Origin of the sequence: Paenibacillus sp. FSL R10-2199, assembly GCF_038000235.1 — a bacterium.
Taxonomy (GTDB): domain Bacteria; phylum Bacillota; class Bacilli; order Paenibacillales; family Paenibacillaceae; genus Paenibacillus_AQ; species Paenibacillus_AQ phytohabitans.
The window spans coordinates 2,767,516-2,825,186 of the sequence record NZ_JBBOBO010000001.1 but is presented as its reverse complement, the minus strand read 5'-3'; the positions used below and the strand labels follow the sequence as shown (position 1 = coordinate 2,825,186).

Genomic DNA, 57,671 nt, shown 5'->3' with positions numbered 1-57,671 from the left:
GAGGCTGTGACGCAGCAGATCTGATTTCTTGATACCGGCAGGCGGTTTGGGTCAGTAGACTAGTCAGCTATCGATCAGGAAGCAAAAAAAGGGGAGCCCTTAGAGCCGTTACCGGCTCTTGGAGGCATCCCCTGAGTGTTGTTCATATTTGCGTACGCTTACGCGCGGCGCGGTTCTGCTGTGGCTCTGCTCACACTGACAAGCTCACCGCGGCATTCATTTACACCAGCTTCTGTCACCTTCACCTCGCAGAGCTCGCCCTGCAGCGAATCATCGCCGCTGAAGAGAATCTGCAGATAGTTGTCGCTGAAGCCGTGCTGAATGCTGCGTCCCGGTGATCCCTTGGCTGCACGCTCAGGAATGACGGACAGTGTTCTGCCGACGAATTTCCGGGCATAAGCCAGCTGCATCTCCTCAGAGAGGTCAATCAGCTGCTGGACACGCTCATTCTTGATCTCTTCATCCACTTGGTTCAGCATCCGTGCTGCAGGCGTACCGGTCCGCTTGGAATACGGGAACACATGCATCTCGGAATAGTTGACCGCCTTCATGAAGTCATAACCGGCGCGGAACATCTCCTCGGTCTCGCCCGGGAAGCCGACGATAACATCGGTTGTAATGCCAACATCCGGCATCGCCTGGCGGATCAGCTGCATTTTGGCATAATACTCTTCGGTCGTATATTTACGGCGCATGGCCTTCAGCACGTCGTTATGACCGGCCTGCAGCGGAATATGCAGATGGCGGCACATCTTGGAGCTGCGGTTCAGCACCTCAAGCAGCTTGTCATCAATCTGGCTGGCTTCAATCGAGCTGATGCGGACCCGCTCCAGGCCATCCACCTGATCCAGCTCCCACAAGAGATCGGCCAGACGGTAATTCTCCAGATCATCGCCGTAGCCCCCGGTATGAATCCCGGTCAGGACAAACTCTTTATATCCCGCCTCCACAAGCTGACGTGCCTGGGCGACAATCGATTTCGGATCACGGCTGCGCGACAGCCCGCGCGACCAGGGAATGATGCAGAAGGTGCAGAAGTTATTGCAGCCGTCCTGAATCTTCATGAATGCACGCGTCCGGTCAGCGAATCCGGGAACATCCAGCTCCTCGAACTCCCGGGTCTTCATAATGTTGCGGACCGCATTCACGGGCTGGCGTGATTCCTGGATATTCTTCACATGGGTCATGATCTGCTCGCGGTCCTGGTTGCCGATGACCAGATCGACGCCGGGGATGTCGAGAATCTCTCCGGGCGAGGTCTGCGCATAGCAGCCGGTTACAGCGACGATCGCTTCAGGATTGCGGCGCACCGCGCGGCGGATCATCTGCCGGCTTTTTTTGTCGCCCGTATTGGTCACCGTACAGGTGTTGATGAGGTAGACATCGGCGGAACCTTCGAAATCAACCTGCTCGTAACCTTCATTTTTGAATAGCTGCCAGATGGCTTCTGTGTCGTAGAAATTGACTTTACAACCTAAAGTATAAAATGCTACGGATGGCATTGTTTAAGCTCCCCCCATTTCTCCGGATTCATATAGAATGCAGGCGGCGGCGACCATACCTGCGGTTTCACAGCGCAGAATGCGTGCTCCCAGGCCTACGGAGACACCACCGGCCTCTTCGGCAGAGCGGCATTCCTCCGGACTGAAGCCGCCTTCCGGTCCGACAACAATCATTACCTTCGCAGTAGAATCCTGCGGCAGCGAGGACAGCCAAGGCGCGGCTGCGCTGCGGAGCTGCAGCCCTTCTTCTTTTTCATAACAGAAATAGACCGCGTCATACTCACTGAAGCTCTTCAGCAGCAGCTTCCAGCTAAGCGGCGAATGCACTTCCGGAACGATATTCCGGTGAGCTTGTTCAGCGGCCTCCTTGCAGATTTTGCGCCAGCGCTCTACCCGCTTGCTCTCCTTGCGTTCATCATACTGCACAATCGTCCGCTCGGAGAGGAACGGGGTGAAGGCAACCGCACCGATCTCGGTACATTTCTGGATCACCGTCTCCAGCTTGTCCCCCTTCGGCAGGCTCTGGGCTACAGTAATCTTAATCCGCGGCTCGTGGGTCATAGCCAGGTTCTCCAGTATGCTCACGGTTACGAGGCCAATCTCTATTTCAGCGATCTCAGCCAATGCCTCGCGGGAAACGCCGTCGCTGACGATCAGCTTATCCCCTGCCTTGCCGCGCATCACCTTGGCAATATGCCGGGCATCTTCGCCGTCAATGCTTACCTTATCTTGGCCGAACTGCGCCGGTGTTACGAAATAACGCTGCATCTTTTATCATCATCCTGTCCGTTATTCAGCGTAAAAGCGGCGGCGTTCCCGTCAAATCAGGTCCCGGCCGCCGCTTCACTCACATGATTAAACCTCGAAAATACCACATTATATTGTACAACGTTTAGAGCTGCATGAACATCCCTCAATCTGAATTCTAGCCGCCGAATAATCCGTAAAAGAATTGCACGGCTCCGGCGCTCATTTGATTGGCCCAGTTATCCAGCGGTGTAATCGTGTAGGCACGCAGACCCGGGATAAACAGAATCAGCAAAAAGATGAAGACCGCCCACTGCTCATACTGCTGCAGTCTCCCGCGGATCGGACGAGGAGCCAGATCCTCCACGATCCGGTAACCATCCAGCGGAGGCAGGGGAATCAGGTTGAACAGGAACAGGAAGAAGTTAAGTTGAATGAAAATGCCGAAGAACCAGTAAATAGCCTGAAGCACGCGGTCATTGCTGATAGACTCCAGCACTCCGGTCGCAGCCAGAGCCGAATAAATCATTGCTCCGAGGAACCCCAGCAGCAGATTGCTGATCGGACCGACCGCAGATACGATAACGCCCATCAGACGGGGGCGGCTGAAATTGTCACGGTTGACCGGAACCGGCCGCGCCCAGCCGAATCCGGCGACCACAAGCAGAATAATTCCGAAGAAATCGAAATGCACCGCCGGGTTCAGGGTCATACGGCCGAGCAGGCGTGCTGTCGGGTCCCCGAACTTATTCGCAAAGTAAGCATGGCTAAACTCATGTACTGTAAAGGCGATCAGCAGGGTAATGAGCAGGAACGGAAGCTGTTCCAGCGGCATTCGTATAAAGCTTTGCAGAAATTCCATCTCTACCTCTTTCCGGCTGTGAACGCCACCCAATCTTCTTCACGGGTTACTTCTATAATCTCGAAACCGGAAGACTTCAGCGCTTCCGCTACAAGTCCTTCCTTATCCTTGTAAATACCGGAGGTGATGTAGATTCCTTCCGGCTGGAGTGCACGGTACACATCATCTGTGAACAGCACAATAATCTCGGCGAGAATATTCGCTACAACAACCCGCACCGGCAGGGTAACTCCCAGTCCCTCAGCAGCCGGAGCAGCGGCAGGAATAGCTGCTTCCTGTCCAGCCTGTTCAGCAGTATAGCCCGGTCTGGCCGAAGGCCACATATCTCCGGCTGTAGTATCTGCCGCCCGTTCTCCGCCGAGCAGGGAGAGCAGATCGCTCTCCTTAACCGTGATGGCAGCCTCAAGCCGGTTCAGCGCCACATTCTCACGGGCACTCTCCACCGCCACCGGGTCGAGATCCAGGGCGAGAACGGATTTCGCGCCCAGCAGCACAGCGCCTACGGCAAGGATGCCGGAGCCTGTGCCGACATCAATTACTTCATCGCCGCTGGCGATATGCTTCTCAAGCGCGCGCAGGCACAGCGCCGTCGTCGGGTGCGTCCCCGTTCCGAAGGCCATGCCGGGGTCGAGCTCGATAATCTTTTCGTCCGGGGAGGCCGGGGTATATTCTTCCCATGTAGGCTTAATGGTCAGCCGTTCCGAGACGCGCAGCGGCTTGAAGTACTGCTTCCAGGCATGGGCCCACTCATCCTCATCCACCGTCTTCCAGGAGATCAGTGCTTTGCCGGGATCGATCCCGAACCCTCTCAGCTCTTCCACCCTTGGCGTTACCTCCGCCACAATCTCGTCCATTGCCGCCGTTTCGGCATAATAGCCCTTAATTACCGCTTCCCCCTCGGGGATGTCATTCAGCGGCTCATCGTATAATTCACCATAACGGGTATCCCGTACTTTATTCAGCGTTCCGGATTCCTCAATGGAAACTCCGCCCGCACCGGCCTCATACAGCAGATTGGATATCATCTCCTGTGCTTCCTCCGTTGTATGTACCGTCAGTTCGTGCCATAGCATGTTAGTAAATCCTCCTGAAAGTTTGGTAGCATATGCTCCGTTGGTTCTGCTTCGCAAAACTTGTTTCGAAAGCATACGCTTAGTTATGAGAGCCCAGTCTCCCTGAAATCACTCCGCGTAACTGGATTCGAAAGCGCGGCTTAGTTGTGTGAAGCATATCTAGGATAGTATAGCATTTCTTACCCGTGCAGCGCCAAACTGCGGGTCAGATCCCTTAATCCGTCACACGGGTGCGGCAAAAGCAATCCAGTACATGATCGTCCACCATCCCCGAGGACTGCATGAATGCATAACAAATGGTTGAACCGACAAACTTCATCCCCTTGCGCTTCAGCGCCTTGCTCATGCTGTCAGACTGCGGAGTGGTAGCGGGAACCTCCGCTCTGCTCTTCCATTGATTCACCACCGGCGTTCCGCCTATGAAGCTCCAGAGATATTCTCCGAAGCTGCCTTCCTCCCGGCCAATCTGCAAATAGGCCTCCGCATTGCGGATGACCGCATTAATCTTCAGCCGGTTGCGGATAATCCCCTCATTCTGCATCAGCTCGGCTATCTTGTCCTCCCCGTACAGCACAATCTTCTGCGGATCGAAGCCATCGAAGGCTTCGCGGAAATTCTCCCGCTTCTTCAGTACCGTATACCAGCTCAGTCCGGCCTGCATGCCCTCCAGCATCAGCAGCTCGAACAGCTTCAGATCATCATATAGCGGCTTGCCCCATTCCTCATCATGATAAGCAATATAAACAGGGTCCTCATTCACCCAGGCGCAGCGTGTTATCGTCAAGTCTTGTTCTCTCCTTATTCACTGAAATGGAAATTCAGGATAGTTGTATTATGTACAATTAAAAACAGCGAAAAGGGATGCTTGGCACTTATAAGTGTAGTCTGTACAACTAAATCTGCCCAATGGGCGATAATCCGTCTACATAGAGCTGTTTAATTGTATGAAATACAACTAAACGGATAATCGGTGGAAAATCAGACGTTTTAGTTGTACAAAGTGCACTTAAGTATACCGCATATCCCGTAATGGGGTCACGGCCAACCCTTTATATTTATCTACTGCGAGATCCGTCCGCCAAATGACGCGCCCGCTAGCTTACGGCATAAAAAGAGCAGCCCCGGCCGGGCTGCTCTTCCTAATTGGACTCGTTTATTCCTATACTCGCTACAAAATGCTGCCTATTATTCCATGAGCTTATCCATAAGGCGGAGGATCATCACTACCGATTCGGCGCGGGAAGCCGGTTCCTCCGGCTTGAACTGTCCATTGCCTTTTCCCGTTACGATACCTGCTCCCGCAAAGGCATTGATAGGCCCTGCTGCCCAGCCCGCAGTGACGTCAGAGAATGGAACACTATCGCTGCTCACATAATTCGTCAGACGGGACAGCATCGTCACCATCTCCGCCCGGGTGATCTCCTGCTTGGGATGGAAGGAGCCATCGGCGTACCCGGTGATCACTCCGTTGTCTTGAAGTGCACTAATGGCTTCCGCGGCCCAATGCCCCCGCGTATCCGAGAAGCCGGTGCCGCCTGAAGGGCTCAGGCCAAAGGCCTTGAACAGCATCGCTGCAAACTCAGCGCGGCTTACTTTGGCGTCAGGGCGGAAGGAACCATCCGCGTAGCCGGTTATAATCCCCATCCGGGCCGCACGTTCAATGAATGCGGCACTCCACAGAGCTGCAGGAGTATCCGGGAATGTCACAGCAGGAGCGGATTGCCCTTTTGCCATGATCGCTTTTACCTTATCAAGATCTACTCTGTCGTTGAACACAGGCTTCGTCACGGTTGGCAATGTTGGCTCCGTAGTTTCAGCCGGTGTCGGCGTTGCTGTAGGTGTCGGCGTTACCGTTGCCGCCTGAGTTGGCGTTGATGTTGGCCTTGGAGTTGCTGCAGGTACGGTGCCACCATCATTGTTGCCTGTAGCCGCCGTTACGGAGGCCTGAATCTCCTTCTTCACTCCTCCGTATGAAACTGTGATCTTTGCCGTTCCTGTACCCACTGCTGTGACTACACCCGCTTCGCTCACAGCTGCAACCGAAGGATTGCCGGTGGCATATTTCGCTTCCAGGGTCTTGAAGGCGCTAGAAAGGTCGGAATACTTTGCCGTTACCGCTATGCTCTGCGTTTGACCTGCCGTCAGGAAGATAGATGCAGGAGTCACCTCCAAGTCTACCACTGCCGGTGCGGAAACCTCCGTAATCACAACCGGTATCGCAATGGACTTGCCTCCGAACGAAGCCGTGACCGTTGCTTCGCCTGCCGCAACGCCCGTGATAAGCCCCTTGTCCGATACAGAAGCAACAGCAGGGTCAGAAGATACCCAAATGACTTGATCCGTAACCACCAGATTCTCTGCATGATCATATACTGCCGTTATTACAGAAGCAGCGGTCTGGCCCACTTGCAGCCTATGAGTGCCTGGATCAGCTGTCAGTTTCAGCAGAACAGGAACTGTGCTTTCCGCCTGAACTGTTACAGCAATGCTGACTGCCGGCAAGTTTCCATATTGTGCCTCGATTGTAGTACCGCCTGCTGCTACCGCGTGAATCACACCTGTGGCATCTACCGTAGCCACATTGTCATTAGAGGAAGTCCACATCGCTTCATTAGTGACATCTGCTGTGGACTTATCGCTATACGTAGCGGTGAGAACTGTCGCGCGTTCCTCCCCGGCCTGCAATGTCAGCTCCGTAGGCGATACCGCCACGGAAGTCACCGTAAGCTCATCCTTCTTCTCAATAATATAATTATCTATTAATGCATCGCTTTCTGTAGTACGGGCCTGGATGGTGATTTTGTCATGGCTGACTTGAATGGCAGAATACACCGGAACGTTCTCGTCAAACACGAAATTAAGATACTCATACTGCTTACCATCGTAGAATTTCCAGCCGGAGGCGCCCCCGTCCAGATAGACCGTCCCGCGCTCGCCGTTTAGCAGCGGCTTTCCTCCATTCATCGGATAGGTGCGCGCATACACATGGTCATGGCCTTCCAGCACCAGATCTACTTTCAGTTCCTCCAGAACAGGTGCAAAATACGTTTGCGTGTATTCAATTACATTCCCGCGTCCATCTTCGGTATGATAAGCAGGCTTATGGAACATCACAATCTTCCATTTCTTATCACTTGCCTGAAGATCCGCACGCAGCCATTCGGCTTGCTTTGCCATGGTTACTTCGTCTGCCTCAGAGTTCAGCACAATGAAATGCACCTCACCCGAATTGAAGGAATAGGCGTACTCCTTCTGAACGTCCGGGCCGTTCTCCGGCAGATCAAGTCCCTTGGCAAAAATCTCCTTGCCTGCACCTTTAACATCATGATTCCCCATCGTGTAGCCTGAAGGAAGGGAGGCGGCATAGACCGAAGAAGCTTCCCAGAACTGGTTCCATTCATTCAGGATTCCTCCGTCGTCAACCATATCGCCGCCGTGCATCACAAATTGGGTATCCGGATAACGGGTTAGAGCATCGCTGATCAGCTGCTGATAGATTTCAAGCCCATTATCTCCTTTGGTATGTGAATCGGTTACGAATACAAAAGAAACGGGAGTTTCCGGTGCTGCATCCAGCGTCTTGTATTCGTACCAGGCACTCCAATGGCCTTCATAGCCCACCCGGTAATGATAAGCCGTACCCGGCTCCAGGCCGGCAACCAATGATTTGTGGAACTTTATTTCGCCCAGCGGCCCGCCCTCCACTTCATGGATGACCTCCACTTCGGTAAGTGCAGTCTGCTCTACCGCCTTTGGCTGAGCACTGTCCGGCCCATTGTCCACCCAATCGCTGTTCTTCACATATTGAATCGAAGTTGCTTGAACTCCGGGGGCCGTCTGCCAGCCCACGCTCAGCATCGTACCCATATCTTCGGTAACAAAGGTCTGGACATATCTCGGATCGTCTCCGCCGAACTGGGTCACAACGTTCATGCTGAAGCTCTCACTGGTGCCGCCATCCTTGACCGCCTGCACTTTCCAGGTGCCGACTGCAAGATTGGCCAGCGAAGTATGAATTTCACCCTTGGCATCCGTCAGTCCCAATCCTTCGGTAAGGCTCTTCTGCTGTACATCGGCAGAGGCAATATAGCCTGTCCCTGTTCCATCCGGAAGATATACCTTGACGAATCCGGAGGTGCTTCCTGCTGTAGCGAAGAATTGCCCGTTGTTCTCTGCTGTAAGCAGCACGGCGGACGAATGATCAGCGCTTGTATATATACTCGAATTGGCGGCTGTTACCGTCACATAGGTCTGAGGGCCGCTTACATCGGTAAAATCAATCTCCGCCCCTTCAACCGGAGCTCCCGCATGGGTAGTAACGGTGATGATATTCTTCGTTTGCAGGCCCGATCCCTTGACGGTTAAGGCATACGGGAAACCAATCTTATAATTAACGGGAGAAGCAAACGAGCTTACAGCGGTCCCGCTGCCATAACCAAAACTGCCTTCCGCCATGGTGAACTGCTTGTAGGTCTCGCCACGTTCCATTTTTGCGGACCGGCTCACGGCGAAATCGATGCTGGCCAAGGCATCCGCAGAATCTCCCTGCAGTCCTTCTGCGCTAAATTCAACATAACCGCCTGTATTGTCGATGGTGCTCTGGACGTTGCTTAGTCCGTCACGAGCGTGCACAGCCTCCGCCTGCAGCGTCTGCGGGTCGAACTTAATCTTAGTCAACACGTTTGTTGCTCCGCCGGTATTCTTCGCCGCCAGCTTCAACCGGTAAGGCTCGTTGCTGACCGCTTCCTCCGGCCCTTCCAAGGTGAGCATCGCCCCATGCTCAATTGTAAAAGCATACTCCGCTGAAGCCGGATTACCCGCCAGATCCTTCACTTCAGCAACCACTTGATGATAACCGCCATCCAGCGGCACCTCCGGGTGATATGTGATTGCATTAGTATCCAGATCGTAAGCGTAAGCGGCCGGTGCAACGGACTGGCCATCCACAGTTAATTGGATCGAGTCTGGGTCAATGCCCGACTCCGCATCATCCGCCGACAGGATGATGTCGGATACGGGAGCAGTCAAGATTTGATCCGGTGCAGGTGAAACCGGAGCCAGCACGGGAACATCCATATCCTCATCCGCCGGCTCATCATAAATAAGTCTGACGTCATCGATCCAAATGGAGCCTTTGTTCTTTTTGCTCATTTGCCGTTCTTTCATCTGGAAGTAGAACGCCACGGTACCGGGCAGCGTCAGATCACTCCCTATCTCGGCCTCGACATATTTCCAGCCGCTCCAGTCTATCCCTGTCTCTTCGCTCCTCATCTCATACGTTTTGGACTTTCCGGTGGCTGAAACATAGAACTTGGAGGTTAGGCCATGCCCTTCGTTATTGGCGTAAATCCACATGCCGATTTTGTGGGGCGTTCTGCCTGTCAAGGCTAACTGGGTTGCAGGCCCGACTGCAACCTGGGAGGGATTATCGGTTATGCCGATAAAATCATAATCAATCCGCAAGGATTTTGCCCCGTCACGGACGTATTTCGGATCACTTTCAAGCGCCATATTGCCGCTGTAGATGCGCGCACTGTCAAACGTCAAGTCTGCCAGGCTCACCTGTTCAAAATCCTCCAGCATAACGACACCGTTAGGCTCAGCCGGATCCCCATACACGGTCGATGATGAGAAGGAGGGTGGAATGAACGGGATCAACACCGACATTGCCAATATCCCGGTTAATACTCTCTTTACAAGCGGATGCTGCTTACTCACTGCCTGCCACGCTCCTCGTTGTCTGTTCTTGTTCACCTGGGACAAGTTATTCCAGCATAACGCGGCAACGTATTCGTGAGATCATCGCAATGTAAGCACAATAAATACTTCAGCCCAATTTTCCCGGTGTCTCCTAAGAAAAAAAGGCGTCCGCCCCTTTTCAGGTTTGGACTGCCTTTTAAGGCTGCAATTGCACCCGCGTCTCTTTGTCCGGCTCGTTGGTGGAATAGAAGAACATGTATATAGAAGCTTCTGTTCCTTTGAAGTCCTTATACACATCAATGCTGTGGTTTTTTCCTTCTCCGCGGAAGTTCACTGTCACTATTTTACCTAAGATCCGGTCTTTCCCTGTGCCGATATGAGTCTGATTCACGCCGCCAAAATGGGGATCATCGCTCTTCGTCTCCACATAGAGATCTGCGCCCTGCATATAGTAGGTCCACTGTACCGGATAACCACCGGTTTCCCGGATCAGCGTCTGCTTCTCGCTGGAGATATTGGTCAATTGGAGTGGCACCTTATCGTCCCCATGCCGGGTAACTTTATATTTCCCTACAAGTGTCATTGGCGTCGTCTTTATAATCTCAAGATCTGCCGGCCGTTCGAAACGCAGGGTTGTCAGCTCCCTGTCCCCGGTTGTCGAATGCCATGCTCCGCCTTCCAGCTTCCGGCCGTCCACCTCGAGTGTATAATTAACATACGGCAATTCAGCGAATTTAGCTTTGCTCCGGACGGACACACGAATTTGCGTAGGCGTGACTACCATTTGCTCAATCCTGTTATCCGTGTCTCCCGCTTCCAGCGGCAGATCCAGCGCCGTCTTGATTGTGGCGTCTGCCATCTTCTTCTTGCTCAGTTCCAGATCAAACGTCCAAGGGCCGTCTATATTGCGTTCCAGCTTGGTATAACTGAGCTTATACACTGTATCAGCCTTGGGGACGTCATCCGGCTTATAATACTGAAGCGAGGTGTATTCCCCGTTGTCTCCCGGCTTGCCAAAAGCACCTGATTGAGAATTCCTGACAAGCTCTCCGTCTCTATAGGCTATGATTTGCGGGAAAGCTAAGTCCTTCGCTTCCGAATTATTAAAGACTGCCGCCGTGGACAGCATCAGACGCTCATTCCCCTCCTTAAAGGGCTGAACACTGAAGGATTCCAGTCCATCCCGGTTCACAGGGAAGCTCTGCTGCTGCGGTGAATCGGTATCCAGGTTCAGATCGACCTCCTGCTGTGAATACGACTCGATTCTCTCTGCCGTCAGGCTCACCTTGACCGTCTCCTGATCCGGCGTCCAATTCGACTCGAAATACCCGTTATACCGTTGATTCTTCTCGTCCCATTGCTGATAATTGTATTCCATTTCATCGCCGTTCCCCTTTGCATCCTTAAGGGACATGCCTTGGATATTCCATATTCCGCTTTCCCTGTCTGCACCGACATCCAGACTGTACAGAATCACCGTCCGGTTCTCATCGGTGAGCGCCGTATGCAGCGTCAGGGTTACTCCATCCTTAGTGATCGTCTGTCCAAGCGGCTGACCCAGATTCTGCGCCAGCGCGGCCTGTACACCGCCTCTATCTCTGAGCAGGATGCCCCAGTCATATTGCACAGCAGCATATACCGGTACAGCCACCAGCAGGGCGCTGAGCGAAGCAGCGATGGTGAACTTGCGCCAGCTGCGGTGACGGCGCGGAGCGGGAGCCCCTGCATCGGTTCTGCTTACTGTACCAGCATGTCCGGCCTGCTCCATCCGTCCCCACATCTCCTCAAAATCAGGATACAGAATCTCGTTATCGTCATTTAAGCGACGCTTTAGCAGTGCTTCGGTTCTGTCCATACTGCTCTTCCTCCTTAGCTATAATCTGAACTCCCGTATCCTCCAGAATTTTCTTCATCAGGCGCAGCCCCTTGTGCTGCCTGGATTTGACCGTTCCCAGCGGAATAGCCAGCATACCGGAAATTTCATCCATACTGAAATCATGCATATACCGCAGTGTCAGTACAGCCCTGATCTTTACCGGAAGACGGGACATATATCCGGCCCATTCCAGCTTCGTTTCCTTTTGCTCCGCCAGCTTCTCTACCGGGGGCTCCGGACTCCCCTTGAACAAATGCAGATTAGCCATCAGCTTCTGCTGCAGGCTATTCCTGCGTTTCAAGTGATTCAGGCAGGTATTAACCGTGACCTTCATAATCCAGGCCTTCAAATGATCTATGTTCTGCCACTGGCTGCGGAAAAGGGTAATGAATACCTCCTGGCATAGATCCTCAGCATCGGCAGCATCGTGCACCATATAGTAGCAGGTCCGGTATACCTCTTTACTGTAGGTTTGGAACAATTCCCTATTGCCCACTTGAGCATGCCTCCTTTCTTGTTTGGACTACCCTATATAACAACCGGGGGCTTCAAAAGGTTCATTTTCTACTCACAATAAGCAAAAAAAGCATGTCTCCACGTAAATGCCCGGGATACATGCTGTAAAAGGAACTTCTATGCGGAACTGGAACAGTATTCGGAGAAAGCAACCGTCAGACGATGTTCATTACTTCACGCGCCTGATTGTCCAGTTCCTGTGCGGAAGATGCAATCAAAGTGAATTCATTCAGGGCTACCTGAATCTGCTGCTGGCTCACACCCACATTCTCCTGAACCAGGTTAAGTCCGTTAGATATTCTTCCCACTTCCTCTGTGATGGCCTGGACGCTGTCGCGAACCTCCGTGATCTGATCCTGAACCATTGCGGACAGCTTGCGTACTTCTTTGGCCACTACGTCGAATCCCCGGCCGAACTCACCGGCATGAGCAGCCTCAATAGCCGCATTAAGCGCAAGCAGGTGGGTCTGTGACGCAATATTTCGGATTGTCTGCACAACGCCGTGAATGGCCGCTGCCTGCGTCTGCAAATTCAGCAGTGTATCGGTATTTTCGCTCGAGACTTCGGCAATTTTATCAATACTCACCAGCAGATCCTGACTGCGCTCAATTCCTTTTTCCGCACGCTGATTCAGGCTGTCAGCCATTTCCTGCATCTGTTCCACTACACGGTTCATATTATTCTGTCTGCCCGTGATATTGGTCGCCACCTTCGACACGCCAATGACATGCGTATCCGTCTCATCAAACACCGGCATATACGTGGCTTCAAGCCAGACTGATTCCCCGTCCGCGTCCATCCGTTCGATTTTATCCTGAAAGCTCCGGCCCGCAAACAGGTTCTCCCAGAATAGCTCATAGCCGGGACTGTTCACGAAAGATGGGAAACACAGCTCCTTGTGCTGCATTCCATACATGTCCTCAACCCTGTATTTCATCGAACCGGCAAACACCTCATTTACATACGCTACCCGGCGGTCCAGATCAAATCGGATCAATGCGAGATTCTTTTCCAAAGCTTTGACAACCAGTTCGTCTGTAACTACTTGGGCTGATAGATTCTCCATTATGACTACTCCCTATAAATCTCAATTTTTATCCGGCTTTTTGTTGGTTTTGGTATTCTTCGCTTTACTCATATTAACGGATATCCGGGCAGTTTGGATTATATTAATGAATTAAAAAAATCAGCTTGAATGAAGCAGCTGCACAAGGAAGGCTTCCCGATGCCAGTCACGGTCCAGCTATACAGAAAGCCCCACCCCCGGCTGGCGGAGAATGGGACTATCTTTCTTGGAATGGGGTTATGCGTCTGGTGAGAAATCAACCGATGTGGCCTTCTTCATATATGTACAGATTCCGCACTATTTTCTGGGTCCGTAATCCCCGATCTTAATTCCCCATACACTATCCTTCTGGTACGCAGCCGCTTCCTGCAGATCCGGGAGCCTGGCATCCTGGGGATAATGGCGCTCCAGATACTGGACGAAAGCCCGGCGCAGACCAATCTCATTCTCCAGCTTATTGAACTCATTAGGGTGCTTCTCCATTTCGGCAAGTGAAGTCTCCCAGCCTTCCAGATCAGCAGCCTCCGATTGTCCGGTGCGGACCTTCGCGGTAAGCTCCCGAAGCTCCCGGTAAGCCTTTTTTACTTTGGAAGAATAGACTTGCTTCTGGTTCAGGAAGGTTAGCAGCGCAACCAGCAACGCCAGTCCAATCCATAAAATAACAGTATCCACTTCAGTACCCTCCCGGTTTGGCATGTCTCTTCATTATACACGGCTGCGCACAAAAACACCCCACTTCTGTGGGGCATCTTTGGCAACAGTATCAAACTCACATTATAAGGAAGGTTTCCGCTATTCCTTCTTCAGAATCTCCTCCAGCTGTCTTTTATCAGCCTCCCGGGAGCGATCCATTGCCTCTATATCATCGTGGTCCGCTTCAGCCGCTGAGAATTCAACATCCTCTGCCTTTGCCTCATAGAGCATCTTCAACTTTTCCGTCTTGGAGAAAATTTTCGAGTTTTCTCTGTCCACCTTTAATCAGCCTCCCAAGTAGTGTTATCTGACAATCAAATCATCCCGCCGGCTTCCTCAATGAGTGACAGCGCCTGATCGTAAATAGCCGATTCTACAATTACAGTCAGCAGAATATTTCTGCCTGTCGGTCCGCCATCCCCGCCGTGACTCATCCCGCTGCCGCTCGTATGCGATGCAGAGAGGATGCCCGTATGCTCACTGACAGCGGTCATGGAATCCATACTTGCCAAATTGCCGGTGACCGGATTCACTCCGGACTGCAGCCCGCTTCCGCCAAATCTGCTGAATCTGTCAATGGAAACCTCTTCTACCCGCAGCGCCTGAAGCTTGCGGGAGACCCCTTCCGCTTCCTCCGGAGCCCTAAAGTACGCCAGTATATATCTTTCCAAGACCGTATCCCCGCTCTCTTGAGATTCAAGCTCTTAGTTGTACATGTTTATGTTGTCTTGGCAACGCCATTTTTATGCTTTTTTTTCAATAGCCCAGTATATTAATCGGATTTCGACAATTTATTCAGTACTTTACCGTAATATGGTACTAAAGTAGTATATTCCAATCTGTAAATTGACTGTAAAATAAATTTAATTTATCTGATTCCAATATTTAGAAGGAGGTTTGGAGCTGCAGACCGTATTTCATAAAATTGCTGGGAGGATGAGGCTATTTTGAAACGTACTTTAAAACATTCTATGCAAAGATTGGGTATAGGCACAGCAAGCTTTGGCTTGGCTGTATCGGTATTATTTCCCTCCGCCGCTTTTGCGAATTCACCCCTCCAATCGTCCTCAGAGCTAACATCACAAGTAACTGAAGCACTGACTCAGCAGGTTGTCCCGCAGAATTATGCAGGTGTCAGCACGGACTCGTCACCCGTTACAGTGATTGTTGAACTGACCAACACACCGGTCAACGTATATGAACGCGAAGTCAAAATCTCCGGTCAACGCTCTTCCATATCGCAACGAAGCAGAATCCACTCCGAACATAATTCATTTACCGCTGCTGCCAAGAGAATCGGAGCTACTCCTGGAACCGAATACAGTAACATCTTTAACGGATATTCGGTAACCTTGCCCGGTAATCAGGTGGACAAGCTGCTTAAGCTTCCTGGAGTTACAGCCATTTACCCTAATAATGAAGTTCATGCTCTGGCTGACAGTACCGAAGCTGCAGCACCTGTTACCCGCAGCTACTCTGACAGCGGTGAATTGATTGGGGCTGACAAGCTTCATGATGAAGGCTACACTGGCAAAGGAGTTAAGGTTGCGGTTGTCGATACCGGTATCGATTACAACCATCCGCTCCTGAAAGATAACTTCAAAGGCGGCTATGATGCTGTTGACAAGGATGAAGATCCTTATGAAACCGCACCTGATTCCAACTTCCCCGATAAACCAAACCGTCCTTACGCCACCTCTCACGGAACACATGTCTCCGGTACGGTTCTGGATATTGCACCAGAAGCTGATTTGTACGTCTACCGCGTACTAGGTCCTTATGGTTCCGGCACAACTGAAGACGTAATTGCCGGTATTGAAAAAGCCGTCGAAGATCAAGTCGATGTTATTAACCTCTCGCTGGGCTCAGACATGAACCAGAGCTACTCTGCAGACTCGATTGCCATTGACAATACTGTGAAGTCCGGAGTCGATGTGGTCGTGGCCGCCGGAAATGCCGGGCCTGACGAAGCGACGCTTGGTTCACCCGCAGGGGCGCAACTCGCTCTAACCGTTGGAGCCTCTACGGTGCCGGTAACGACGCCATTTTTTGATATCGGAAACCTCAAAAAGATTCCAGGCTTGATTGCAACTTACTCGCCAGAGCTGACAGAGGATATCTCCGGTTATCCGGTCATTTATGCGGGTATAGGTACCCCTGCGGATTTTGCAAATGTTGATGCCAAGGACAAGGTTGTTCTCGTGGACCGTGGCCAGATCAACTTTGTGGCCAAAGCGGTGAATGCCAAAGCGGCCGGAGCAAAAGTATTGCTGATCGCCAATAATACATCCGGTGAATTGGGAGCTACACTAGGAGCACCCGGTGATTATCCTCCAACCTTCGGCATTACACAAGCGAATGGTACAGCAGTTAAGGCAGAGCTTGCAGCGGGCAGAACATCTATCAGTTATGTCCCAGTAACTGAAAAGAACCAGTTGGCCGATTTCAGCTCCACCGGTCCGGGTTATCCCGATTATCTGCTGAAGCCGGATGTTGTTGCTCCGGGTGTCAGTATCAATTCCACGGTGCCGTTATGGGAAAGTGAAGACGACAGCTATAACACCGCTTTTGGATTAAAGCAGGGCACCAGTATGGCCACACCTCATGTGGTTGGAGCTGTAGCACTATTAGTGGGCAAGTATCCTAATCTTAGCCCTGAGCAGATCAAGACCTTGCTCATGAACAACGCAGACCCAATCAAGGACCGTAATGGTGATCTTTACTCCCTGTATCAGCAAGGCGCAGGATTGATCAATCTGGTCAAGTCCATCAACTCGGATTCTATCGCCAAAGTTGGAGAAATCTTCAACAGCGGACTACCGGGTTCGGTGGATATTCCGTACTACACAGGCTCCTTCTCCTTCGGCCTTCAGCCCAAAGGTGCCACTGTAACCAAAGCAGTCTATGTTGAGCAATTCAACAATCAGCCTGCAAAAGAGTACGATGTATCGCTGGACTGGTTGAATAATGAACCTGCTGATATTACAATATCACCCGAATCCAATAAAATCACTTCAGGCAGTGGAGTGGGTAATTATATCCCTATTAAACTTTCAGTTGATGACAATGCAGTTGACGGTGCATATGAAGCCATTTTGAATTTGAAGTCCGGCGATGAACTTCTCCGGCTGCCGCTCAATGTTCTGGTAGGCGACAAATTCAATCTCGAACCGGTCAACCAGCTAGGTCTGGATGATACGGAAATCTCCCCTAACGGAGACGGACGTTTCGACAAGACGGGCTTCTATTTCTCCGTTAACCAGGATCTCCCAAACATACGCTTTGTAGCTACGAGCGTGGATGATCCGTCTACGGTAATCGGTGATGTATACTCGTCCCAGGAAACAGTTTATCGCGGCGCTCATGAATTCCTGGATTGGGGCGGAACCGTTACAGATCCCTCAACCTCGGCCGTTAGCGTCCTCCCGGACGGCCATTATCTGATTACACCGATTCTTCCTGGTGACATCTGGGCTAGAGAACAGGCAGTCGTCTTCACGGTAGATACAGCGAAGCCTGTCTCTTCGGGCTATGCACTGGAGGAATATGAAAGAGAATCACCAACAGATGACCGATATGCATTTATCAGCGGATTTATAGACGAGGATCTTCTGGCAGACTTGATCTCACAGAGCAGACCAGTAAGCTCATTGTTCTCCGTATATGCTGTTGGTAAAGACTTCGACGGTACCGAGAAGGCTTTCGCTGGAACTATTGCAGCAGATGGGTATTTTGAAATTGATGTCCCTGTCAATGAAGGTGTTAACGATTATCTTGTCTTCGTAACCGATTCTGCCGGTAATGGCCAGGATGAAGATGATTACAGCCAGCATCTGATCTATAATACAGCAGATGGCGGCATCAAAGTGGCACCTCAAGCCTCTGCAAAGTCCATTGAGGTTGGGCAATCCGTGACGATTGATGTGTATTTCTCGGCTACAGATGCTGTGTATGGTGTGAACGGGGCTGCTCTTGGCCTCATTTATAGCAATACTCTGGACACCCCTGTGATCCAAACAAGCGTGCAGCTGGCTACGTATCAGGAACAGAAGTTCCCTGGCGTTTCGCTTGCTGAGCTGACTGATACAGGTGTGTTCGGCGAAGCATCCAAGCTTACGCAATACGCCGTACAGTTATCTGAAGGTGCTGCTTATACAGGTAAGGGTTCCCTTGCACAGTTCACCTTCACCCCGAAGAAGGCAGGAACTTATTCCTTCGAATTACACGGTGTGCAGATATGGAATGATGACGTAACCACTACCATTCCTTCAAGCATATCCAGTGTTACTGTAACAGTAGCCGATCCAGTAACCCCGGTTGATCCTGGCACAGGCTCTCCAGGCACTCCAAGCTCACCAGGTTCTGCGCCTTCTTCTACTGCTACACCAACTACAGGCATTGGCACTGTAGCTTCCGGACAGCTTACTGTAACAGCTGATCCTGCAGGTGGTAAGCCTACAGCGAGCCTGGCTGTTTCCGACTCCATTCTGGATGCGGCATTGAAGAGTGCGGTGAATAACAATGTCGTACTGAGCATCACTGATGTAGACTTCTCCAAATACGGACAAGTAAGCATTGTGCTCACATCTGCCCAGGCGGACAAGATGAAGAGTTCCGCAAGTGCACTCAGCCTGAACGGCAAGGGATTCTCCCTAACTATTCCGGCTGGCACACTTCCGGACTTCATTACCGCCAGTGGCCTAACCGTCACACTCGGTTTGCATGAGGAAGCGGATACCGCTCCGCTAAGCGGCAGTACCGGAAGTATTGATATCGGCTCCTCCTCACTGACCCTCAAGAACGGCTGGACCACAAGCAAGCCTGTATTTGTACAGCTTGCCCTGAACCCTGACGGCTTGAAGGATGTCCGCAAGACAGGGGCTTATAAAGAATCTGCTGAAAACTCATGGAGTTATCTGCAGCCAGGCACCATTCCTGCAGACGGCCTGCTGCAGTTCAGCATTACCGGTGACGGCACCTACACTGCTGCCGCCCGTAATACCAGCTTCTCCGATATCGGCACACACTGGGCCAAGGATGCCGTCGAAGTTCTTGCCGCTCACGGTATCGTAGCCGGTAAAGGAACTACCGCCAGCTTCAAGCCTGCTGACAGCCTGAATCAGGCCGAACTGTTGACCCTGTTCGACCGTTTGCTTGGCAAAGGTGACACCTGGACAACGCACATCAAGGAAAGCGGCTCCCGTGATGTCCTGACCCGCGAAGAAGCAGCGGTAATATTGGCTGAGGCACTTGGTGCCGATGTCACTTCCTCTGCGCTGACCTTTAAGGATACAGGTTCTATCTCGGCTAACGCCAAGAACGCAATCGCTTATGCAGTAAGCAAAGGTTACCTCCAAGGTGTAGGCAACAACACCTTTAACCCGAAGGGTACCCTGACCCGTGCCCAGGCTGCTGTCATCCTGGAGCGTGTGCTCGAGGATCTGCGTAAACAGTAAGACAAGTAATCTGTGTCGTAACTAATATGCCCTACTAAAGCGGCGGCAGCATCCTGATTTGTGGATGCTGCCGCCGTCTTTGTGCTGATTTCAAATCGTTAAGGAAAACAAACCCGAGTTTGCCTGCCTCTTTGCCAGGTGACTTAGACAATAAATTCAGCCAACAGGCAGTAATTTTTAATTATAGACAAATTATATCGCCCCTATAGGATAGGATCCAATTAGAATAATATCAGATATGAATTGGCAAAAAGGGGAATCGAAAGGGCCTCCTACAGCCCATCTGGGCCCTCAGCTAATCAGACGGACTGAAAATCCGCTATTTTCCCTAATCTGGAAGGTTATCTGGTTAAGCGGACTCAGATTCCGCTAATGGGCCTGTCGCAGCCCTTTTCATGCCCAAAATTTTCGCCAGCCTCTGCCCGGCAAAGAACATATACCGCGGATAATTTAGATGTTTTGGAGCAGCCGGGATACTTAATTGGATAAAACGGCTTAAATTACACCATTGAAAATACTGCTTACCAGAAAGCTAAGCTAACGGAACAATAGTTAATTCATGAGGAGGAAATAACTCTGCAAATCATAACTGAACGGCTAATCATTACTGCATTTGACCAACAAAATTACAAGAAGGTATCTGAAACATACCCTATCGGGAAGCATACCGCCGGATATTTAGCTCATCTTGAGGAAGACCCTGAACTGCTGGGCTGGGGAGTGTGGTTTGTAACATTAGCTGACAATAACCAAATTATCGGAGACATTGGATATAAAGGGAGACCGGATATAAAAGGAATTGTAGAAATCGGATATGGAATAATTCAGGACATGCATAATAAGGGGATAGCTACAGAGTCGGTGAAAGCAATTATGGAATGGGCATTCTCCTCAGGACAAGTGAAAAAAATTGTGGCAGAATGCCTTATAGATAACCTTCCTTCCATTAAAGTTCTGGAGAAATTGGAAATGACCAGAGTTAGTATAAAGGATGGAATGATTCATTGGGAAATAACAAATAACCGGCATCGTTGAATTAAGGAGAAAAAAACGCCCGCCTCCAATTTCCATGGAGGCGGGCGCTGCTATGCGGCTCCGTAGGGCCGCAGGAATAATACACTTATGAAGATCAGTCCCCGCGGAACGCACGTTTCACGCGGTCAAAGAAAGATTGCTCCTGCTCATGAGTGTTCTCTCCATTATGGGAGGCGAACTGGCGGAGCAGGTCCTTCTGCTCATCACTAAGCTTGCTAGGCGTGACCACAATGACGCGGACATGCTGATCGCCGACTCCGCTGCCGCGCAGATGCGGAACACCTTTGCCTTTGAGGCGGAAGAAGGTTCCGGTCTGTGTGCCTGCAGGAATCTTGAGCTTCACTTTTTCGGTAAGGGTAGGGATTTCGATCTCGTCACCAAGCGCCGCCTGAGCGAACGTCAATGGAACCTCGCACATAATATCATCGTTCTCGCGCTCGAAGAAATCGTGATTCTTGACGCGGAAGACAATGTACAGATCTCCGGCCGGGCCGCCGCGTGTGCCGCCTTCGCCTTCACCGGTCATGCGCAGCTGTGCGCCGTCATCGACACCGGCAGGAATGCGCACATGAATCTTGCGCTGTTTCTTAACCTTGCCCTGGCCTGCACATGTTGTACATTTTTCTTTGATGATCTTGCCGGTGCCGCTGCAATGGGAGCAGGGACGGCGGTTACGCATCTGTCCAAGCGGTGTATTCTGCACGAATTCCTGCTGGCCGCTGCCGTGACATACGGAACAGGTCTCCGGCTTCGTTCCAGGTTTGGCACCGGAGCCAAAGCAGGTATCACAGGTCTCCGTACGCGGAATGGTAATATCGGTTTCTTTACCGAATACCGCTTCCTTGAATTCAATGGTCATCGTATACTGCAAATCGCCGCCGCGCTGCGGTGCATTCGGATCACGCCGTCCGCCGCCGCCGAAGAACATGTCGAAGATATCGCCAAGACCGCCGAAATCTCCGCCGCCGCCGCCAAAGCCGCCGCCCATGCCCTGGTTAGGATCAATATGTCCATATTGGTCATAACGAGCCCGCTGCTGCCCGTCACTGAGGACGTCGTAAGCTTCCTTAACCTCTTTGAACTTGGCTTCTGCATCGCCCGCTTTATTCACATCCGGATGATACTGGCGCGCCAGCTTACGGTACGCTTTCTTCACATCTTCGTCTGAAGCATCTCTACCGAGGCCCAGAACCTCATAATAATCGCGTTTATCTGCCACTGCTTTCACCTCCGTACATCGTTATTCTTCTGCCCTTAACATGGCAAGTAGAAACGGCTACGCCGTCCCGCGGGGACGGCACCGTTTCTTCGAGAAATGTAAGAAGAAATTTATGACGGGAAACCCATAAACCCTTACATTTTAAAGGGAAAGCCAAAACACGGGATGCCCCGGTTTTGACCTTCCCCTCTCACCAAATAGAAACTTATCGTTTAAGGTTACCCTTGATTCTTCTCATCGTCAACCACTTCGTAATCGGCGTCTACCACGTTGTCTTTCTTGGCATTGCCTTCAGAAGCTCCCTGGCCGCCTTCAGCGCCTTGCTCAGCTTGTGCAGCCTGTTCATACAGCTTCACGGACAACTGCTGTACGATCTCATTCAGCGCCTCTGTAGCGGCAGTGATTTCTTCCAGATTGTCGGTTTCCAGTGCAGCCTTCACTTTGTCTTTGGCTTCATTGGCTTTCTCGATTTCGGAAGCGTCGACTTTGTCAGCAAGGTCCTTGATGACTTTGTCCGTGGAGTATACGAGCTGGTCAGCGTTGTTCTTCGCTTCTACCAGTTCTTTACGCTTACGGTCTTCCTCAGCATGCAGCTCGGCATCCTTCATCATCTGTTCTACTTCAGCATCGCTCAAGCCGCTGGAAGAAGTGATAGTGATCTTCTGGCTCTTGTTGGTGCCTTTATCCGTAGCAGATACGTTAACGATACCGTTGGCATCGATGTCGAAGGTTACTTCGATCTGCGGTACGCCGCGCGGTGCCGGTGGAATCTCGTTCAGCATGAAGCGTCCCAGTGTTTTGTTGCCGTTCGCCATCTGGCGCTCACCCTGCAGTACGTGGATTTCCACGCTCGGCTGGCTGTCAGCGAAGGTCGAGAACACCTGCGATTTGCTTGTAGGGATCGTAGTGTTGCGCTCGATCATCTTCGTGAATACGCCGCCTGCAGTTTCAATACCCAGGGACAGCGGAGTTACGTCAAGCAAGACCACGTCTTTAACATCACCAGTCAGCACGCCCGCTTGAACAGCAGCACCAAGAGCTACTACTTCATCCGGGTTAACGCCTTTGTGAGGCTCTTTGCCGGTAAGCTTCTTGATCGCATCCTGTACGGCAGGAATACGTGTGGAACCGCCGACCAGCACGATTCTGTTCAGATCAGCAGGCGTCATGCCGGCATCGCTAAGCGCTTGACGGGTTGGTCCAAGCGTACGCTCTACCAGGCTTGCAGTCAGTTCGTCAAACTTGGCACGGGTCAGGTTGACCTCCAAGTGCTGTGGTACTCCGTCAACAACCGTGATGAACGGCAGCGATACAGTAGTTGTCAGTACGCCGGACAGCTCTTTTTTCGCTTTTTCCGCAGCGTCTTTCAGACGTTGTACAGCCGCTTTGTCTTTGCTCAGGTCAATGCCTTGCTCTTTCTTGAATTCAGCCACGAGATAATCCATAACCAGCTGGTCAAAATCATCCCCGCCAAGACGGTTGTCACCGCTGGTAGCTTTTACTTCGAAGAAGCCGTCGCCCAGTTCAAGGATCGATACGTCGAATGTACCGCCGCCAAGGTCATAAACAAGGATCGTCTGGTCCTCGGATTTCTCCAGACCGTAAGCAAGTGCTGCTGCCGTTGGCTCGTTGACAATACGCAGAACTTCAAGACCGGCAATTTTGCCCGCATCCTTCGTAGCCTGACGCTGGCTGTCATTAAAATATGCAGGAACCGTAATAACGGCCTGGGTTACTGTCTGGCCCAGATAGGCTTCAGCATCGGATTTCAGCTTCTGGAGAATCATCGCCGAAATTTCCTGTGCGGAGTAGTCTTTGCCGTCAATGCTTTCTTTGTGGTTCGTACCCATGTGGCGCTTAATGGAAGCGATGGTACGGTCCGGGTTCGTAATTGCCTGGCGTTTAGCTGTCTCGCCGACGATACGCTCGCCGTCTTTCTTGAAGCCTACCACCGATGGGGTTGTACGCGCGCCTTCCGGATTCGGGATAACGACGGCTTCGCCGCCTTCCATAACGGCAACGCAAGAGTTGGTGGTTCCAAGGTCAATACCGATAACTTTACTCACTGTAATTTGCCTCCTCAGACATAAGGTGAAGCCCGGGGCTTCAACCATTCATATTGTTATTGTGGTGTAACATTGTCTTCATAGAATAATGCTCACTTATATAGACAGAACTACATGCTGACTTTGACCATGGCCGGACGAAGAACTTTATCTTTCAGGAGATAGCCCTTCTGGACTTCTTCTGTCACGATGCCTTCCTCGTGCTCCTCGCTCTCCACCTGCATGATCGCCTGATGATATTCAGGGTTAAAAGGCTGTCCTACCGTTTCCATAGCTGTAAGTCCTTCAGATCTCAGCACTCCATCCAGCTGCCGGAAAATCATATTGATGCCTTTGGTGAACGCTTCGGAATCCGCGCCTGCCGGAGATGTAGCCAATGCACGCTCAAAATTGTCGAGTACCGGAAGCAATTCAGTTACGAGCTTGGAAGTCGCATATTGCGCCAGCTCTTCCTTTTCCTTCTGTGTGCGGCGGCGGAAGTTATCGAAATCAGCCTGTACACGCAGTGCGCGCGCCTGATGTTCATTCGCAAGCTCCTGCAGCCGTCCGAAATCCTCTCCACTGCCTGAAGCCGCCTCGCCGGCCTCTTCAGCCGTAAATGTGCCAGTGCCTTCTGCAGCTTCCGCCTCATCAGCAGCCTGGTTTTCATTTATGGAGGGATCATTCTGTTCATTCATTTCCTGAACCTCTTCCTCTTTCAAGTTGTCTTCACCTCCTTATCATCATTCACCGTAATCAATTACGCTCTGTTCACTTATACCAGTGTGCCAGCATCGCTGTCAAATCCCGGGACAGAATCCCCAGAATGCCCATTACGCGCGCATACTCCATCCGGGTCGGACCCAGGATGCCGATGCTCCCCAGCGCCTTGCCATCCAGCGAATAGGTAGCGGTAATCAGACTGCAGTTCGCAAAAGCATCATGCTTATTCTCTGTACCAATGCGCACTTGCATCCCTGTTCCTCCGCTTGCCGGGGTCAGCATTTTGAGCAGGGTTGGCGTCTCTTCCAGCAGATCCAGAATATTCTTCACCTTGTCGACGTCCTTGAACTCCGGCTGGGTCAGCATATTCGTTGCACCGCTGAGATAGATGCGCTGTTCATGGTCGCTTTCGAGCGCCGTGTCCAGCACCTGCATTAATTCTTCATAGTGGGAGATGTGACGCTGCATTTCCTCACCCAGCTCGGAATAGAGCTGGCTCTTCAGCTTATAGAGCGGTACATTCACCAGCTTGCTGTTCAGCAGATTGACGACCTTCTCCATCTCGGATACAGAAATATCCGGAGGAAGGTTGACGATCTTGTTCTCCACCTGTCCCGTGCTGGTAACGATAATCGCCACCGCAGTGTTGTCATCGAGCGGAAGCAGCTGAAAGTGGCGCAATGAAGTATGAAAAACCTCCGGTCCCAGCAGGATGGAAGTATAATTCGTCATATTGGAAAGAATCATTGCCGCATGTTGGATAACCTGCTCTGTCGCATTCAGCTTCTCGGCGAAAAAAGCGCGGATCGTGCCCAGTTCGGCCGTTTCGGCGGAATTCCACGGTACCAGATGGTCCACATAATAGCGGTAGCCCTTATGAGAAGGGATTCTCCCTGCCGAAGTATGAGGTTGCTCCAGGTACCCCAGGTCCTCAAGATCAGCCATTTCGTTGCGGATCGTTGCAGGACTGTAGCCTACATCGCCGCGTTTCGAGATACTGCGCGAGCCTACCGGCTCAGCGGAAAGAATATAATCATCTACGATTGCATTCAGTATCATTCTCTGGCGTTCAGTTAACATGTTATTCCCTCCTATCGGCTGTGGCTCCGATTCGTTAGCACTCTAGTCAGATGAGTGCTAACCACTAATACAAAAATACCAAACTGACCTTGGCATTGTCAAGTCAGTTTCACAAATCACAAAGCACTGGCAGATGCATTTTTTTCAAGATAAAACCATTATTTCGGATATGCCCCCGCAACCATTCATCCGCTTCATCGTCAGATAGAACAAGGGGTGATGAAATGCGCTTGATGAAACCATGGTTATTTGCCTTATCCGCCGTGATCCTATGTGTGCTGTTGCTTACGGCCTATACAGTGAAAACAACTCAGAACAAGTGTTACTTTGACGATGTGGATTATGCATCCGTCCTGCAATGGAATGGTGTCCTCTATGGCGGTGAAACGGATAGTGATCTCAGCGGACTGAGCAAAGGAAAGGCTATCGGCAAGATTACCTACAGCAAAACCGAGCATAGATGTCCCCGTAAGAAGATGCAGGATGGAGATGCCACGAATCTGAAGACAGGTACTCAGCTCTATGAAGTGAATGGATATAAACCTTCGGCGAGAATCTGGGCGGGTGACCAGCTCTATGAGGCGTACAGCAACCCTGCAGCCAGAACCCTTAACGATCTGCTGGATGCCGAGGGCAAAATACAAACCGTCCGTTTCATCAGCGGCAATGACGGTTCAGACCTGATGGACTTCACTCCGGAGGCCAACGCCATATTTATCCGTGAATTCCCCAAGCTGGAGTACATCCCGCAAGAGGAGCTGTCCAAACAGACCAAGAGCTGGGTGGGCAATCTGTACTGGATGGAAATCGAAATGAAAGACGGGTCCACCAGAAGGATTGCCTATAATACAATGTTCCCTTCATTTCACTCTGCATATGCCACTCCAGAGCTGGCCGAGCTGATAGAGCAGCAGCGCAAGCTTATTTATGCCAGGTAACCGGTCAACAGCATGTGTGTGCAAAGCATTCAAGTTGTACGTTATACAACTTGAATGCTTAGAAGCAACAACAGCAGCACAGATCCAAATATTCACTATATAGAGTGAAGTGTAACATCCACATATCCGCGCAAAAAAACCACTCCCCCCGGAGCTTCCGATCCGTAGGCAGTGGTTTCTTATTATATAGGCTGCCGCAGAACCTATGGCCCCCGGGTTAATCCAATCTCTTCAGCACAGCAATTTCATCGCAGGCATGCTGCTTCTTGCAGTGCACACAATCAGTCCAGACCTTCTCCGGGAAAATCTCCTTCTCCACCACATCGAAGCCGTTTCTGAGGAAGAAATCCACGGCATAGGTCAAAGCCATAATCTTCGGAATTTTCTGGCGTCTGGCTTCTTCCGTCAGCTTCTCCAGAATCATCGAGCCTACGCCTTTGCCCTTGCCTTCATCCCGCAGACCAATCGAACGTACCTCTACGAGGTCGCTTCCGAGTCTGAACAAGGATCCGCAGCCGACAAATCTGCCGCCGATTTCAGCAATCACGAACTGATCGATCTGGCGGGCCAGTGCTTGCCTGGAACGGGGCAGCATAATTCCGCGCTGAGCGTATTCCTCTATCATCAGATACAGCGGCTCTACATCCTCCACTGTAGCATTTCTGCATATCACTTGCTGATCTCCCGCAGGAGAAGACTGGCGGAACATATCCGTTTTGACAAGCACTTTGACTCACCCCTCGTTGTTAATATGAATAAATATACAACAGAGTGAATTACAATTCAAGGGGTATTTTAAAATTAAACTTCTGTCAAAGCACCGACAAATTCTCCAAATACATCGTTGCCGAACAGGATTCCCTGCTTGCTCAGACGATAGGTTTCCCCCGACTGCTCCAGCAGCCCTGCCTTAAGCATTTTATGCAGCGATCCCGCAAAAATATCCTCCAGCGACTTCCCGAATTGTGAGCGGAATGCCGTATCCGACACCCCTTCGCGCATCCGCAGGCCGACCATCATGAAATCCTCCATCGCCTCCTGCTCGGAGATAGGGAAGCTGTCCAGACGGGGCAGCCCGCTGCGCGTAGCTTCATTATACGGATTAACGCCCTTGATATTCATATGCCGCTGGCGGCCCACATATCCGTGCGCCCCGGCACCGAGGCCATAATAATCCTCGTTGCGCCAGTAGGTAATATTGTGGCGGCTCTCCAGCCCCGGCTTGGCAAAATTGCTGATCTCATATTGCGTATAACCCGCAGCTTCCATGGTGGACATAAGCAGCAGATACATCGCCAGCTCATCCTCTTCATTCGGCAGGGGAAGTTTGTTCTTATTAAATAGGGTGTGGAACAGCGTGTTCTCCTCAACCTTAAGACTATAGATAGAATAGTGGGGAAGATCCAGCGCCAGCGCCTTGTCGATGCTCTCTCTCAGCATATCCACCGTCTGGTTCGGCAGGCCGAACATCAGATCCAGCGAAAGATTATCCAGCCCGGCCGCGCGGGCATTCTCCAGACTGCGGTAGACATCATCCACATCATGAATACGGCCGATTCCGCTAAGCAGCTCGTTCTGAAACGCCTGAACGCCGAAGCTCACCCGGTTGACGCCGCCTTCCTTCATTACTCTGAGCTTATCTATATCGGTAGTGCCGGGATTAGCTTCCATAGAGAACTCGATATTCTCATCCCACTGCGGGAAGTGTCTGCGGACCGATTGCAGGAAATATGCCATCTCATCCGGTTTTAGCACTGTAGGCGTACCGCCGCCGACAAAAATAGTCTTGATTACACCGGGAGGCGTGTTCTTCACGGTCAACTCCATCTCACGGTCAAGGGCATACAGATACTCCATGACCGGCTGATCCTTCAGGACATAGGAATTGAAATCACAGTAGAAGCACTTATTGGTGCAAAACGGGATATGAATATATACGGCCTCAGGGGGACGGCCATTGTTTGCTGTGTTCATAGCTGTCTCCTTTGTTCTATTTAATGTAAAAGCTATTTGCAGCCTCTGCTGCTGAAAAGTAAGAAGAAACGGCTGCGCCGCCCTGCTTAGGACGGCACCCGTTTCTGCGAGAAATAAGCGATTGATTATTATCTTAATCCTGTTTCTCCGGGAAAAATAACATTTCCAGAAAAGGGAAGCCCTACGGCTTCCCTTGCAGGTCTATAATCCAGCTGTCAGCTCCAAGGAGCCTGCACGCTGCTACTCAATCTGAAGCACAGCCATGAACGCTTCCTGCGGCACCTCTACGCTGCCGACTTGCTTCATGCGCTTCTTACCTTCCTTCTGCTTCTCCAGCAGCTTCCGCTTACGCGAAATGTCACCGCCGTAGCATTTGGCCAGTACGTTCTTGCGCATCGCCTTAACGGTCTCGCGCGCAACCACCTTCGTGCCGACGGATGCCTGGATCGGCACCTCGAACATCTGGCGCGGGATAATGCCGCGCAGCTTCTCGCAGATGACACGGCCGCGGTTATAAGCGCGGTCGCGGTGAACGATGAAGGACAACGCATCGACCTGCTCATTGTTGAGCAGGATATCCATCTTCACCAGATTCGACTGGCGGTATCCGGAGATCTCATAATCGTAGGAAGCATAACCCTTTGTTCCCGATTTCAGCTGATCGAAGAAGTCATATACAATCTCGGACAGCGGAATCTCATACGTAATGGTTACACGGTTCGTATCCAGATACTCCATGTTAACGAATTCGCCGCGTTTGTTCTGGCAAAGCTCCATAACTGTACCTACGAAGTCATTCGGTACAATAATTCCTGCCTTCACATATGGCTCTTCAATGAAGTCAATCGTCCCGATCTCCGGATAATGCGACGGATTGTCGATCTGAATGGTCTCACCGTTAGTCAGCTTGATGCGGTAAATAACGCTTGGTGCTGTAGTAATCAGCGGAAGATTGAACTCGCGCTCAATCCGCTCCTGAATGATCTCCATGTGCAGCAGTCCAAGGAAGCCGCAACGGAAGCCGAAGCCCAGGGCACTGGAGCTTTCCGGCTCGAAGCTAAGTGAAGCATCGTTCAGCTGCAGCTTCTCCAGCGCTTCACGCAGATCATTATAATCAGAGGTCTCAATCGGATACAGACCACAGTAGACCATCGGATTGATCTTGCGGTAGCCCGGCAGCGGTTCAGGCGTCGGATTCTTGGCATCCGTCACGGTGTCACCGACACGCGTGTCTCCTACATGCTTAATCCCGGCCACAATAAACCCTACATCGCCGATGTTCAGCTCAGGCACAATGGTCATACGCGGCATGAATGCCCCGACTTCGATAACTTCAAAGGTTTTGTCGGTTGCCATCATCTTAATCTTGGAACCGGCACGGATACTTCCGTCCATAACGCGGACATAGACGATAACGCCTTTGTACGGGTCATAGTGGGAATCGAAGATCAGAGCCTTGAGCGGTTCTTCGGAGTTGCCTGTCGGCGCCGGAACCTGCTTAACGACCTGCTCCAGAATCTCCTTAATGCCGATGCCGGCTTTGGCGGAAGCCAGAACCGCTTCGCTCGTATCCAGCCCGATTACATCCTCAATCTCCTGCTTCACCCGGTCAGGATCGGCATTCGGAAGGTCAATCTTGTTGAGCACCGGAAGAATCTCCAGATTGTTATCGAGTGCCAGATACACGTTAGCCAGGGTCTGGGCTTCAATCCCCTGTGCTGCATCCACTACCAGCAGTGCGCCTTCGCAGGCGGCAAGACTTCGGGATACCTCATATGTGAAATCGACATGCCCCGGTGTATCAATCAGATTCAGATAATAATCCTGTCCATCGTCGGCACGATAAGTCAGGCGTACAGCCTGCAGCTTAATGGTGATACCGCGTTCGCGCTCCAGGTCCATTTGATCGAGTACCTGCTCCTGCATTTCACGCGAAGTGAGCGCACCTGTATACTCCAGAATACGGTCAGCCAGTGTCGATTTGCCATGGTCTATATGTGCAATAATCGAGAAATTGCGGATTTGTTGTTGTCGTTTCTGAACGTCAGTCATTCCTTACCCCCACAGACAGCCTAATGTTAATCCTCTTATTATAACAGTACGGGCTTCACCCATCAATCCCGCCAGCTGCGGGAAAATAAAGAAACACCCGGGGCAGCCAAAAATTACAGGAGAATCCGTGAAAAAGGAACGGCTGCGCGCTCCAATTTAAGCGGCAACCGTTCCATAATGACATATTAACCTTCGAAGTCTGTCCGGCTGCACACGGACACTCCTTCACTCCTCCGATGAATCGAATAGGGAGACTACCCAGCGGATGCTTTTCTGCGAAGCCTGCTGCAGCAGGCCGGCCGTCTTGTCCGCGAGCACATCTACGGTCGGCTTCTGTTCCCCGGGAATCAGAATCTGCTCAGGACTGAGGGTAGTGTAGTCCTTCACCTCCTGCTGCGGAAGGCTCCCCGTCCCGGCTGCTGTATCCGTACCAGCTGCAGCCGGCTGCTGCACAGGCAGCACCTTATAGGCCCCGGTAGCCGGATCAATGACAACCGGCACGTATACATAGGCTTGCCCGCCCTGAGCCCTACCCGCGGCCGGAAGAGACGCAGCTCCCGCTGTGCTGCTCTGCCCTGCAGGGAGCTGTCCACCGGCCGAAGAAGTATTCCCGGCCATAGTGTTCCAGCCCGGCAGCACGCCGGAGACTCCTGAACCGCTGCCGCCGCCGAATTGCAGACCCACCAGAAGCCCGACTCCCGCCCATATCCCGACCATGACCAGCTTTTTACCGAACCGCGTCATATTCCCCGCTCCTTTTTCAAGTGAATTAGCTCAGGAAGCACCGCCTGCGGATGTCTTCGCGCTCGTGCCCTCCAGTTTGACATCGCCCTCTTCAGGCGCCGCCGCCTTCTCTGCATCCCGGCTGGCCCAGTACACATCCGCGATGGCATCTGCCAGAATATCTGCTGTCCGCTTCAACTCTTCGGCAGAATTATCGATTCCGCCTACCTCAATCAGCACGCTGTTCGGGGATAGTGTCTGGTTATACTCCCCATTATTCCCGTTTCCTGAGGATTTCCCCCATATGCCACGGGATACTCCCGGATAATTTTTCTCCAGCAGCTGATGAATCTGATTGGCGAAGGCCTCATTTTGTTTCCAATTCTTATTCGCATGCCCGAGGATGAAGTACACCTGTGCATAATTTTTACCATTGATTTCTGCTGTGGTTTTGCCATGCCGCTGCGAGTCGCGGTGGATATCGATCAGCTCACTCATTTCCTGATTGGCGGCCATCGCCGATTTCACAGTCATGCGTGAATATTTATAGGAGAAGTTCCAGTTATAATCCGGCACCTCCGTGGCGTAATCCTCTTGGGCATGGACAGTTCCTATCCCGCGGGCTTCCAGCCGCTTGGCAATATATGATCCTACCAGCATTACATTCTTGGAAGGAACCGCAGAGCTTGGATTATCGCTTGCTGCGCCAAGCAGAGGATTATAGGCCTCGCGGGGATGGGAATGATAGATTAGGATACGTTTGATCGAGGTATCCCCGGTACCGTTCTCCGCATCTCCGCTCCCCGAATAACCTTCGCTCTCACCAGGGTCTGTAACCGTACCGCTTGAATCCGGTGCAGGCGTAGCCTCCGGCTGCACAACTTCTCCGCCCGGGTTGTCCGTTTCGCCTCCGGCAGGCGGATCATTGGTCCCCGCCTCTGTGCCTGTGCCCAGGTCCGTTCCCGGATCAGCACCGGTTCCTGATTCGCCACCAGCCGCTAATTCATCGACACCGGGATGATAATCCGCAGGCGCCCCTGCCGTACCTGTCCCCCCGGAGCCTTCCCGGAGCAGGAAGGGATCATCTGCCGCAAGGCCGGGCATCTCACGCGATACCAGACTTTTGGGATCGCCCGGGTCGACGCTGGTGAGCAGCCGGAATACGAAGGAGGTAACCTTGTCGCCCGAGAATGCTGAAGGCTCCTCACCCTGCGGCAAATGCGGAACCTCCATGCCCAGCAGCTCCATGAAGAATCCGCTGGAGAGTGAAGCAGCCAAGCCCTTCATAGAGGGAATGGGTGAAGAGTTCAGCTTCTGTCCGGCCAATCCGCCGGCTCCAAGCAGCATGAAAAATACAAGTGAACCTCCGGCCAGCAGCAGCATCGTTCTCCCCAGCGACAGAACATCCAGCAGCCTTCCCCGCAGCCGGCCAATATTCCATAGCTGAAACCATTTTCTGTTCATGATTGTTATGTCCTCCTCTAAGCCCTCTGTAATCTCTCATACTCCAAATCTATGAGCGGAAGAGTAATGCTAGAACCTTAGAATGAGAGGACATAGAGAAGACCCGCAGGGCAGTGCTGCCTTGCGGCAGACTGTGCGGGCCTGTGAAGAACGGTGAAGATCAGTGCGTGTAGGCACCAACATTGCCAGGATCTACAGCTTCATGCAGTGCAGCGTTAAGTCCGCTGGCGACAATATTGGCGATCTCTTCAATAAATTCATCGATTTCCTTGGGAGTGACGATCAGGTCATGCCCCAGCGGTTCAAGCACTTCCTTAACCAGCGCCAGCCGCTCCTGCTCGGAGATATCATCCAGCAAGCCCATAATCTCTTTGGTATGGGCACCGCCGCCTTCCATCTTCCCGAAATGATTGCTCATCATCTCCAGCACGTTGTTGACGATCGTTGAGGCGTAGCAGACAGTAGGGACGCCGATAGCGATGCAGGGGACACCCAGCACCTCCTTGGTCAGACCCCGCCGTTTGTTGCCGATGCCTGAACCCGGATGGATGCCGATATCGGCAATCTGGATCGTTGTATTGATTCTTTCCAGCGAACGGGAGGCCAGGGCATCAATGGCTATAATCACATCCGGCTTCGTACGGTCTACAATCCCCTGCACAACCTCACTGGACTCAATACCTGTCAGGCCGAGCACACCAGGGGCAATCGCACTCACATTCCGGTAGCCGGGCGAGACCTGATCAGGAACCAGCTCATAGAACTGCCGGGTAATCAGCGAATTCTCCACGACCAGCGGCCCAAGAGAGTCCGGAGTTACATTCCAGTTGCCGAGCCCTACAATGAGTACGGAGGAGTTACGGTTAATGCCGATCCTGTCCAGAAAATGCTCAAATTCACGGGCAAACACAGTGGAAACCTTCTGCTGCAGGCCGGTATCCCCTCCGCGCAGTGCCGGAACCTCCAGCGTTACGTAGTTGCCGATGGCCCGTCCGATCGCCTGGGAACCGGCATTGTCTGCTACAGCAAGCCGGGTAACCTTGATGCCATCTGCTTCCTGCACCTCTTCATTGACGCCGGGAATGGGCGCATTGGACCGCGCTTGAGCCATTTCCTTTGCTTCCACTGCCAAATCCGTACGTACCGAATACAGCTGAAGATCCAGTTCCATTATTAGTTCAGCCTCCTTAAGCATATTGCCGATAGTGTGCGAGAGAAAGCCGCTGTTTATACAATCCCCGGTGCTATAATTCAAAAGCTTTTAGTGTTGCTTTTTGCTACCCTTCATGCTAAACTATTTTAAGTTGTGAATCATATGATGATTTCGAATGTCTTCCAGGAGGTGAATGCAATGCCAAATATCAAATCCGCGGTTAAACGCGTCAAGACGATCGAGAAACGCCGTGCACTGAACGCTTCCCAGAAGTCCGCGCTTCGTACAGCTGTGAAAACTGCTGATGTAGCACTGACAGGTACGGAAGTGGAAACTGCTCACGCTGCTTTCCAAGCTGCTTCCAAAAAGCTGGACAAGGCTGTAACTAAAGGCCTGGTTCATAAAAATGCGGCTGCCCGCAAAAAATCCCGCTTGGCTAAGAAATTGAACGCTCTGAAGGCTCAAGCTTAAGCCACGGGCGACAATCATAACGAGCACTTGAAGAACCTGACCGCTATGCTGCATACGGTTAGGTTTTTTTGTGCTATTTTTTCTTATACCGGAATAGCCTAAGAGCCTGCCCACCCGCATGGATGCGGAGCGGACAGGCTCTTAGGCTACGCTAACCTGTACCTGATTACACGCCAAGGCGAAGCATAAACATCTCCAGCCCCAGCACTTTATCGATTGCACCTGTCTTCATCTGATAATCAAGATCGGCCAGTATGCTGAGAATCTGCCGCAGACGCTGGCTGCCGAACTTATGGGCCTGCTCTCCCGCAAGCTTGACCGCATACGGATGCAGCCCGAGCTGGGAGGCAATCTGCCCTTGCGAATAGCTCAGACCGGACAGATCCTTGACCTGCAGGATGATCCTGAACTGCCGCGCAATCAGTGCAGCGATCTTGATCGGCTCCTCCCGCTGCTTCAGCAGCTCATAGAGCGTATTCAGTGCCTTATCGAGGCGCAGATTCGCGATATCCTCCACCAGCGTAAATATGTTCTGCTCCGTGCCGCGGTGGACCAGACTCTCTACTGCCGCAGCATCCACCTTACCGCCAGTACCGGCGAACAGGCACAGCTTGTCCATCTCTGCCGACAGGCCCTGCAGCCCGGTTCCGGCACTTGCAATGAGCACCTCAGCTGTGCCCGGAGCAGCCGTACAGCCGCGGTCGCGGAAGCCCTTTTCCACCCAGCGCAGCAGCTCCTCCGCACCCAGCGGATTGAAGGCTAAGACGGTACCGGAGGCCTTGGCTGTTTTGACGATTTTTTTGCGTTCATCCAGCTTATCGTTGTTCACCATAAATACAATCACGCTGAATTCAGCAGGATGCTGCATATAATCGCTTAGCAGCTCTACACGGTGTTCAATCTTGGCGTTCTCCTTGCCTGCCGTGAACAGGGCGGCATCCCGCACCAGCAGCAGCTTGCGCTCTACCATAAACGGAACGGTCTCTGCTTCTTCTATGACGGCCTGCACCGGCGTTTCGGAGAGATCGAAGGGAATCACCGCGAAGTCACGGTCCTCTTTGGCTATCAGGTGTTCCTCCAGCATGGCCGTGAATTCATTCATCCGGAATTTCTCGCTGCCATACAGTACATACAGCGGTGAAATTTTCCCCTGTTTGATGTCTTTGGCCGCCGTTTTGGCATCCATCCCGCCACTTCCTTTTCCATTTCATTGCCTGGTTGCGTACAACGTACAACACATACATTCATACATTTTAACAAAAAAACGCCTGCAAATATAGGCAAAAACGGAGCAACCTCGGCAGCCAGGGCCAAAGTTGCTCCGTTTCAGCGGCGCATCTATATAAACGACGGAGAGGGAAGCTCTAGAAACTTACCATCCGGCGGTCATACCGATGATACTCGCAAATCCTGTAATTCCTGTCCTCATACCCTAGCATATTCCGCAGGTGCTTAAAAAGTTCCAGTTCACGATTATTTATTGGACGTTGCCGCGTCCGGAGTAATCACCGGGCTGGACTGCGGGGAAGCAGAAGCTGATGGAGCAACGGAAGGAACCGGTGCTGATCTCTCTCCCGGAACCGTGTATGTCTTCGTTGCCTGCGTACCATCCTGCAGCTGTGTTACATAGGTGAACTGGCTGCTATCCTCCGACCACACGCCGGAGACCCAGGTCCCTTCCATGGGCAGAGAATTCAGCGCAACCCGTTCTCCCTCTGCACTGCCTGCAGGAGCGCTGTAGATTACAACCTGCTGTCCGGCCAGTTCAGCCGTATAACGGCCGTCCGGGGATGGCCATGAAGGCTGGGAAGCTACCAGAGCAGGCAACAGACCCATTGCTCCAGGCTCCGGTGCTGCGGAAGGCTGCAATGCACCCTCCTCGGGAGCTGCCATATCAGCCGTTGCATCCTCCTGGGCCGTGCCCATGAATATCTGGCTCTGGGCAGCCGGATCAGCGGCACGGTCATCATTCCCGCTGCTGCCCTTCCGGGAATTCTCTGCCGGCGGTGCTGTGGCATTGCGTTTGGCGGAAGGGGCTTGCGTTGCCGGAGGCTCCTTGGCCGGAGCCGGACCTGCGTCTGCTCCGTCAGCATTGTCTGCAACATCCGCACTATCCCCGGCAGCAGGCCCTGTACTGTTCAGAGGAGCACCTTCTTCAGCATTCGGCTCCGCCGTGGCTTGCTCTGAGAAGAAGATCTCAGCGCCGCCGTCAGTGCTGTTGTTCTGTCCTGCATCCGCCGGAGCTGCATTGTCTGCGGCTCCCGTCATCATCTTAGAGGAAGCTTCACTTCCTGCTGCATTATACGCCTGATCCATATCCGCCCCCGGCATACTCTCCGGCATGTTGAAGACGGCGAATAACAGAATCACCGCTGCCGCAGCAGCACCGATGCCTGTCCGTGTTGCTATTGAAGCGCCCTTGGGCTTCTTGCCGCGGGTGCTTTGGCGTGTAAAGGGAACAATCTTGGGATCTTCAGATCCCACCATAACAGGCTCCTCCCGGACGCCGCGGTCCAGCTGTTCAAGCTGCGGCAGGATAGAGTCGACCAGACTGAAGGGAGGCTTCACATCCGGCAGCTCCTCCAGTTGCCGGGAGAGCATCGTCAGCCGGTCAAAGACTTCCGCGCAGGAAGGACAATCATCGATATGACGGAACATTTCAAGCATTTCTTCCTGACTGAGATCATGATCTAAATAGCGGTGCATCCATTCCATCACCTCCGCGCACTTCATCCTGACACACCACCTTTCTGATACTCCTGAAGTCTATTCTGCAGCTGTGCCCGGGCCCTGAACAGATAGGATTTCACCGTGTTCAAAGGCAGATCCAGACAGTCTGCAATCTCGTTGTAAGAAAAATCCTGTAAATACCGGAGTACAATCACCGTCCGGTGATGCTCAGGAAGCTGATCGATCGCCTCGCGGATATCCTCCGCCAGGTAACCCGACATCACTTCGCGCTCTACGTTATGCTTATTATCCTGGAACACCATTTCGTGCTCATCGATAGAAACAGTAGGCTTCGTTCTCCGGAACTTGTCAATACAGATGTTTGTCACGATCCGCTGAACCCATGTTTTGAACTGGGCCTTCTCCTCATAGGAGCCGATCTTGGTATACACCCTGATTAATGCCTCTTGAGATGCATCCAGAGCATCCTGTTCATTATGCAGAATGTAGAAGGCCGTCTTATACACATGTCCTTCAATTTCTCGCAATAGGGTGATTAGAGCGTCGCGATCGCCCGCTTGAGCGGCTCTGATGAGTCCCTGCTCCACCACGAAGGTTCCCCCTCTCTATGCAATCTTACTGACGCGCAAGACTGCGAATTTGTTGCAAGCCTGTAATCAATATTTTTGGAATACCAAACTTGGATAATAACGCCATAAGGAAGACCAGGTTTCCGTTTTCTGCGGCTGCCGCAGACCGGTCCATAATCCTTACTAAGCATACAGGGGATGCTTCAATCATTCAAATACTCTTTTATAGAAGTTTGTTACAAAAATGACATGAAAAGCAGGCAGCCCCGCACGTTAACCCCCTGCGAATGAAGACTGCCCTATAATTTATAAAGTGTAGCTGCGCATAGCAGGAGGACGGCATAATTCTCCCTGGAATCATCATCAAGCACATATACTTCCCCCTGCGTAAAAAGTTGCGGGTGATTATAGTTCCGGTGCAGCTTATAAAAAGCCCCTATAGTCACCCTGCAGCCGTGTACAGCGGAGCGGATTTCTATATACTCCGCCTCTTCCATATTCAAAGTGGGATACAGCTTGCTGCGAATATCGTCGCCCGGCATAGCATCACCTTTCAGGAAAGCTCATCAATTTCGGCAGGCGCTTCAGCACCCCAATCCTAGTTGTAAGTATTGCCCTGATCGGCCCTTTTCCATCATTTACACATCCGGGAAATCAGGCAGACAAAAAAATGCCCTGCCCAATAGAGGCAAGACATTTCACATGGTATAAAGCTTCAGATCCGCGAACGGCTCTGCCAGCTTACAGACCTTGGATCTCTTTGAATTTCGCCACATACTGTGCAGCCAATTCTGTGACCTGGTCATAACGGCCTTCTTTGGCCGGTGCAGTCAGGTTGCCCCCGATGCCGACAGCGATACAGCCGTTCTTGATCCACTTCTCCATATTGTTCAGATCCACGCCGCCGGTAGGCATAATGTTCACATGCGGCATCGGGCCCTTAACTGCCTTGACATAGTCCGGTCCGAACGCACTGCCAGGGAACAGCTTCAGCACATCCACGCCCAGCTTCAGGGCTTCCTTCATTTCATTCAGCGTCATGCAGCCCGGCATATAAGGAATGCCGTAAAGATTACACATCTTGGCGGTATCTTCTTCAAAAGAAGGGCTGACCACAAATTCCGAACCGGCCAGAATAGCGATTCTTGCGGTAAGCGGGTCGAGCACTGTACCTGCACCGATCACAGCGCGGCTTCCATATTCGGCAACGAGGCGCTTGATCGCCACATCTGCATCCGGAGTCGTGAAGGTGACTTCAATGTTGTTCAGTCCGCCTTCAATACAGGCTGCCGACATTTTATAAGCATCATCGGCATTATCCGCGCGGATAACGGCTACAACGCCAACAGACGTGATGTTCTGCAATACTTTGATTTTCTTCATTTAGAAACTTCCTCTCTGGGTACATTCTGATAAGAATATTTATTTAGATAAACTAATTTATCTAATTTACTAACACCAGGCTTTATCCTTCTAAGAAAATAGTAATAATATTGTTGCCATCAGTCAATATATATTTATGTGAACAACTGAAATACACTTTAAATAAACGCATAAAAAGCTTATATATCAAGGATTTACGACTTAAGTTACGCAACTTCCTAATAAAATAAGGCCGCTGAATGAGCAAAGCTATATTGTACAAAACCGTTTTATGTGATAATTTCAATTTATATTCGATCCCACAGCTTTATACGGGGTTCATGCTGAACCTTTGCTTATGCTTACCAAACATTTCGAGTACGCTTCCGTAGCGAGTTTTGCGAAGTGAATTCAGGAAGCCTTATGCTATCAAAACTTAAGCGTACGCTTCCGTAGCGAGTTTTGCGAAGTGAATTCAGGAAGCCTTATGCTATCAAAACTTTTAGGAGGAACTATTAATGAGTAAACAGCTGGATGCAGTCACATTCGGGGAGCCTATGGCCATGTTCTACGCCAATGAAGCCGGCCCCTTGCATGAGGTTACTTCTTTCTCGAAAGCGCTGGCAGGTGCGGAGAGCAATGTGGCCACCGGATTGTCACGCCTGGAGCACCTGACCGGTTATGTGACCAAGCTTGGCGAAGACAACTTCGGCCAATTCATCGTTGGTGCGCTGAATAAAGAGAAAATTAATACGGACAGCATTACAACGACCAAGGAGTTCTCCACCGGCATGCTGATCAAATCCAAAGTGCTGACCGGAGATCCTAAGGTTGAATATTTCCGCAAAAATTCCGCCGCCTCCAAGCTGAGCCTGGCTGACTTCAATGAGGATTATTTCGCTTCTGCAGGTCATTTGCATGTCACCAGTATCTCTTCCGCCCTCTCGGCTTCCTGCCATGAGTTCTCGCTGCATGCCATGGAATTCATGAAGCAGCGCGGCAAAACCGTCTCGCTCGACCCGAATCTGCGCCCGACCCTCTGGCCGGACACAGAAACCATGGTCAATACAATCAATGACCTGGCGACCCGCTGCGACTGGTTCCTGCCGGGACACGGTGAAGGCAAAATCCTGACCGGCCTTGATACTCCGGAAGAGATTGCCGGTTTCTATCTGGAACGCGGCGTATCCCTTGTTGTCATCAAGCTCGGTCCTGAAGGTGCTTATTACAAAACGTCCGCCGGTGAAGAAGGTTATGTGGACGGCTTCAAGGTGGAGCAGGTTGTGGATACAGTCGGCGCCGGAGACGGCTTCGCCGTTGGCGTAATCAGCGCCATGCTGGAGAAGCTGAGCGTAGCCGAAGCTGTGAAGCGCGGCAATGCAATCGGCGCGCTCGCCGTAATGTCGCCTGGCGATATGGATGGGCTTCCAACCCGTGACGGGCTGGAGAAATTCATGAACGCTGGCGTGTAAACGGCTTCCCGCAGCTGCCGGGAACGTCTGATCCAAAAAAGTGCGATTCAGCAAACAGCATATGAAATCTTATATTTTGAAATAAGGAGCGTCATAATAAGCCACCCGGCTTATTATGACGCTCCTTTTCGTGCAGAACTTTATATAAACCGTTTTATTTCTTCAGCACCGGCGGCCGGACCGACTGGCCCTGCTGCAGCGAAGGCGGAAAACGGTAGGTAATCGGCACGGAGCCGTCCGCATCGTTGATTAGGGAGAGCATAATCTTCGCAGCCTGCATGCCCATCTCATAAGCCGGCTGGCGGATCGTAGTGATGTCCGGATTATAGATCCGGGCGAATTCCGCATCGTCAATCCCAATGACGGACAGCTGGCCGGGAATGGCAATGGCATTACGGTTCGCGTACTTAAGGATCTCCCCTAGTACAAGATCATTGGCGGCAATCAGCGCCGTCGGCGGCTGGGGAAGCCGTAGCAGCTCATCCAGCGCAATGGCGATTTCTTCCCGCGGCACACTGCGCATATAGGCATCCTGCAGCGGCAGGCCAGCTTCCTCCATCGCTTTTTTGTAACCGCTCATCCGCTCTTTGCGCGGGGTAATAGCATTCAGGCCAAGCGGCAGTGACAATATGGCGACCGCCTCATGCCCGTGTTTGGTCAGCTCCTTGACCGCAGTCTTCACCGCCATCTCGTTATCGAGCAGCAGGCTCTGGGTCGAGATCCCGTCTACCAGCCGGTCCATGAAGACCAGCGGGTATTCCGCTTCAATCAGCCTAATGTATGGCGCAGGCAGATCGCCGGTCGGGAAAATAATCAGACCGTCCACCTGGCGGGCGACCAGGGTCTCCACATAAGTATTCTCCTTGTCCGCATTCTCGTCAGCGTTGCAGATAATGACCTGAATTCCGTGGCGCTGCAGCTCATTCTCAATCGCCCGGATACACTGGATGGACAACGAATAATCAATATTGGCCACAATAATACCCACCATATGCGTACGGTTCTGCTTCAGGCTGCGGGCCAGTCCATTCGGCTGGTAGTTCAGCTCATCGATAACCTCAGCGATACGCTGTCTGGTCGCCTCACTCATATATTTGAACCGTTTATTCAAAAATTGCGAAACCGTGCTTTTCGATACGCCCGCTTTCTGGGCCACATCTTCTATGGTCAGCTTTTTCATTTACCCCGCCCCACTCTTCTATATAGAACCAAACCCGGTTGTTACGTTACCGCTAAGATTACTAGTGATAAACGGAGAAAAACTTTACTTTCTGATATTACCAAAAAGTATAGCTTTTTTTTAGTAAATTATCTAGAGGGATGGAGCTAAGAGCGCGGAATTTGGAAATATGAGGTGTCGAAGGTTAGGAAAAGCGATTCGGAATTGGGCGGATAGTGCCGGGGCATTAGCGGCGGGCAGGCGATAGTAGAGGGTACTAAAAACACAGCCAGTACGATAGGCTCGGACTGAGATGCGCTTATTTTCTCAAAAAGCATCATTTCGCCTTGCTTGCGGACTCCAGTGCTCTTATTCACTGTAAATCACCTGAAAACTGCACGATTTGGAAACAATAAGCGCACTCCAGTCCGCAAGAGTGGCAAATGTGCCAAATAGAGATAATAAGCGCTTTACAGTCCGTAAGGGGCTGGAGTTTGGCAGGAAACCGCAGAATGTGAGAAGCTGAGGTACTGGGGGCAAAAAGAAGAGGTCCCCCGTAATCTCACCGGGTTTCCTCCTGCATCTCCTCGCATGCGTCAGCTACGGAGCCTCGGGCAGCATCAGCCTACATCTAAGGCAGCACCAAGCTCCAACTCGCGCAATCCGGAACACCTGCTACGATAGTGAAGCAATGTAACATGAATCTGTTCATCACTCAGCATCGTTGAGTTTTATCATTATTAAACCCTGATGCTCAATTTCCTTTTTGGCTGTGTAACTCACTGTCCTTTCAACATACTCAGCCATTCGGAATCGGAATACCACTTCCGGCCGAGGAGGAACACTACTTCCGCTTTACGTTTTGTCCCGTTCACTTCATAAGTAGCCGTCTGCTGCTGCCCCTGAATGTCCATGCCGATCTTGCTGACCACGTCCTGAATTCCGCCTGTTTCCATGTCGTATAGCCGGCCATGGACGTCGTAACCGTTATGACTATTGTCGCTATAATAGACGAGCAGCATATCATCATTCACTTTATCGATTGCAAGATAAGATCTGTATTCGAAGTGTTCATTCTTCAAAGTAAACAGATCAACTGGCGTAACGGTCTCACCGGCTGCGGCCGCAGTTACGTTAACGGCTGAGAGTTTTACCGGGGTTCTGATTCCGCCCTTGCCTAACGTATATGTGCTGCTGGTCATAACCACATGATCGCCGCCGGCAAAGATTACGCCCAATTCATAATAGGTCTGCGAACCTCCCGCATACAGCGGAAAGGAATAGATCCGCTTAGACGTAGCCTCCGATAGCTCCGGCTGCCCTTTTGGAGACAGATACAAGGTGTACGGCTCAGTAGGATGTGTGTATTTAGGCTTACTGTAATTTACCATCGGGGGTGGAGGCGACCATACAATCCCGGCATTCGTTTCTACGGCACGCGCAAGTCCTTTGTTTCTGTTTAAAGGAAGGGGCATGTAGTACTTCATCCCGCCTATCTCAAATTCAGCAGAGCCAATCGGCGGATTGTAAGATTGCGGCGATGAGGAAGAAGTAGCTGCAGGTGATGCCGAAGGCTGAATTGCCGCTGCACCAGAACTTTGATTGAAGATCGCCGCCAGCTGCCCCATCGGATTGCTGTCCCCCCATTGTCCGAACGGCCATAGGAGCACTCCGAACAGCAAGACCGCTGCCAGTCCGCCAAGCCCTGCTATACGCCCGAACCGCAGACTGCGTTTTCCCGCAGAACGCTCCTCGGCAGCCTGTTCAATCTTGGCCATCAGCTGCGGTGTAAAGCCCGGCTCGGCCAGCGGGTTGCGTCCTGCTTTGCCATACCAATCCTGCGTTCCGCTCATTACTTGTACTTGTTCGTCCCCGTATTCCTTCTTCACAGGTCTTCCTCCTTTATCGCCGTTCTCACTTTATTTCTGGCCCGGCCGAGCCGGGATTTGACAGTCCCCTGCGCGATGCCGAGCAGAGCGGACATCTCGGCCACCGATAAGTCCTGCTGAATATCCAGCACCAGCACCTCTCTGTACTTATCCGGCAGCTCCATAATGATCTCCCAGATGCGGTTCGCATATTGATTGCCGATGGCTTCCTTCTCTGCGGACAAGGCTGCTTCTCCGGTATCCTCCCGGTCGCCAAGCGGAGCGAATCTGCGCCAGAAGCTGTTCCGCCTCCAGCTGAACGCGGTGTTGCGCGTGATGGTCAGCAGCCAGGTTTTCAAAGTGGCCTGGCCCCGGTACTTGCCGACACTCTTATATGCCTTAAGGAATACCTCCTGGCTGATATCACTTGCCTGCTCCCGGCTGCGGGTTAAGAAAAAAGCATAGTTCCACACATCCGGTCCGTAAGTCTCCATCATTTCCCGCAGGGTTATGGACGGAGCGATGGTCACGCTATAAGGCATCTCTCTACTTTGCATGCTTCACTCTCCCCTCTTGCCCAATAAGACTCCGCAGATCCGAAACGGTTCCCAGTAAACCCCATATTCATGTCAAAAATTATTTACGAATAAGAGATGCACACGATTGTCCTTAAATTTACGTTAAAAAAATTTATTTTTTACGTTATTTTTTACGTTTTTTATCGTAGATTCCTATGGAATGGATGATTATAATAACAGTGCCGGAAGCGATATACTGCGGCAGCACGATAAAGCGGGGGATTCTTTTGAAGACTAAAAAAGTAACGATCACACATATCGCCCAGGCCATGGGCCTCTCACCTGTATCAATCAGCCGGGCACTCAGCAATCAACCCGGAATCAGCGACGAGCTGAAGGCAGCCATTGTACGGAAAGCAGCGGAAATGGGCTATATTAAGCCCAAAAAGCATACGCCTGCCCGAATTCTGGTGCTGCACCAGAAGCCCTATTCGCATGATAACAGCAATTTCAGCTACATGGTACAAGGGATTGAGCTCGCTTTGCAGAAGGCGGAGACCGATTACAGCATCGAGTTTCTGGATAAGGAGAATCAGAATAAGCTGATCCTGCCTTACCGCCTGAGCCGGGGGTTCAAGTTCGACGGGGTTATTCTGATCGGCAGGTTTAATCTGGAATATGCCTCTTTTATCCATGAGCAGATTCCGAATCTGATTTTCTATACCGGTTATTCACCGGCCTATGATTACGACAGTGTATGGTTCAGTTTCCTGGGCGCGGGCTATAAGCAGTGCAAATATCTGCTGGACCGGGGGCACCGCCGGATTGGTTTCATTGGAGATCCCAGTGCTTACCGCAACAAGGAAAAGAAAACCGGCATCACCTCTGCATTGGAAGAGCACGGGGTGCCTGTGGATGATGAGCTTTTTCTGGGGCGGGATGAGACTCTTCCCCTGAGACTGTCCAGACTTATTGCGGACGGCCTGCTGCCCAGCGCATTCATCTGTGATCATGATTTCACTGCGGTTGAACTGCTTCGCGAGCTGCAGGAGCAGAACATCAAAGTGCCCGGAGAGGTGTCGGTGCTCAGCAGCGGCAATACCGAGGTCTCGGCCTTCTCGCTGCCCGCTTTGACCACGATGGATCTGAATATCGAATATTCATGCCGTACGGTTGTTGCCACACTGCTGAAACGGATCGCTGAGCCCGGCAAGCCTGCCGAGAACATCGCCATTCTCAGCACACTGGTGGAGCGGGACTCCGTGCGGGAGCTGTGATTTTGTAAACCCCGGGCTCTTTATTTAACATGCGCACTATCTATAACAAGGGTATTGTAAAGGTGGGAAACCGATGAATTCATCTGTATTACTGCGGTTCTTCAAGTCACGCAAGCTAAGCTACATTATAGGCTTCGCCTTCATGTTCGCCGCCTCCTTCATTCAAACGCTGTTCCCCAAGGTGCTTGGCAGTGCGGTCGATCTGATGAAGAATAACGGCTTTGAGCCGGGGCAGGTGCTGACCCAGGTCTTCTGGATGGTGCTGATTGCCGCTATCGTCTTCCTCTGTACCTTCCTCTGGAGAAACATTATTATCGCAAACGGGCGGAACCTGGAATGCTACATCCGCGAGGAGCTGTACCGGCACTTCCTGAAGCTCTCTCCCGGATTCTTCAGCAGCCGCAAGACCGGCGACCTGATCGCTTATGCCATCAACGACATTTCAGCGGTGCGCATGACCTTCGGTCCGGCTACGGCGATGTCTTTTAACGGAATTGTTATCTGTATCTCCTCGGTCTATTTCATGTTCGCGTCAGTCAGCCCCAGCCTCACTCTACTCACATTGTCCCCGCTCCCCTTCATCATTCTCCTGATGCTCTTCAGCGGCCGCAAGGTTCAGACCCGGTTCAGAATCGTACAGAATCAGTTCGGCGCCGTCTCGGACAGGGTTCAGGAGAACATTTCGGGCATCCGCGTCATTAAGGCCTATGTGCAGGAACGCTCGGAAATGGAGAAATTCAGTGAGTTGAGCAGCCGTATGAAGCAAGCCAACCTGGATCTGATCAAAGTGTCCGCCGCCCTTCCTGCGATGATTGAATTCGGCTTCGCCGTCTGTTTCGTCATGAATCTGATGTTTGGCGGCCGGATGGTGCTGCGGGGGGAGATCAGTATTGGTGACTTTGTCGCTTTTAACGGCTACCTCAGTCTGATTGTAAGTCCTATTGTGTCGATCGGGCGGATCGTGACGATATTCCAGCGCGGGTTGGCTTCACTCGGAAGATTAAATGATATTCTGCGGGTTCAGCCTGAAATCACGGATCTCCCCAACGCTGTCCCTATTCAGCCGGAAGGATCTATGGAGCTGCGCCAGCTGACTTTCTATTACAAAGGTTCCGATGTTCCGGCACTGCGTGAGATCTCGCTCGTTCTGCCAAAAGGACACACGCTGGGAATCATCGGCAGGACCGGCTCCGGCAAAAGCACCCTGGCCTCCCTCCTCTTCCGCTTCTTCAACGTGAAGCCTGGGCACATTCTGCTCGACGGGCGGGATATCAACGATTATGCCCTGGACCCGCTGCGGGAGGGGCTTGGGGTTGTGCCGCAGGATACCTTCGTATTCGCCGCCTCCGTGAAGGACAATATTGTCCTGTTCAAAGACGGCTATACGGACGAGGATGTGCAGCATGCCGCAGCGCTCAGCCAAATTGCCGGAAGTATCGAGGCGTTCCCGGACGGCTATGACACTCTGCTGGGTGAACGCGGTGTGAACCTGTCCGGCGGACAGAAGCAGCGGCTCGCAATCGCGCGGGCACTGATCCGGAAACCGGCCATCCTGATTCTGGACGATGCGCTGTCAGCGGTGGATGCGGTAACGGAAGGGCAAATTCTGAACAGCCTGCGGCAGACCCGCAAGGGGAAGAGCAATATCCTGATCTCGCACCGGGTATCGGGCATCATGGAAGCCGACGAGATCATCGTACTGGATAAAGGGCGCATTGCCGAACGGGGCACCCACGAGCAGCTGCTGAAGAAAGGAGGCATGTATTATGACATCTATACCGAACAGCTTGAAGAAGGAGAGGTCTGCTAGACGGGACAAATCCGAAGCTGGTGCAGTAAGGCTCCTGCTGCGGTTATCTGCCCCTTACAAGTTCCAGCTTCTGCTTGCCTGTCTGTGCGTGGTGATTGTAAATGGCGCTTTTCTGATCCAGCCGCTGATTCTGCAGCGCGTGATCGACCACTTCCTGATCGGAGGCGCTGCTCAGAGCGGACTGAATTCGATTGGGGGCTTAGCCCTGCTGTATGTGACCGTAGCCGCGGCTGGCGGGATCTTCTCGTATCTTCAGGCGCTGATTGCCGGCAAAGCGGGACAGAGCCTGATCCATGAGCTGCGGGTCAGAGTGTTCTCCATCATTGAACGGCTCCCCCTGCCTTATCTGGACCGGACCTCCTCCGGGCGGCTGATTACCCGGGCCACCAACGACACCGCTGAGATCAGCGAGCTATACACCGATGTGGTCATCTCGCTGGTCAAGGATGTCCTGCTGCTGCTGGGGATCATCTACGCCATGCTGCTGCTCAGCCCGTCCTTAACGCTGGTCTCTTTTACTGTGATTCCGGTGATGGCCTTCCTGGTTCTCTTCATTAAGAACCGGATCAAAAAGAACTTCTTCCATATGAAGCACTTTATTGGACAGATCAACGGGTTCATTGCTGAGAGTATCTCCGGGATGCGTGTTATCCAAAGCTTCCGCGCAGAAAAGGAAAAAGAGGATCAATTCCTGAAGCTGAACGGGGAATATTTCAAAACCACCCTGATTCAGGTCCGGCTCAACAGTGTGCTGAAGCCCGCCTCGGATATGTTCCAGAGTCTGGCCGTAGCCATTCTGGTCTGGTACAGCATCAGCCGGATCTCCGGCGGCAACCTGCAGATCGGCGTGCTGTTTGCGTTCACGACGTACATCAAGCAGTTCTTTGGCCCCATCTCCGACCTGGCCGACAAGTACACCTCCATACAGTCTGCCCTCGTATCCACAGAGCGTATCTATGAGCTGATCCGTGAGGAGGACCGCCTGGAGCAGCCGGATCGCGGCTTATCGATGGACCGCCTGCACGGAACCATTGAGTTCCGCCATGTATGGTTCGCCTATAACGACGCCGACTGGGTGCTGAAGGATGTAAGCTTCGTGATTGCTAAAGGGCAGACCGCCGCCTTCATCGGTGAGACCGGTGCAGGCAAAACTACAATTATCAGTCTGATCAACGGCTTTTACCGCGTGCAGAAAGGCGAGATTCTGATTGACGGTGTCAATGTGAACGATATCCGGCTGGATGATCTGCGGCGGAATATTTCCGTTGTCCTCCAGGATGTCTTCCTGTTCTCCGGCACGATCCGCGACAACATCACCCTTGGCGATGATATTGCCGAGGAGAACGTGCTGGAAGCGCTGCAGGCCTCCTGCGCGGAAGAGTTCGTGCTGGGCTCTCCCGGCGGGATGGAGGGCCCGGTCACAGAGCGGGGCGGCACTCTGTCTGCCGGCCAGCGGCAGCTGATCTCCTTCGCCCGGGCCATCGCCCATGATCCGGCGATCTTCGTGCTCGATGAAGCCACCGCTAACATCGACACACATACAGAGAAGCTGATCCAGAAGGCGATCGACAACGTCGCCAGCGGCAGAACGACGCTGATCATCGCCCACCGGCTGTCTACAATTGCCGGAGCAGACCTTATCATTGCGATGAAGGAAGGCCGGATCGCCGAATCCGGACATCCCCGTGAGCTGCGGCAGCGGGGAGGATATTATGCCGAGCTGCTGGAGGAGAGCCGGAGTCATATTATGAGTTCGTGACGGCGCTGCTCACACGGGGAATAATATAGTGCTTGGCGGGGCTTATCTTAGCCCCATAGCCCATCGGGGAACCTCAGCCAGTCAGGCGGACTGAAAATCCGCTATTTGCCGAAATGGGGCAGATTTGCCGGCTAAGCGGACTCAGATTCCGTTAATTGGCCTGCGACAGCCTGTTTCAGGCTCAAATGAGCAAGATAGCTGATTCTCAGTCCGCTTAAGTCCCGGAAAAGGGTTTTTCAGGGAAATAAGGTCTTCTCAGTCCGTTTCATTCTGCTGACGGTGCGCTCACCTGCTAAAGCACCAAGCAAGCTGCAGCTTATCTTCGCCAGGCTCTGTCCTGCAAAAAAACAACAACCCCCAAGCGGCTTATCGCTTGGGGGTTTGGTCTGCACATTTGTCCGGGTACCGGTTGGCTGAGCGTCAGAGGCTGTAATGGGCAACTTCCCATTCTACAGGACCCAATTCTCGCCGGACACCGGCGCACAAAAAAGCTTAAAAAAAATACTAATAAATTATAAGAGAATAGAATGCAGGCGGGGCGTGGTTTTCTCCCTTTTTCATAGGCAAATCAGGGGGTTAGAAAGACCTGTGGGTCTATTGACTTTTCAATATATGGTAGTAAAATGATTAAACGTTACTAAATATAGTGTATATAATAGAAAAGCCAATAAATCTAGTGAAATTGCCCGTCATCATTTGTCAAGTAGAAATAGCTACATGTTATAGGAGGTTAGGGACCATGTTGATTGCTTACGATTCCAAGACCGGCAACGTTAGAAGGTTCATCAATAAGCTGAAGCTTCCTGCTGTTCAAATCGAAGAGCATATGACGATCGACGAGCCTTACGTGCTTGTTACATACACCACCGGATTTGGACAGATTCCAGAGAAGGTAGCTTCTTTCTTAGAGAAGAACCATTCCAGGCTCAAAGGCATCGCCGCGAGCGGCAACAAAAACTGGGGTGAGCTATACGCGCACAGCGCAGATTTAATTGCACAGCGTTACAACGTACCGGTGGTCGGCAAGTTTGAGTTGTCGGGAACATTTGGTGATGTACAGCGCATAAAACAGGAGGTGGACCGGGTTGCGGCATATTGAACTGAACAACATGTTGATGAAGAGAGACGAAAGCGGCTTTTTCCAATTGGATAAGGACCAGGAGGCAGTAGCCGAGTTCATGCGGGATGTGGAGCGGCGCAGCCTGACCTTCACAACTACCAAAGCGAAGATCGATTATATGATTGCCAATGATTACTACGAGGACCTGTATGACCGTTATTCCGCAGCTGAGATGGAGGACGTCTACCGGATTGCCCACGAATATAACTTCCAGTTCCCTTCCTATATGGCGGCTTCCAAGTTCTACACAGACTATGCCGTCAAAAGCAATGACCGTAAGCAATACCTTGAGCATTACCCGGACCGCGTAGCTGTGGTGGCCCTGCATCTGGGACGCGGCAACGTGGAGACAGCCCGCACGCTGGCCCGCTCGATGATGGAGCAGCGCCTGCAGCCGGCTACCCCGACCTTCCTCAATGCCGGCAAGAGCCGCCGTGGTGAGATGGTCTCCTGCTTCCTGCTGGAAATGGACGACTCGCTCAATTCGATCAACTATGTACTGAACACCTGCATGCAGCTGTCCAAGATCGGCGGCGGTGTGGCGGTCAATCTGTCCAAGCTGCGCTCGCGCGGCGAGACGATTAAGGGCGTCGAGGATGCTGCCAAGGGCATCATGCCTGTCCTGAAGCTCATGGAAGACGGCTTCTCCTACGCGGACCAAATGGGCCAGCGCAAGGGTTCGGGTGCGGCTTATTATAATATTTTTGGCTGGGACGTACTAGAATTCTTGGACAGCAAGAAGATCAACGCCGACGAACGGACACGCCTGAAGACGTTGTCTATCGGCCTGATCGTGCCTAACCGCTTCTACAAGCTCGCTCAGGATAATCAGCCGCTGCATGTATTCGCTCCTTATACTGTGTATCAGGCGTATGGAACGCATCTGGATGATATGGATCTGGACGTGATGTACGATACCCTGCTTGCTGATTCGCGCGTGAAGAAGAAAGTTGCCATGAGCGCACGCGACATGCTGACCAAAATCGCCATGATCCAGCTCGAATCGGGCTATCCGTATATTATGAACAAGAGCAATGCCAATAACGCCCACGCCTTGCGTAATGTGGGTCAGATCAAGATGTCGAACCTGTGCACCGAGATTTTCCAATTGCAGGAGACTTCCGAAATTAACAACTATGGAGAGCAGGACGCGATCCGCCGTGATATCAGCTGCAACCTGGCTTCCCTCAACATTGTGAATGTGATGGAGCATGGCAAGATTCGTGAATCCGTTCATGAAGGCATGCTCGCACTGACTGCAGTCAGCGATATGACTACGGTCTCCAATGCTCCGGGTGTGGCTAAAGCGAACAAAGAGATGCACTCCGTCGGCCTGGGTGTGATGAATCTGCACGGTTACTTTGCCAAGAACAAGATTGCTTATGAGAGTGAGCAGGCCCGCGATTTCGCCCGGACCTTCTTCATGACGATGAACTTCCATTCGATCGAAAAGAGTATGCAGATCGCTGCGGAGACTGGCGAGACCTTCCATGGCTTCGCAGAATCGGATTATGCATCCGGCGTGTATTTCGACCGTTACCTGACCACAGACTACCGTCCGGTTACTGCAAGAGCGCAGGAGCTGTTCGAGGGCATCTACATTCCTACAACCGAGGACTGGAAGCAGCTGCGTGATGACGTGATGAAGAACGGCCTGTACCATGCCTACCGTCTGGCGATTGCGCCGACTGCGAGCATCTCTTACATCCAGAATGCCACGTCCAGTGTAATGCCGATTGTAGAACAGATCGAGACACGCACGTATGCCAACTCGACCACCTACTATCCGATGCCTTACCTGCGTCCGGACAATGTATTCTTCTATAAATCTGCGTACCAGATGGACCAGTTCAAGGTGATTGACCTGATTGCGGAAATTCAGCCTCATATCGACCAGGGTATCTCAACGGTCCTGCATGTGAACAGTGATGTAACGACCCGTGAGCTGGCCCGTTCTTACCTGTATGCGGCACACAAAGGGCTGAAATCCCTGTACTACACCCGGACCAATAAACTGTCTGTCGAGGAATGCCTGTCCTGCTCCATCTAAGAGCGGGCACAGGTACAGAAAGGGAGAATAGATCATTATGAGTGCAATCAAAGCCGTGAACTGGAACCGTCCCGACGACGACTACTCGCTGATGTTCTGGAATCAGAATATTATGCAGTTCTGGACCGACGACGAAATTCCATTATCCGATGACAAAATGTCCTGGCTCACGCTGAGCGAGATCGAAAAGGACTCTTATATGAAGGTGCTGGGCGGACTGACCCTGCTTGATACCATCCAGGGCGGCGTAGGCATGCCGCAAATTATGGAGCATGTGGACGGCTTGCAGCGCAAGGCGGTCCTCGGCTTCATGGGGATGATGGAGCAGATCCATGCGAAGTCTTACAGCAGTATTTTTACAACACTGGCTTCTACCGAGGAGATCGACGGCATCTTCCGCTGGGTGGAGGACAATACGTTCCTGCAGTTCAAGGCAGAGACCATCTCGGAATATTACAAGAAGATTGAGTCGCCCAAAGACCTCTATCTGGCAATGGCTGCCTCTGTTCTGCTGGAAAGCTACTTGTTCTACAGCGGCTTCTTCTACCCGCTCTATCTGGCCGGCCAGGGCAAAATGACCTGCAGCGGCGAGATCATCGACCTGATCCTGCGGGATGAGAGCATCCACGGCGTCTACGTCGGCGTACTCGCCCAGGAGATCTTCGAGGAGCTGTCCGAAGACGATCAGCGCGATGTCTACCAGACCCTGGTCGGACTGCTGCGTCTGCTGCATGCTAACGAAGAGCAGTACACCGAACAAATCTACGCCCAGATCGGGCTTGTAGATGAAGTGAAGGCCTTCCTGCGCTACAACGCCAACAAGGCGATGATGAACCTGGGATTGGACCCGCTGTTCGCAGAGGAAGAGATCAACCCGATCGTCCAGAACGGAATCAGCACCCACACCAAGCAGCATGACTTTTTCTCCAAAAAAGGCAACGGCTACGTCCGTGCGATGAATGTGGAGCCTTTGCGGGATGAGGATTTCCGGTTTTAGTATAAGCTGAATCTATGAACCTAACTTACAGCTCCAGCCGTCACTACGGAGAATATTTGGACTTCCGGCCGCTGTTGTATACAGATTTCCTGATTATAACCGCTGTTCGCGGTAGAAATCCGTATACAAAGGCGGACGCTAACACTCCTACAGTTCCAAAATCCCCTTCCGATCCTTCCCGCTTTTGGTTATATTCTTTTATTCAGCTTATATAGTTTTAATTAATAAGGCACCCGTCAGCTGAGAGACAAGCTGACGGGTGCTTTTTTTGAGACTAACTCCATGCAGGAACGTACCAGTAGGAGTGAATTTGATTTTGTGGAAGAGGAGTGTGCCGGTGTGGCCTTGCATGTTCAGGAATCTGGGGATCAAAGTGCATCTTATCTGATGGTATTCTTGCACGGTGGCGGAGTTAGCGGCTGGATGTGGGATAAACAAGTTGAGTATTTCGCCCATTATCATTGCATGGTTCCAGACTTGACCGGACACGGGTTAAGTAATGATGACATTATATTTTCAATTCAAAGCAGTGCAGAACAATTAATCCAATTGATCGGAGAAAAAGCAGGCGCAAAGAAAGTCGTCCTGGTCGGATTCTCTTTAGGTGCACAGGTTGCTGTCCAGATGATAAGCCTGAGACCTGCGCTCATTGATTTTGCCATAATAAACAGTGCTCTGGTCAGACCCATGCCGTACGCTAAAAAGTGGATTGGACCGGCAGTCAGACTAACCTTCCCTTTAATTAAACAGAGATGGTTCTCAAGGCTTCAGGCTAAGACACTATATCTGGGCGATGAATACTTTGAACGATATTATGCAGAAAGCTGCCGGATGCCGCCTGACGCCCTGATCGCAGTGCTGGAAGAGAATATGACGTTCACTATTCCAGCCGGTTTCAGTGAGGCCGCAGGCAAGATACTGTTTACAGTAGGTGAGAAAGAAAAAGCTGTGATGAAGCAATCCGCTAAGGATCTTGTTGCTGCCAGCTCCAATTGTAATGGCGTGATCATCCCTGGCATTGGACATGGGGTCTCTCTGGCGAGGCCTGACTTCTTTAATCAAATGGTCGACACATGGGTGCATAAAGGTGACGTACCCAAGGAATGCAAAAGGGTTTGATGTATTTTTTTGTTCATCGTAAATAGTTTATTCCGTATCCTTCATATTAAGCTTATGTCTCATTATTATCGCTTCCTTACCCACCCTGAGCTGAATCTCGCCATGCTGGTCGGTCCGGTATACCTCTGTATTTTCGTCTTTTAGCCGGTCTAGTACATCGCCATTTGGATGCCCGTAGAGGTTGTTCACACCCGCAGAGATTACCGCCGCTGCCGGATGCCAGAAGGTCAGCCAGTCTGCGCTGGTGGCGGTTTTGCTGCCGTGGTGGGCGACTTTGAGGATGTCGATGGGCTTACCTGCCTGTATTCCGGCCTGCTGTGCGGATTGCAATATCGCTTCCTCCGCTGCCTGGTCCATATCGCCTGTGAAAAGAAAGCTGCGGCCGTTCATCTCCAGCCGAAACACGACCGATTCGTGGTTCTGATCCTCCACTTCATCCGGCAGAGTCTGCCCGTCCGCAGGCGGCTCCGGCCAGAGAAAATGCAGCTGCGCCGCCTCATCCGGAGCCAGGACCATGCCCTGCTGTACCGGATACAGCCGGACTCCTGCGGCAAGCGCTGTAGTCATCAGCTTGGTGTACGGCTCCGTATCTGCCAGCGTCCCGTTGAACAGCAGAGCAGACACTGGCATACCCTCCAGCACCGCCTGCAGCCCTCCGGCATGGTCCTGATCGCCATGCGTCAGGATCACCGCATCCAGCCGGTGGATGCCCCGCTGCTTCAGCAGCGGCAGCAGCGTCTTGGCTCCGACCTCGAACGGGCTGCGGCGGATTCGCCAGGCTTCCTTCTTCCCGAAACTCACCGTTCCGCCGCCGTCCACCAGAATATGGGCTCTGCCCGGCGTGGTAATCAGGATGCTGTCTCCCTGCCCCACATCCAGGTAGCTGATCGCTCCCGCACCGTCCAGGTCTCCCGCATTGTAGCCTCTGTACAGCAGAAGCGTCAGACCGGTAGCGCACAGCACAGCGGCAAGGCTGCCCCAGCGCGTAGCGTCTGGCTGCGGAAAGGCCTGGAAGGCTAGCGCGGCTCTTCTGCTGCTCACAGCTGCCGCTGGCGCCGCCCTGCAGCTGGTATTGCCGGCCTTACCACGGCTCTTTCCCGGCAGCTCGAGCTCGGTCAGCGGCCGGGTCTCATCCTCCATATACTGTGGAGCAAGCGTAATCTCCGTCCGTCTCTTCAACGCATACAACACACCGTAAAGTAGTCCGTAGTATAGGCAAATCCACAGTAATGAAGGTGAAGCCCAGATCAGCACACCTGCTGTAAACCCGTTTACCCACTCCACTGCCTCAAACGTAGCATTATTCAGCAGCTCTGCAAGCTGCACAGTTAAGAGGGCGGCAGTATTCCAGAACCGTCCAAGCAGCAGCGCCAGCGTACCAAGCGGCAGCACCAGGAACGTGATGAAAGGAACGAGCAGCAGATTGGCGGCAAAGGACAGCAGCGAAAATTGGTTAAAATAATATATCGTTAGCGGGAAAGAGACCAATTGCGCAATGAAGGTTACCGAGAGGGCGCTGCCCAGCCAGTTAGGTAAACATCTGAACAATGGCGCGGCCAGCGGCGTATATACCATGAGACCTGCTGTCACCAGAAAGGACAGCTGAAAGCTGACGCTGAGCAGCAGATACGGGTTCCAGACCAGCATCATCAGCGCCGCAGCGGCCAGAATGTTCATTCCATCCTTAAGGATACCGAGCCTTGCGGCAAGCAGAGCAATCATGCTCATTATCCCGGCGCGAACCACTGACGGTCCGGCACCGGACAGCAGTACGTAGGCTGGTACAAGCAGTAATGTTACCGTGAGTGCTGTTTCTCTCGTGAAGCGGCAGCGGCGCAGAAGAAATAAGATCACCCCGACATAAACCGCAACATGCATTCCCGAGATCGCCAGAATATGAGTCAGCCCCAGCTGTGAGAATTGCTTAAAGGTCTCCGGGTCCAGATCCTCCTGGATGCCGATGACGAGTCCCTTCATATAACCGGCATGCGGCTCCTCGAATAAGCGCTCCATCTCTGCACCGAGGGTGGCGCGCATCCTATCATTCCAGCGCAGAATGCCGGATAGCTGCCACGATGCCGGAGGGGCAATCTTAACGCTGGCTGTTCCGCTCCCTTTTAACAGCCAGTGGATTTTCTTCGTGAGCAGATAAGCCCGGTAATCGAATCCGCCGAAGTTACGCGCTATCTGCGGCTGGGCCAGCTCTCCTTCAATGACTACCCGGTCTCCCCGCTGCCAAAGAGCGGCTACAGCAATTTCGCTTTCTTCCTGAAGCTTGATTTGAACGGCAACCAGTTCCCCTTTTGCTTCCTCTTCTGCTCCTGTTATTGCGTCTGCCGCTACCACGACAGCTACTTTTTCTTTTGTAGCTACTTTAGCTCCCGTTTCTACATTCGCCGCTGTTTCGTCCACCTGACTTCCCTGCCGCTCGAGTCCGATCCGTGACAGCTTTAACGTAAAATCAACCCGGTCCCCGTCCCGCTCCACCGGAGACGCAATAACGCCAGCGGCTGTAACGTTAGCCTCATTCAGTTCGGTTGCCGATCGCCCCAATTGCTCCGGCAGCAGGCTCACGTTACGCGCCTCACTCCACTCCCAGTACATGGCTGCCGCAGCAATCGCCAGCCCGAACACAGCAGCCGTTCTCCAGCGTATACCGCCGCTGACCGCCCAGATTGCAGGCAATAGCAGCAAGCCTGCGAGGTAGATCAGCAGACTGCGTCCGGAGAACAGACAGCCTGCCGCACTTCCGGCAATCCAGCAGATCGTGAAGCTTAAGAGCGGCCTTCTGTTCATCAGCATCTCTCCTTTAATCATGGGTCTATTCTCTTCTTCCCGTCAAAATGGAACTACTCTTTTCCTGTCCCGCTGCCGCAGCAACGACAAAGAACCCCTGCAAACGCAAACACATGCGTAAGCAGAGGTTCTTCCCCTGAAGATCTGAAGCTATCCATAACACTAACCCGTCCCTATTCTGTGTGGTGACGCAAGTCCTCCGGTATGCTTCCGGTTATTCCGATACCGAGATCATCGTTTCCTTCGGCGGCTCATAGTTCTCCAATTGGCGGAACACAATTCCTTTGGAGGACAGCATGGCCTCAACCTTCTCCATATCCTTGCGGTACGGACGCAGATAGACAATCTCTACAATCCCGCTGTTGGCTAACATATTGGCACAGGTCCAGCAAGGTTCATCCGTGACGTAGACGGTACTGCCTTCCCGGTCACTCCGGTCTGTGAACAGCAGCAGATTCTGCTCAGCATGGATTGTACGGATACAGCGCTGCTTCTTCACCATGGTCTCTACGCCGTCAATGATCTCCCGCTCATATTGCTCGGAGACCATACAGCCTGCTTCCGAGCAGTCCGGAACACCCATCGGTGCGCCGTTATAGGCGGTGCCCAGCAGCTTCTTGCCCTGCACCAGCACAGCGCCGACATGGCGGCGGGGACAGCGCGAACGGGTGGAGACCATGCAGGCAATATCCATGAAGTATGTATCCCAGTTCTTGCGGTAAGCCACAGTCATCA

45 protein-coding genes (1 of these 45 running past the window's edge) are annotated in these 57,671 nt (G+C 52.1%); 13 read left to right on the top strand and 32 right to left on the bottom strand.

The window, feature by feature from the left end:
- On the top strand, positions 1–24 hold the 3' end of the coding sequence (locus tag NYE33_RS12285; protein WP_341065938.1) for an acyltransferase family protein. It extends 1,143 nt beyond the left edge of the window; 24 of the gene's 1,167 nt are visible here — the last part of the coding sequence; its start codon lies beyond the left edge, outside the window; its stop codon occupies positions 22–24.
- Between the two features lie 134 nt (positions 25–158).
- Here the strand turns inward: NYE33_RS12285 and mtaB are convergent, their stop codons facing one another.
- The 12 genes from mtaB to NYE33_RS12225 form a co-directional block, all read right to left on the bottom strand.
- Positions 159–1,502: a tRNA (N(6)-L-threonylcarbamoyladenosine(37)-C(2))-methylthiotransferase MtaB gene (mtaB, locus tag NYE33_RS12280; RefSeq protein WP_042139448.1), complete on the bottom strand. Its 1,344-nt coding sequence runs from the start codon at positions 1,500–1,502 to the stop codon at positions 159–161.
- Positions 1,503–1,505: 3 nt separating this feature from the next.
- Positions 1,506–2,270: an RsmE family RNA methyltransferase gene (locus NYE33_RS12275; protein WP_341065936.1), complete on the bottom strand. Its 765-nt coding sequence runs from the start codon at positions 2,268–2,270 to the stop codon at positions 1,506–1,508.
- Between the two features lie 157 nt (positions 2,271–2,427).
- Positions 2,428–3,111 carry a site-2 protease family protein gene (locus tag NYE33_RS12270; RefSeq protein ID WP_042139450.1) on the bottom strand — a complete coding sequence of 228 codons (684 nt, stop codon included), beginning with the start codon at positions 3,109–3,111 and terminating at the stop codon, positions 2,428–2,430.
- A 2-nt stretch (positions 3,112–3,113) separates the two neighbouring features.
- Positions 3,114–4,184, bottom strand: a complete 1,071-nt coding sequence (prmA, locus tag NYE33_RS12265) for a 50S ribosomal protein L11 methyltransferase (protein WP_042139451.1) — start codon at positions 4,182–4,184, stop codon at positions 3,114–3,116.
- A gap of 214 nt (positions 4,185–4,398) precedes the next feature.
- The gene (locus NYE33_RS12260) at positions 4,399–4,962 is read right to left on the bottom strand and encodes a DNA-3-methyladenine glycosylase I (RefSeq protein WP_445669808.1); all 564 of its coding nucleotides are present in this window, start codon (positions 4,960–4,962) and stop codon (positions 4,399–4,401) included.
- A 407-nt stretch (positions 4,963–5,369) separates the two neighbouring features.
- Positions 5,370–9,902, bottom strand: coding sequence for an S-layer homology domain-containing protein (locus NYE33_RS12255; protein WP_341065934.1), 4,533 nt, complete (start codon positions 9,900–9,902; stop codon positions 5,370–5,372).
- A 178-nt stretch (positions 9,903–10,080) separates the two neighbouring features.
- Entirely contained in the window at positions 10,081–11,739 is a 1,659-nt protein-coding gene (locus tag NYE33_RS12250) for a DUF4179 domain-containing protein (RefSeq protein WP_042139455.1), read from the bottom strand.
- Positions 11,699–12,196, bottom strand: a complete 498-nt coding sequence (locus NYE33_RS12245) for an RNA polymerase sigma factor (protein ID WP_231575442.1) — start codon at positions 12,194–12,196, stop codon at positions 11,699–11,701. The genes NYE33_RS12250 and NYE33_RS12245 overlap by 41 nt, the downstream gene beginning before the upstream one ends.
- Before the next feature lie 235 nt (positions 12,197–12,431).
- The gene (locus tag NYE33_RS12240) at positions 12,432–13,343 is read right to left on the bottom strand and encodes a methyl-accepting chemotaxis protein (RefSeq protein WP_042139457.1); all 912 of its coding nucleotides are present in this window, start codon (positions 13,341–13,343) and stop codon (positions 12,432–12,434) included.
- Positions 13,344–13,640: 297 nt separating this feature from the next.
- Positions 13,641–14,015, bottom strand: a complete 375-nt coding sequence (locus NYE33_RS12235; RefSeq protein ID WP_052422052.1) for a hypothetical protein — start codon at positions 14,013–14,015, stop codon at positions 13,641–13,643.
- Between the two features lie 120 nt (positions 14,016–14,135).
- Positions 14,136–14,315, bottom strand: a complete 180-nt coding sequence (locus tag NYE33_RS12230; RefSeq protein WP_039300782.1) for a YfhD family protein — start codon at positions 14,313–14,315, stop codon at positions 14,136–14,138.
- A 35-nt stretch (positions 14,316–14,350) separates the two neighbouring features.
- Entirely contained in the window at positions 14,351–14,707 is a 357-nt protein-coding gene (locus NYE33_RS12225; RefSeq protein WP_042139459.1) for a hypothetical protein, read from the bottom strand.
- Positions 14,708–15,007: 300 nt separating this feature from the next.
- On the opposite strand from NYE33_RS12225, the gene NYE33_RS12220 reads away from it, so the two are divergent.
- Positions 15,008–19,492 (top strand): S8 family serine peptidase, encoded by a 4,485-nt coding sequence (locus NYE33_RS12220; RefSeq protein ID WP_341065932.1) that lies wholly within the window; start codon positions 15,008–15,010, stop codon positions 19,490–19,492.
- A gap of 555 nt (positions 19,493–20,047) precedes the next feature.
- Positions 20,048–20,527 carry a GNAT family N-acetyltransferase gene (locus NYE33_RS12215; RefSeq protein WP_081970183.1) on the top strand — a complete coding sequence of 160 codons (480 nt, stop codon included), beginning with the start codon at positions 20,048–20,050 and terminating at the stop codon, positions 20,525–20,527.
- 94 nt (positions 20,528–20,621) lie between these two features.
- Here the strand turns inward: NYE33_RS12215 and dnaJ are convergent, their stop codons facing one another.
- The 4 genes from dnaJ to hrcA form a co-directional block, all read right to left on the bottom strand.
- Complete coding sequence (dnaJ, locus tag NYE33_RS12210; RefSeq protein WP_042139464.1) at positions 20,622–21,746, bottom strand: molecular chaperone DnaJ; 1,125 nt, start codon at positions 21,744–21,746, stop codon at positions 20,622–20,624.
- A gap of 218 nt (positions 21,747–21,964) precedes the next feature.
- Positions 21,965–23,812: a molecular chaperone DnaK gene (gene dnaK / locus NYE33_RS12205; RefSeq protein WP_042139465.1), complete on the bottom strand. Its 1,848-nt coding sequence runs from the start codon at positions 23,810–23,812 to the stop codon at positions 21,965–21,967.
- 110 nt (positions 23,813–23,922) lie between these two features.
- Positions 23,923–24,489, bottom strand: a complete 567-nt coding sequence (grpE, locus tag NYE33_RS12200; RefSeq protein ID WP_144026116.1) for a nucleotide exchange factor GrpE — start codon at positions 24,487–24,489, stop codon at positions 23,923–23,925.
- Between the two features lie 73 nt (positions 24,490–24,562).
- Complete coding sequence (gene hrcA, locus NYE33_RS12195) at positions 24,563–25,594, bottom strand: heat-inducible transcriptional repressor HrcA (protein WP_039309603.1); 1,032 nt, start codon at positions 25,592–25,594, stop codon at positions 24,563–24,565.
- A 233-nt stretch (positions 25,595–25,827) separates the two neighbouring features.
- On the opposite strand from hrcA, the gene NYE33_RS12190 reads away from it, so the two are divergent.
- Positions 25,828–26,532, top strand: a complete 705-nt coding sequence (locus NYE33_RS12190) for a hypothetical protein (protein WP_341065930.1) — start codon at positions 25,828–25,830, stop codon at positions 26,530–26,532.
- Between the two features lie 217 nt (positions 26,533–26,749).
- Here the strand turns inward: NYE33_RS12190 and NYE33_RS12185 are convergent, their stop codons facing one another.
- The 6 genes from NYE33_RS12185 to gpr all read right to left on the bottom strand — a co-directional run bounded on the left by NYE33_RS12185 (position 26,750) and on the right by gpr (position 33,916).
- On the bottom strand, positions 26,750–27,241 hold the full coding sequence (locus NYE33_RS12185; protein WP_042141548.1) for an N-acetyltransferase: 492 nt from the start codon (positions 27,239–27,241) through the stop codon (positions 26,750–26,752).
- 92 nt (positions 27,242–27,333) lie between these two features.
- Positions 27,334–28,506: a radical SAM family heme chaperone HemW gene (gene hemW / locus NYE33_RS12180; protein ID WP_042139467.1), complete on the bottom strand. Its 1,173-nt coding sequence runs from the start codon at positions 28,504–28,506 to the stop codon at positions 27,334–27,336.
- A gap of 240 nt (positions 28,507–28,746) precedes the next feature.
- Positions 28,747–30,558, bottom strand: a complete 1,812-nt coding sequence (gene lepA / locus NYE33_RS12175) for a translation elongation factor 4 (protein ID WP_042216867.1) — start codon at positions 30,556–30,558, stop codon at positions 28,747–28,749.
- Positions 30,559–30,783: 225 nt separating this feature from the next.
- The gene (locus tag NYE33_RS12170) at positions 30,784–31,302 is read right to left on the bottom strand and encodes a hypothetical protein (protein WP_076245060.1); all 519 of its coding nucleotides are present in this window, start codon (positions 31,300–31,302) and stop codon (positions 30,784–30,786) included.
- Between the two features lie 30 nt (positions 31,303–31,332).
- Complete coding sequence (locus NYE33_RS12165; protein ID WP_076245063.1) at positions 31,333–32,745, bottom strand: stage II sporulation protein P; 1,413 nt, start codon at positions 32,743–32,745, stop codon at positions 31,333–31,335.
- Between the two features lie 160 nt (positions 32,746–32,905).
- Positions 32,906–33,916 carry a GPR endopeptidase gene (gpr, locus tag NYE33_RS12160; protein ID WP_042139471.1) on the bottom strand — a complete coding sequence of 337 codons (1,011 nt, stop codon included), beginning with the start codon at positions 33,914–33,916 and terminating at the stop codon, positions 32,906–32,908.
- A gap of 180 nt (positions 33,917–34,096) precedes the next feature.
- Between gpr and rpsT the strand changes: the two genes are divergently transcribed.
- Positions 34,097–34,369, top strand: a complete 273-nt coding sequence (gene rpsT / locus NYE33_RS12155) for a 30S ribosomal protein S20 (protein WP_039309591.1) — start codon at positions 34,097–34,099, stop codon at positions 34,367–34,369.
- Between the two features lie 166 nt (positions 34,370–34,535).
- Here the strand turns inward: rpsT and holA are convergent, their stop codons facing one another.
- From holA to NYE33_RS12130, 5 genes are all read right to left on the bottom strand, one after another.
- Positions 34,536–35,555: a DNA polymerase III subunit delta gene (gene holA, locus NYE33_RS12150; protein ID WP_042139472.1), complete on the bottom strand. Its 1,020-nt coding sequence runs from the start codon at positions 35,553–35,555 to the stop codon at positions 34,536–34,538.
- Between the two features lie 287 nt (positions 35,556–35,842).
- The gene (locus NYE33_RS12145; protein WP_341065928.1) at positions 35,843–37,102 is read right to left on the bottom strand and encodes an anti-sigma factor family protein; all 1,260 of its coding nucleotides are present in this window, start codon (positions 37,100–37,102) and stop codon (positions 35,843–35,845) included.
- Complete coding sequence (locus tag NYE33_RS12140) at positions 37,099–37,650, bottom strand: RNA polymerase sigma factor (RefSeq protein WP_039309588.1); 552 nt, start codon at positions 37,648–37,650, stop codon at positions 37,099–37,101. Before NYE33_RS12140 ends, NYE33_RS12145 begins: the two co-directional genes overlap by 4 nt.
- 278 nt (positions 37,651–37,928) lie before the next feature.
- Entirely contained in the window at positions 37,929–38,171 is a 243-nt protein-coding gene (locus NYE33_RS12135) for a hypothetical protein (protein WP_042139474.1), read from the bottom strand.
- 199 nt (positions 38,172–38,370) lie between these two features.
- On the bottom strand, positions 38,371–39,012 hold the full coding sequence (locus tag NYE33_RS12130) for a bifunctional 2-keto-4-hydroxyglutarate aldolase/2-keto-3-deoxy-6-phosphogluconate aldolase (RefSeq protein WP_042139475.1): 642 nt from the start codon (positions 39,010–39,012) through the stop codon (positions 38,371–38,373).
- A gap of 497 nt (positions 39,013–39,509) precedes the next feature.
- On the opposite strand from NYE33_RS12130, the gene NYE33_RS12125 reads away from it, so the two are divergent.
- Positions 39,510–40,463, top strand: coding sequence for a sugar kinase (locus NYE33_RS12125; protein ID WP_042139476.1), 954 nt, complete (start codon positions 39,510–39,512; stop codon positions 40,461–40,463).
- 154 nt (positions 40,464–40,617) lie between these two features.
- Here NYE33_RS12125 and NYE33_RS12120 read toward each other — a convergent pair whose 3' ends face one another.
- The 3 genes from NYE33_RS12120 to NYE33_RS12110 form a co-directional block, all read right to left on the bottom strand.
- Positions 40,618–41,643: a LacI family DNA-binding transcriptional regulator gene (locus NYE33_RS12120; protein WP_042139477.1), complete on the bottom strand. Its 1,026-nt coding sequence runs from the start codon at positions 41,641–41,643 to the stop codon at positions 40,618–40,620.
- Positions 41,644–42,401: 758 nt separating this feature from the next.
- Complete coding sequence (locus tag NYE33_RS12115; RefSeq protein ID WP_042139478.1) at positions 42,402–43,511, bottom strand: hypothetical protein; 1,110 nt, start codon at positions 43,509–43,511, stop codon at positions 42,402–42,404.
- The gene (locus NYE33_RS12110; RefSeq protein ID WP_336103150.1) at positions 43,508–44,047 is read right to left on the bottom strand and encodes an RNA polymerase sigma factor; all 540 of its coding nucleotides are present in this window, start codon (positions 44,045–44,047) and stop codon (positions 43,508–43,510) included. The genes NYE33_RS12115 and NYE33_RS12110 overlap by 4 nt, the downstream gene beginning before the upstream one ends.
- Before the next feature lie 248 nt (positions 44,048–44,295).
- On the opposite strand from NYE33_RS12110, the gene NYE33_RS12105 reads away from it, so the two are divergent.
- The 7 genes from NYE33_RS12105 to NYE33_RS12075 all read left to right on the top strand — a co-directional run bounded on the left by NYE33_RS12105 (position 44,296) and on the right by NYE33_RS12075 (position 54,140).
- Entirely contained in the window at positions 44,296–45,285 is a 990-nt protein-coding gene (locus tag NYE33_RS12105; RefSeq protein ID WP_042139480.1) for a LacI family DNA-binding transcriptional regulator, read from the top strand.
- Positions 45,286–45,358: 73 nt separating this feature from the next.
- Entirely contained in the window at positions 45,359–47,095 is a 1,737-nt protein-coding gene (locus NYE33_RS12100) for an ABC transporter ATP-binding protein (protein WP_341065926.1), read from the top strand.
- Positions 47,052–48,854: an ABC transporter ATP-binding protein gene (locus tag NYE33_RS12095; RefSeq protein WP_171720953.1), complete on the top strand. Its 1,803-nt coding sequence runs from the start codon at positions 47,052–47,054 to the stop codon at positions 48,852–48,854. The genes NYE33_RS12100 and NYE33_RS12095 overlap by 44 nt, the downstream gene beginning before the upstream one ends.
- Positions 48,855–49,593: 739 nt before the next feature.
- The gene (gene nrdI, locus NYE33_RS12090) at positions 49,594–49,953 is read left to right on the top strand and encodes a class Ib ribonucleoside-diphosphate reductase assembly flavoprotein NrdI (protein WP_042139483.1); all 360 of its coding nucleotides are present in this window, start codon (positions 49,594–49,596) and stop codon (positions 49,951–49,953) included.
- A complete protein-coding gene (gene nrdE / locus NYE33_RS12085) occupies positions 49,940–52,024 on the top strand; it encodes a class 1b ribonucleoside-diphosphate reductase subunit alpha (protein ID WP_076245094.1) in 2,085 nt (694 codons plus the stop codon). Before nrdI ends, nrdE begins: the two co-directional genes overlap by 14 nt.
- 37 nt (positions 52,025–52,061) lie before the next feature.
- Positions 52,062–53,021 carry a class 1b ribonucleoside-diphosphate reductase subunit beta gene (gene nrdF / locus NYE33_RS12080; protein WP_341065922.1) on the top strand — a complete coding sequence of 320 codons (960 nt, stop codon included), beginning with the start codon at positions 52,062–52,064 and terminating at the stop codon, positions 53,019–53,021.
- Between the two features lie 282 nt (positions 53,022–53,303).
- The gene (locus tag NYE33_RS12075) at positions 53,304–54,140 is read left to right on the top strand and encodes an alpha/beta fold hydrolase (protein ID WP_341065920.1); all 837 of its coding nucleotides are present in this window, start codon (positions 53,304–53,306) and stop codon (positions 54,138–54,140) included.
- A gap of 27 nt (positions 54,141–54,167) precedes the next feature.
- On the opposite strand, the gene NYE33_RS12070 is transcribed toward NYE33_RS12075, so the two are convergent.
- On the bottom strand, positions 54,168–56,936 hold the full coding sequence (locus tag NYE33_RS12070; RefSeq protein WP_341065918.1) for a ComEC/Rec2 family competence protein: 2,769 nt from the start codon (positions 56,934–56,936) through the stop codon (positions 54,168–54,170).
- A 214-nt stretch (positions 56,937–57,150) separates the two neighbouring features.
- Entirely contained in the window at positions 57,151–57,669 is a 519-nt protein-coding gene (locus NYE33_RS12065) for a deoxycytidylate deaminase (protein ID WP_039300969.1), read from the bottom strand.
- Between the last annotated feature and the right edge of the window lie 2 nt (positions 57,670–57,671).

Bases quoted from the DNA above. Each gene is read 5' to 3' on its own strand.
- mtaB (WP_042139448.1), bottom strand. From the start codon at position 1,502: ATGCCATCCGTAGCATTTTATACTTTAGGTTGTAAAGTCAATTTCTAC.
- NYE33_RS12275 (WP_341065936.1), bottom strand. From the start codon at position 2,270: ATGCAGCGTTATTTCGTAACACCGGCGCAGTTCGGCCAAGATAAGGTA.
- NYE33_RS12270 (WP_042139450.1), bottom strand. From the start codon at position 3,111: ATGGAATTTCTGCAAAGCTTTATACGAATGCCGCTGGAACAGCTTCCG.
- prmA (WP_042139451.1), bottom strand. From the start codon at position 4,184: ATGCTATGGCACGAACTGACGGTACATACAACGGAGGAAGCACAGGAG.
- NYE33_RS12250 (WP_042139455.1), bottom strand. From the start codon at position 11,739: ATGGACAGAACCGAAGCACTGCTAAAGCGTCGCTTAAATGACGATAAC.
- NYE33_RS12245 (WP_231575442.1), bottom strand. From the start codon at position 12,196: ATGGTGCACGATGCTGCCGATGCTGAGGATCTATGCCAGGAGGTATTC.
- NYE33_RS12240 (WP_042139457.1), bottom strand. From the start codon at position 13,343: ATGGAGAATCTATCAGCCCAAGTAGTTACAGACGAACTGGTTGTCAAA.
- NYE33_RS12220 (WP_341065932.1), top strand. From the start codon at position 15,008: ATGCAAAGATTGGGTATAGGCACAGCAAGCTTTGGCTTGGCTGTATCG.
- grpE (WP_144026116.1), bottom strand. From the start codon at position 24,489: ATGAATGAACAGAATGATCCCTCCATAAATGAAAACCAGGCTGCTGAT.
- hrcA (WP_039309603.1), bottom strand. From the start codon at position 25,594: ATGTTAACTGAACGCCAGAGAATGATACTGAATGCAATCGTAGATGAT.
- NYE33_RS12190 (WP_341065930.1), top strand. From the start codon at position 25,828: ATGAAACCATGGTTATTTGCCTTATCCGCCGTGATCCTATGTGTGCTG.
- NYE33_RS12185 (WP_042141548.1), bottom strand. From the start codon at position 27,241: ATGTTCCGCCAGTCTTCTCCTGCGGGAGATCAGCAAGTGATATGCAGA.
- hemW (WP_042139467.1), bottom strand. From the start codon at position 28,506: ATGAACACAGCAAACAATGGCCGTCCCCCTGAGGCCGTATATATTCAT.
- lepA (WP_042216867.1), bottom strand. From the start codon at position 30,558: ATGACTGACGTTCAGAAACGACAACAACAAATCCGCAATTTCTCGATT.
- NYE33_RS12170 (WP_076245060.1), bottom strand. From the start codon at position 31,302: ATGACGCGGTTCGGTAAAAAGCTGGTCATGGTCGGGATATGGGCGGGA.
- NYE33_RS12165 (WP_076245063.1), bottom strand. From the start codon at position 32,745: ATGAACAGAAAATGGTTTCAGCTATGGAATATTGGCCGGCTGCGGGGA.
- gpr (WP_042139471.1), bottom strand. From the start codon at position 33,916: ATGGAACTGGATCTTCAGCTGTATTCGGTACGTACGGATTTGGCAGTG.
- rpsT (WP_039309591.1), top strand. From the start codon at position 34,097: ATGCCAAATATCAAATCCGCGGTTAAACGCGTCAAGACGATCGAGAAA.
- holA (WP_042139472.1), bottom strand. From the start codon at position 35,555: ATGGATGCCAAAACGGCGGCCAAAGACATCAAACAGGGGAAAATTTCA.
- NYE33_RS12145 (WP_341065928.1), bottom strand. From the start codon at position 37,102: ATGAAGTGCGCGGAGGTGATGGAATGGATGCACCGCTATTTAGATCAT.
- NYE33_RS12135 (WP_042139474.1), bottom strand. From the start codon at position 38,171: ATGCCGGGCGACGATATTCGCAGCAAGCTGTATCCCACTTTGAATATG.
- NYE33_RS12130 (WP_042139475.1), bottom strand. From the start codon at position 39,012: ATGAAGAAAATCAAAGTATTGCAGAACATCACGTCTGTTGGCGTTGTA.
- NYE33_RS12125 (WP_042139476.1), top strand. From the start codon at position 39,510: ATGAGTAAACAGCTGGATGCAGTCACATTCGGGGAGCCTATGGCCATG.
- NYE33_RS12120 (WP_042139477.1), bottom strand. From the start codon at position 41,643: ATGAAAAAGCTGACCATAGAAGATGTGGCCCAGAAAGCGGGCGTATCG.
- NYE33_RS12110 (WP_336103150.1), bottom strand. From the start codon at position 44,047: ATGCAAAGTAGAGAGATGCCTTATAGCGTGACCATCGCTCCGTCCATA.
- NYE33_RS12100 (WP_341065926.1), top strand. From the start codon at position 45,359: ATGAATTCATCTGTATTACTGCGGTTCTTCAAGTCACGCAAGCTAAGC.
- NYE33_RS12095 (WP_171720953.1), top strand. From the start codon at position 47,052: ATGACATCTATACCGAACAGCTTGAAGAAGGAGAGGTCTGCTAGACGG.
- nrdI (WP_042139483.1), top strand. From the start codon at position 49,594: ATGTTGATTGCTTACGATTCCAAGACCGGCAACGTTAGAAGGTTCATC.
- nrdF (WP_341065922.1), top strand. From the start codon at position 52,062: ATGAGTGCAATCAAAGCCGTGAACTGGAACCGTCCCGACGACGACTAC.
- NYE33_RS12075 (WP_341065920.1), top strand. From the start codon at position 53,304: ATGCAGGAACGTACCAGTAGGAGTGAATTTGATTTTGTGGAAGAGGAG.
- NYE33_RS12070 (WP_341065918.1), bottom strand. From the start codon at position 56,936: ATGAACAGAAGGCCGCTCTTAAGCTTCACGATCTGCTGGATTGCCGGA.
- NYE33_RS12065 (WP_039300969.1), bottom strand. From the start codon at position 57,669: ATGACTGTGGCTTACCGCAAGAACTGGGATACATACTTCATGGATATT.